Source organism: Pectobacterium sp. HCp5_1, from assembly GCF_032905925.1.
Lineage (GTDB): Bacteria > Pseudomonadota > Gammaproteobacteria > Enterobacterales > Enterobacteriaceae > Pectobacterium > Pectobacterium brasiliense_A.
Map to the genome: position 1 here is coordinate 1 of NZ_JAUMIO010000013.1, position 56,799 is coordinate 56,799.

Below are 56,799 nucleotides of genomic sequence, written 5' to 3' on the forward strand. Positions count from 1 at the left end.
GAAATTCAGGCGTATGTTGCTTACGTGGCTTCTTACTGGTTGATACGGATTTTGTCATGTGAGCTACCTCTGGTAGAGAGTTTACTCACTTAGTCGCGTGTCCACTATTGGCGGGTAAGATCACTTTCTCCCTCAGTGAACCGGGAGGCGAAGACCCAAACTCTGCGGATAAGGGTCAAAGTAATTTTGAGTTAGCAGATAGCGGTCAGGGTATTCGGCCAGATAGTGCTTCAGCAGCGTAAGTGGGGCGAGGATGGGCAACAGTCCATCGCGATAGTGCAGGATCACCTCGCGCAGTTCACCACGCTGGCGGAGGGTCAACTGATTACGGAAATAACCCTGAATATGCATTAGCACGTTGGTGTGATTTTTCCGCGACGCGGGTTTCTTCAGGATTGTCATCAGTTTTTCGCGATAGGCCACAAAGAAATCATCCAGGTTTTCCCATTCATGCAGCGACGCGACAAACGGCCCGATCTCACGGTAGCCCGCCTGGTGGTGTGCCAGCAGTTGAAGTTTATAGCGGCTGTGGAAGTCCAGCAGCGCGCGGCGCGTGAGGCCGTTGGCACGCAGAGTGTTCAGCTCATGTAGGGCGAAAACACGCTCGACAAAGTTCTCCCGCAGCACCGGATCGTGCAGGCGACCATCTTCTTCAACCGGTAACCACGGGTATTTCTCCAGTAATGAAGCGGTGAAAAGACCAACTCCCTCTTTACGCCCGCGATTGCCTTTTTCGTCATACAGCCGCACACGTTCCATACCGCAGCTCGGCGATTTGGCACAAACGATAAAGCCCGACAGTTGCCCCAAATGTGGAAGGTAAGTCTCGGCGAAGTCGGCCATTTTCTCCGTTACATCGTCGTGTGGGGCATGACTGAAGCGCATGCGAATGTCGCCTTCGGCCGTCTGTACCAGACGCAGAGCCGGACGGGGCACGGGCAGGCCGATGGACATCTCCGGGCAGACGGGGTTGAAGGTCACCCACTGCGCCAGCTCATCCATGACAAAGTTCATGCGTTTATGCCCGCCGTCAAACCGTACGGCCGAGCCAGTTAAACATCCGCTGATCCCAATGACGGGTTGAATGGTCATGGCACTCCCCTCTTTACTGCGTATTTCGGGTGAAGAAAAGCGTGACCGTCCCGACGGTGATCCCGAATTTCTTCATCTCTGTTTTATTAAAAAGATGCGTGCCATCCTGTAGGTACATCCAGTCGTCAAAGTGTAACAGCCAGGTACGGCCGTCAGCTTTAACGTTCATACTGTAACGCCAGTTAAAAGCATTGCCCGCAGCCTGACCTGTCGCCACACCTTCAATATCGCCCGCGGTGCCCTCGTAGCGATCGGCAGCGATGCGCCGGATATGCCACACGCGCTGTTGTTGCTCACCATCGTCATAGACGAAATGCTCGTTGAGCGTCAGCGTGTCGCCGATAACGTTACCGTTGATGTCGACGTGGAAGCGACGCAGCTGTTTACCGCTGCGATCCTGCACCATGCCCCACGCTTCGGTTTTCCCCTGAAAATACTGGAAGATATCTAGCGACGGCTGTTGGTGTCGGTAGTCAGTAACCTCTGTGCTACAGCCTGCCAGCATTACCAGCATCAGGCACAGTGTCAGAATACGTTTCATTTTTTACCTCCGATCAACTGCTGACGCAGTTCGGGATATTGCGTGCGAGGATCGAGCCAGATGGCCAGAAAATATGTACTGAAGGTTGCAGGCTGGCTCGGACCGAGCGGGACAAAACTTTTTTGTGATGCCGAGGCGCGGTACCAGAATTGCCCTTGCCTACCGTTAAACACAAAGGCCAGTTGCGCCCCCGGTGTGACGTCGGGCCAGAGGGAATGCAGCATGCGCAACCAGGATTCACTCTGCGGTTCACGCGCCAGAACGCCCTGCACCTGCCACTGATCGCGAGTGGCCTCTACCAGCTCGTCGCGGTCGATATTACGTTTGTAGGTAATAATCAACGCCTGATCCTGTTCTGGACCGTTATACCGGCCGTCGGGCGTGAGCAGTTGGGAGGCATAGACGGTGAACGGCCCCCAGGTTAGGGTTGCATCACCCACTTTGCGCCAGCTTAACCAGTCGGCGGAATGGGCGACTGGCGTGATGGCCGTCAGCCACAGCAACATCAATAACGCGGTTCTCATTGTCGCTTCCCCATCAACATGTGGAAAAACAGCATCAGAATCAGCCAGCCCGACGCCATCCAACTGGCGACGATCATGTCAGGCTTCAGGAAGGTCATCGCGCCCAGACGTTCGCCGATGATGTACGCCACTGGCCCGCCAAGGGTCGCCATCAGCGTCAGTAGCCACACCGGCAGCGTGGTCGTGCGGGTCAGTTCAGTCCAGACGGTAGCGAACATCAACCACAGCGCGACCATCCACAGCGGCAGCAGTACGTCGCCGTCAAAGTCGATCAGCCCCGCCCACACCCAGAGCGCATCAAGACCGCTCCCCGCCGCGGCGAGCAGGAGGGCGTAAAGACGGTGTGCAGGCGACAGCATCAGGCAGGCCAGTATCGCGAGCGCAAGCCACAAAAACAGGCCTCGTTCACGAAACAACACCACCAGCGTCCAGTAAAGATCGAACGCTATTGCCATCAGAAAGACCTGCACATAGCGCTTCATACGCGCTCCGCGGTCAGTTGCACCGCACTGATAGTACGTGCATTAAATCCGGCTTCGCAGTAGCCAAAGTAGTAGAGCCACATACGACGAAACCGGTCATCAAAACCGAGCTTTTCAATATCCTGCCAGGCGTGTACAAACCGCTGCCGCCACTGTGCCAGCGTGCGAGCGTAGTCAGGCCCCATGTCGAACAGATTGCGGACGACAAAATCGGTGTGCCGCGTCATCAGCTCACTCATCACTGTAATGCTTGGTAAAAAACCGCCGGGGAAGATGTAGCGCTGGATAAAATCGACGCTTTTGCTGTAGTCGCGGTAGCGCTGATCCTGAATGGTGATGGCCTGAATCACCATTTTCCCTCCCGGGCGCAAACGTGCCTGACAGGTGCGGAAGAAGGCTGGCAGGTAGCGTTGCCCTACCGCTTCTATCATCTCGACCGACACCAGCTTATCGAACTCGCCGGTCAGATCGCGGTAGTCACACAGCAGGACCTGCACCCGATCCTGCAACCCCGCGCGGGCAATCCGCGCTTTCGCCCAGTCGTACTGCTCTTGCGACAGCGTGGTAGTGGTAACGCGGCAGCCGTAATGACGAGCGGCGAACTCCGCCATCGCCCCCCAACCGGTGCCGATTTCCAGCAAGTGATCGCTGGCCGTCAGCGTCAGTTGTTCACACAGGCGGGCCATCTTTGCCTGCTGAGCCAGGGTAAGATCCTGCTCGTCGGCGGTGAACAGCGCACTGGAGTAGAGCAGTTCCTCATCGAGAAAATGTGCGTAGAACTCATTGCCCAGGTCGTAATGGGCAGCGATGTTTTCCCGTGCCTGCTGCCGATGGTTGCGCCGCGTCCAGTGACGAAGCCGCTCAACCGGCCTGCCCAGCAGACGAAAGCCGCTTTCCATCTGCTCTAGCACCTTGCTGTTGAGCGCAAGAATCTGCAACAGCGGGGTGAGCTGATTCGTCTCCCACTCGCCGTCTATCCAGGCTTCAGCAGCGCCGAGGCTACCGCCAGTCAACAAACGCCAGTACACGCGTGGAGCAAGGATCTGCACGTCGGCGCGCAGTGTGGCGGCAGCATCGCCAAAATGTAAAGTCTGCGCCCCTTCACGTACCGTGATCGCACCCTCGCGGATACCACTTAGCAAACGAAAGAGCAGCCAACGTGCGATACGAGCGTTGCGCGGGATGTCGGGTTCAAGCGCAAAGACGGGATCGGTCATGAGCGTTCACTCCTGCTGACGGGATGGTTGTACAGCGGCACACGCTTAAGCCATAGCCGCAGCGCCTGCCAATAAATAGCGAACACAGTTTTCAGCGTCATCAACGGTATACGCAGCAGAAGTGACGTCAGGTTTGCACGCGTCAGTGGTTCGCGGCGCAGCACCAACGTGGCATCGAATACTTTGGATTCCTGATGATTTTCGATATGCATATGCAGCGTTTTACCGGGGCTGTTGAAACGCCAGTGGTAAACCATGTCCATCGGGTTAAAGGGAGAGACGTGGAACGCCTTTTCCAACGGGCGGGTCACCTGACCATCGACAGCGTAGTAATGTCGCTCGTTCCACGGGGTATTGCGCACCTCCGCCAGTATCCAGCGCAGGATGCCCCTATGGTCATAGCAGTAGTAAAAATTGACCGGATTAAAGTAGAACCCGAAATAGCGCAACTGGGTCAGAAGCATAACTCGACCATCAGGTCGCTCGCCGATCAGGCTTTCAAGCCGGTCAAGGGCGTTCTCTTTGAGCGGTGTGCCGAGCGGATAGTCCGCATCGTGGAAAGCGGCAGCGGCAAATCGGTTACGGCGGATGCCTGCCGACGGCAGCACGTCGAGCTCATCCAGATCGAGCCAGGCCATAAACATACTGTAGCGAAAATGGTGCACTTTCGGCTGGAGCCGCCGATGGCGTAAGATCCCCTGATACAGACAACTGTTCATTTCAGTTCCCCTCTCCTGCGGCGGCGATCCCCTTCACCACATCGAGTGCGCTACGTACGCCATCTTCATGAAAACCGTTGTACCAGTAAGCCCCGCAATACCAGCTCCGCTGACAGCCGTTAATCTCACCGCGCCGCGCCTGTGCGCGCCAGCTTTTGGGGTTAAACAGCGGGTGCTCATAGACAAAGCGCTTCCAGACATAGCGCTCGTCAATCGGTGTTTCTGGGTTCAGCGTAACGCAGAACAGGGGGCTGCCCTCTGGCAACCCTTGTAAGATGTTCATGTTATAGGTGACACAGGCGCTATCCTGTTCACGCTCACTCAGGCGATAGTTCCAGCTGGCCCAGGCGCGCTGGCGCACCGGCAGCCAGCGCGGGTCGCTGTGTAACACCACCTCGTTACGCTGCCAGCCGATATCCCCCAGCACCTCACGCTCGGCAGGCGTCGGCTCGTCAAGCATCGCCAATGCCTGCGCGGAGTGGCAGGCGAAAATCACCTGATCGAACGTATAGCTCGATTCCTCAAGCTGGATCTGAACGCCTCCGTCGTGGCGCATCACCTTCTGCACCGGCGCGTTAAGATGGAGGGTCAGGTGATCGCCCAGTTGTGCCAGCATAGCGCGAATGTACTCCCGCGAACCGCCGGGCACCACGTACCACTGCGGACGATGAGCGATATCCAGCAGACCGTGGTGCTCAAAGAAACGCAAAAACAGCGGCAGCGGGAAGCGGCGCATCTCCTGAAGCGACGACGACCAGATAGCGGCCCCCATCGGCAAAATGTAATGACGGGCGAAAAAACCGCTGAAACGGTGCTGATCGAGGAAAGTCTGTAGCGTAGCGCTCTCGTCCACCTCACCCGCCAACGCTTCTTTTGCCAATCGATTAAAACGTACGATCGATTTCAGCAGACCCCAGAATGTCGGATTGACAAGATTACGACGCTGGGCAAACAGCGAAGCGACAGTATGGCCGTTATACTCCAGGCCGTTCTCTGGGTTATGCACGGAGAAGCTCATTTGCGTTTTTTGCCCACGGATGCCCAACTCGCTGAGCAGGCCCATAAAACGCGGATAGGTGCGGTCGTTATAGACGATAAACCCGGTATCGATGGCATATGTCCCCTGTGGAGTGGTGACATCAACCGTAGCGGTATGCCCACCTAACATGGGTTCAGCCTCGAAAAGCGTAACCTGATGGTGTCCGGCCAGTCGCCAGGCACAAGTCAACCCGGCGATACCGCTGCCGATAATAGCAATGTTCATGAACGCACCATCCTGCGCAGCAACGCGCGCTGAAGAAAATTCGGCAGCCCTGCCAGCAGGCGCAAAATCAGGCTGAATCCTGTCGGGAACGCGATGTGATCTTTCCCTTTAGCCAGACCACGACGGATAGCCTCCACCGCGCTGTCCACGCTCACCTGACCGGGCATGGCAAAATCATTTTTGCGGGTCAGTGGCGTGTCAACAAAGCCCGGTGAGACGACCGTGACGGCAATCCCTTTTGGCTCCCAATCCAGACGCAGGCTATTGGCAAACCAGGTCAGCGCCGCTTTCGATGCACCATAAGCCTCTGCCCGTGGGAAGTGCAGCCAGTGCGCCATGGAGCTGACCAGCACCACGCGGTTTCCCGAAACCAGCTGCCCCTGTAGCGCGGCCAGACAGTTTACCGGTCCCAGAACATTGGTGGTCATCACCCGTTCCACCAGCGCGGCATCCACAACGCCATGATCCAGATATTCACAGGTTCCCGCACAGAGAATGACCAAATCGGCAGCGCAGTTGGACAGCGCCTGACGGCAGGCCTCAGGATCGGTCATATCGAACAACCTAACCGTGATGTTTGGGTTGTATTGTTGTAACGCCTCCAGCCGGTCTGGATCTCGCCCGCAGGCGATGACGCGGTAGCCGTCATCGGCCCAGGATTTTGCGAGCCCCTCGCCTATGCCAGAGCTTGCACCCGTGATGAGGACCGTTTTCATGAACGCACCCTCCTTTTCACACCGCGCACCGCCCAGCCCAGTAACGGAAGGTGTTCGTAGATCATCTCTCCGGCGTCGTAATAATCGCGCTGACGAATAATCAGATCGTCCTGAATATCCACGATTGAGCATCCCTGCAGGGTAAGTGCGTCTCCCCCGGCAACTCGCGGGTGGGCCCAGTGCATGATCCAGGTTACGGCAAAACGATGGCCGCTGCTGAGGGAAGGGTCAATGGAAAAGCGGCACTGCGCAACGTTAGCCAGCAGATGGGTGAAGTAACGCTGGATCGCAACCAGCCCCTCATGTTCACCAAACGGGTCGATAAGCGAAGCATCCGGATGATAAATCTCGGCCAGCGCCGATGGCTGCTGGGTATCCAGCTCGGTGTAGTAATCCACAAATCGGTTGATGACGGATGACAATGTGTTCATGAGTCTCACCTAGGCTTGGAACAACGTGGCGTAATCGCATAATTAAAATCTACACAATTATTTTTATTTGTCCAAGTTTTACCGGTGTTATTTTTTATTTCACAGTAATTTCAATAGATTATTTATATCTATTTTACAGATGGAATTTCCTCTTCTTAGAATATGTCACCCGTCCGCCACCTTTGCAGGTGGCAGCGAAGTGAAGGATTGGGAGATGAAAAAAGCGGAATTACAGAGGAATGACGTCTAAGGAAGCGACGTGCTGTTGCCAAAGGTCAATCTGTTTTTTGCGAGCCGCGGTGAGTTTACCGGTGGTGACCAGCAGCCATTTTCGCTCCGGGAAAATCTCCGGAGCCAAAGTGGCTGGCGGTACGGGAAGGACGTCAATGCGAAGCCCCTGACCGGTGCGCATAAGCGCTTCGAGCCAAATTTCGCACGGATCGCTCAGATGCCAGCCGGTAATCAGATAGTTATCACCTGGCGCTCTTTTATCCCCTTCAAGGCAAAACGACGTATAGGAGACGATGATGCCATCGAGGATTTCGCGTAGGGTCATCATCGCCGGAATATTGGCTGAGACTTTGCTTCGCAGCGGGCGCAATACTTCACGGACCAGTTCCGTACGCGGATACTCGCGGCCCGCGTCGTAAATCAGCTGGCGCAGGGATTCGATTTTGCCCTCTTTCAACCGCTGCAACATGCTTTCCTGCAGGGCAAGCCAATTATTTGTTCGACGCGTGCCTGGGCGAGCCAGTAGCGGTTTCACCTGGCTGACCGGGACCCCTTTTTTCACCCAGTCGAGAATTTTTAACGCCTGTTGGACATCGTCATCGCTGTACAACCGGTGGCCACCGTCTGTACGCATCGGTTTGAGCAGGCCGTAACGACGCTGCCAGGCGCGGAGCGTCGTCGCATTTATCCCACAAAGCCGGGAAAATTCACCGATGGAGTAAGACATGTACTCAGCCTGATAGTAAACAATGCTCTCAATATACTACGAATAGCGTCAGGTTGAATGACGTCGTTGTCTTACAAACACGCCGACAGTTCACGGCATCAACCCGGCCCTTCGCTCCCTGCCGCCAGCAGCGGGATCAGCACATCGCTAATAGGCGTAGGAATACCCCGTGCACGACCATAACGCTGTACCACACCGTTACGGATATCCCATTCCAGCGGGCGGTTAGCCTGCCGGTCTGCAAGAATTGACGTGCCTAAATCCGCAGGCGCACGCTGAAAATTATCCACGATTTCCTGCGCAACCCCATCGTCCAGCACAGCCCCCTCGGCACGCGCGACAGCAAGACACTCGCGCAAATAGGCCAGAGCCAGTTCAGTAACATCCCCGCGTGAGAACATACCGGCACGGCGATGAGCAAGCACCATCAAGCCTGCGGCCGCATTTTGCAGCAGCTTGCGCCATGCGACAGATAAAAAATCCGCAGACAGCTCAACCGCGCAGCGTGTACCACTGAGCGCCTCAGCGACGCATTTTGCTTGCGGCACATCCGGCAACGTCAGACGCGGTTTGGCGCGCAGCCAGACTGAAGCATCCGGTTCGCGCTGAGCCGGAAACCAGACCACTGAAGGCAACACCGTTGCGCCGTTGACATAGGGTTCCATCTGAGTTTTCTGCTCGACACCGTTTTGCAGAGCGCAGACCACCGTATTTTCATCGCATAACGCATTCAGCCACTCGGCGCTGTCGACGTTTTGGGTGGTTTTCACCGCGACAAACACCAGATCGAATGGATGGCTGATAGCCACCGGATTGCTCAATACCGGGCCTGGCACCACAATTTCACCCTCATCGTGACGCAGAACTAATTGCGGATGCGCGGTGCGTCCGCAAAGGACTGGCGTACGGTTAACGTCATGCAGTACAGCGGCAATGGTAGTACCGATTGCCCCCGGTCCAAGAAGAGCAATCGTGGGATGATCTGACATCTTGTGTTCTCCTGATTTGATTAACCCATCATCAGTGTGCCGACGGCAATCACCGGGCACACCCGCATTTTCTCCGCGTTATCGATCACGGTAAATAGCATCATTCACTTTTAGAGATCTTCCGACATCCTGACCACATGCCGCTGAAGAGATCGCTATGCGGAAAACCCGACTCACTCTGCCCCGCTCATCAGCGGTGAAGATCCTGTTGCGAACCGTGTTATTACATCCTAACGTGAGCATTATTCTTCACCCGCTGGGTATTCATTGCTTTGATTGACGAGGGAAAATGGAACGTTTGTTTGTCTACGGGACGCTGCGCCCAGGCCACGAAAATGCCTATATTCTGGAAAACATCGGTGGAGACTGGCTGCCGGGTGATGTGACTGGCACATTTTATGAGAGTGGCTGGGGCGCTGCTGAGGGATTCCCAGGGCTCGTATTGGACGATCACGGACCGCGCGTCAGCGGTTATCTATTTTTATCTGACAATCTCGAAGCGCACTGGCCAATGCTGGATGAGTTTGAAGAGGGCTACGATCGCGTTGAGGTTGTGGTTACCACTGCCGAAGGCCAGCAGGTTACGGCATGGGTTTATCAGTTACAGCCACAGACAGGCCAGTAGCGCTATAAATCAACTACGCCCATCGCCCTGCCCCAGCCAAATTGAAAAATCCCGCTTACGGCAACCTAAGCGGGACGCAAACATCACAACCTCAATGTTGCTTGTTTCCAAACGCCCTAAACAAGCGTTATTCATTGCCCCATTGATTCAGGAACGTCGCGATCTCATCAATACGAAACGCGTCGATACCGGCTTCACTGGCCATCTCTTTCTGCGCCTCTTCACTGATCTCTTCGTTATTCATTAAGCGGGTGATCAGCAGTTGGAAATAGCACGCCAGTGCGTCACGTTCCGCCTCGCTCACCGGCTTTTCAGATTCCGTCGCATACTCATCCGTGATGTCATAAAATTTAAGCGGTATTTCATTGTTCATCAGTCGTCCCCAAGGGTTAAGGTCTATGCCGTTGATGCTTGCATCATCTGGCCTGAATAATACCATTCTTATGTCGTTTTTCTGTCATCCGTGTAAGGACAAGGAACTAAACGAGGAGAGTTTAGCCTCTTAGGAGCGAAAGGCAGTGCGAGCTCTCCCGTTTTAGCCTTACCATAAGGCTATGCAGCCAATCACCATTAAACCATTGAATTATAAACTTAAATATAGCTTCACAGGGGCTACCGCAACAGCGCCGATTCGCACCGTACATCAGGTCATGAAGATGGCTCATGTCTATTGAAATTAAATCACTTTTACTCACTCGATGAGTCTGGCATAAATTGTGCACTACTATAGACAATATGAAACCTGCAAAGTTATAAGACCTGAAAAACTTGGAAAAACAAGCAATAAATTCAGGTTTTATATCAAGAATTAGGATGCAAGATCGCGATGAATAAGAATTTCACCTTTACGATTAAGAACACGTGTTTCGATGAAAATTATAACCCCTCCGAAAACACGCGTATCACGACCAACTTTGCGAACCTGGCGAGAGGAAAAAACCGCCAAGAGAACTTGCGCAACGCCTTAACGATGATTGACAATCGTTTCAATTCCCTGGCGAGTTGGGATAACCCCAAAGGGGATCGCTATTCTGTCGAACTTGATATCATTTCCGTTGAGGTTGATATAGAAGGCAATGGCGGCAGCTTCCCCGTCATTGAAATACTGAAAACCAATATTGTTGATAAAAAAACTAACGAGCGCATTGAAGGCATTGTAGGAAATAACTTCTCCTCCTACGTGCGAGACTATGACTTTAGCGTCTTGCTGTCAGATCATAATAAGAATCACCCCGGATTTAGCACCCCTGATAGCTTTGGCGTCCTGCATGGCAATCTATTTAAATGCTTCGTAAATTCAGATTGTTACAAAGATAGTTTTAGTAAAGCGCCAGTTATCTGCCTGAGCGTTTCAAGTAAAAACACCTATCATCGGACTGGCAATCAGCACCCTGTGTTAGGCGTCGAATACCAGCAAGATGAATATTCATTGACCGATCAATACTTCCATAAAATGGGATTGCAGGCTCGCTATTTTATGCCGCCAAATAGCGTCGCGCCTTTAGCTTTCTATTTTTCTGGTGACTTACTGAGTGATTACACGAATCTTGAGCTGATCAGCACCATCGCCACGATGGAAACTTTTCAAAAGATTTACCGGCCTGAGATTTACAATGCCAATTCTCCGGCAGGCCAATGCTATCAGCCAAGCCTGAATCATCAGGATCATTCATTCACTCAAATTGTTTACGATAGAGAAGAACGTAGCCTGTTGGCTATCGAGCAGGGAAAGTTTACTGAGAAAAACTTCATCAAACCATACCAAGCTATTCTTGAGCAATGGTCTGCTAATTACGTTCTTTGATTAACCAAACACACAAGGTCACCGATTATTATGAAAATATTGTTACCCACCTCCACGGCTGGCAGCTTACCGAAACCTTCTTGGCTGGCGCAGCCTGAGACACTTTGGTCCCCTTGGAAATTGCAAGGCGAGGAACTGATTGAGGGCAAACAAGATGCGCTGCGTTTGAGTCTGGCGGATCAGCAACAGGCAGGCATTGATATTGTTAGCGATGGCGAGCAAACGCGCCAACATTTTGTCACGACGTTTATTGAGCACCTCAGCGGTGTTGATTTCGAGAAACGTGAGATCGTTAAAATTCGTAATCGCTATGACGCGAGCGTACCGACAGTCATTGGCGCGGTGGTTCGCCAGAAGCCCGTTTTTGTTGAAGACGCCAAATTTTTACGTCAGCAAACCACGCAACCCATTAAATGGGCACTGCCTGGCCCAATGACGATGATCGATACGCTCTATGATAGCCACTATAAAAGTCGTGAAAAACTCGCCTGGGAATTCGCCAAAATTCTTAATCAAGAAGCCAAAGAGTTAGAGGCTGCGGGTGTCGACATTATTCAATTTGATGAACCTGCCTTTAATGTGTTTTTTGATGAGGTGAATGATTGGGGAATTGCCGCTTTAGAACGAGCCGTTGAAGGGCTTAAATGTGAAACTGCGGTACATATTTGCTATGGCTACGGCATCAAAGCCAATACCGATTGGAAAAAGACGCTGGGATCCGAGTGGCGGCAATATGAAGAAATTTTCCCTAAACTGCAAAAATCGGCTATCGATATCATTTCACTGGAATGTCAGAACTCTCGTGTTCCAATGGATCTGATTGAACTCATTCGCGGTAAAAAAGTGATGGTAGGTGCCATTGACGTGGCAACCAATACCATTGAGACGCCAGAGGAAGTCGCCGATACGTTACGAAAAGCCCTTCAGTTTGTGGATGCTGATAAGCTCTATCCGTCTACCAACTGTGGCATGACGCCTTTATCTCGTCGCGTAGCAACAGGCAAGCTCAATGCGTTAAGTGCCGGCGCGGCAATCGTCCGAAAAGAACTCTTGGCTAAATAACGTCGCCAGGCAGATCGCTTGAAGCGGGTTCAGTCCGAGTTGAGCGATACATAAGCCTTAATGAAAAGCCCGTAAGGGCTTTTCATCTATATACGCATCGGCAAAACGTTAATTACCACATTAAATCATCAGGCACTTTAAAATCAGCGTACGGATCGTCTTCGTCTTGCTCTTCCTGACTCAGCGCACTATTTAACACAATACTGCTCGCATCTCGCTGCGCAATTTTATCAGCTACAATCGCAGGGATAATCGCGTATTCACTCTCGGCGCTGCCATCAACCACCAAACGAGCAATGGCGAGGCGACCGCTAATCAGCTGAGCCTGAGTCAGCTTATCCACAGTTATTTTTTTAATTAAATTATTATCTGTGAAGTTAAAACCAATATCGCCTTTTGAGATATTGATTCTGTTCATTTCAATAAGCTGCTTCACCTGAGCTTTATACTCTTTAGATAAAACAGCTTGTTTTTGTTGTTCGCTTAGCTGTTTATCACGCTCAAGCTGTGCTTTTTTATTTTCTTCCACAGCCTCTCTTGCTTCACGAGCCTGAACGCGTGATTTCTTCGCCGTTCTTTGGACTTTGGCCATTTTTTTGCTGGTCACTAATCCCGCTTTTAGCATCTGCTCTTGTAAGGTGAGCTTTGTCATCTTCGTTCCTAAACCCGTTGAATAATTTACAGGATTATACCTGTAATTTTTGAAGCAGTGCCAGATTGCAGGACGCGATCGCAGTGTGGAGTGCGTTTGGAGGGGGCTAGCAGAAACCATGCCGAAATTCTGCTGATGAGTGGCGCAGAGATTTCGGCACAGGATCAGTCCGAATGATGTCAGACCTTGAGCAGTTTCGCCGTGGCATCGATGTCTATCTCATCTTCCGAGAAGATTAACGTCGTTCCCTGGAAGGTGGTGATCGCCAGTTTTTTCAGCGAGCGCATTTCACCCGGCTGAGCGGTTGATTTCGGCCTGATACTATTCATCAGTATCCCCACAGACAGCACCACATTCTCTTTATCAATACCGGTATCGGCGGGCACTTCTTCGCTGTAAACCAGATAAGACTTGATCGACGTGAGCTTAAGGCGCTCACCCGCGATATAGATGTATTTACTTTCCGGCACCACTTTCACAGCATAAGCTGACAACCCCTTGTTATTCGTGGTGGGTTCGAAAGTGACCTCAGCATCTTTCTTAATCAGATCAGGATTGGCGACCTTAATCACATGAAAATAACGGTTATCGCCGTTTTCATCTTTGATAAATCCAAAACCTTTATCTTTAAACCAGGTTGTGATCGTTCCGTTCATCGCCATTCTCGCCTACTTAATCGTTTATCTGCTCAGTTTTTACAGCGCGCAGTGTAAAGCACAATGCCTGCGCAGACTACGTCTTTGGGTTAAGTCTGGACGATAAATTTCTGGTCTGCGAAAAAACATTCCCGATGCCGATTTCCTACGCATCGGGAAGTCTTCATTTAGCTGATATCACCACCGTTAGTAGCAATCACTTTCTTATACCAGTGGAACGATTTCTTTTTATAACGGTTGCCACTGCCAGAGATCGTGTCATCCAGCTCGACATAGATAAAGCCGTAGCGTTTGCTCATCTCGCCGGTAGACATGCTGACCAGATCGATGCAGCCCCACGGGGTATATCCCATCAGCTCAACGCCGTCGGCAATCGCGTCTGCCATCGCTTCGATGTGTTGACGCAAATAGTTGATGCGATAGTCATCGGCAATGTAGCGATCTGCATCCGGCTTATCCACCGCACCCAAACCGTTTTCGACGATAAACAGCGGTTTTTCGTAGCGGTCATACAATTGGTTGAGCGCAATTCGCAGCCCCACCGGATCAATTTCCCAACCCCACTCGCTGGCTTCCAGAAACGGATTACGCGCCCCGCCCAGCAGGTTGCCGTGGGCTGCCGCTGCATCCGGATCAGTTTTGTAGGTAGTGGAAGACATGTAATAACTGAAGCCGATATAGTCGACGGTGTGCTGCTTAATCAGCTCCAGATCTCCCGGCTGAATATCCAGCGTGACGCCCAGCGACTGCCACAGGCTTTTCGCGTAGTAGGGATATTTCCCGCCCGCCTGCACGTCCGCACAGTAAAAGTTAAATGACTGCGTCTCTTTCAGCGCCGCCAACTGATTGATGGGGTTGCAATCATAGGCGTAGTTAGTGGCAAACAGGATCATGCAGCCGATCTGGATCTGCGGATGGGTCTCATGCGCAATTTTCACCGCCAGACTGCTGGCGACAAACTGGTTATGCCATGCCTGGAATTTCGCCTGTGGATCCAGCGCACCGGTCTGCACCGTCAGCCCCTGACTCATGATCGGGAAGTGGGCAGCGCTGTTGATCTCGTTAAAGGTCATCCAGTATTTCACTTTGTGGCCGAAGCGCTCCAACACCGTGCGGGCAAAGCGCTCAAAGTGGCCGATTAACTCACGGTTTTTCCAGCCGCCAAAGGCGGTGGCAAGGTGCAGCGGCATCTCATAATGAGAGATCGTAATCACAGGCTCAATGCCATGGGCGATGCAGGTATCAATCACCTGTTCGTAGTGACTCAGCCCCGCTTCATTGGGCTGCTGCTCAACGCCGTTCGGGTAGATGCGCGTCCAGGCAATGGAAAAGCGATAGCATTTGAAGCCCATCTCGGCAAACAGCGCAATATCTTCACGGAAGCGATGATAGTGATCGATGCCTTTATGGTTAGGATAGGTGTAGCGCTGTTCATCGAGCGTGAAGTCAAACGCGTCGGAAGCCACGATATTTAAACGCGCTTTACCGCCGGGAATGGCGTCCACAATCGACAGTCCTTTGCCGTCGATATTGTAGGCTCCTTCGACCTGATTCGCTGCAGTGGCCCCGCCCCACATAAAGCCGTGCGGAAATCTTTCTCTCATGGCACTTATCCTTTATCAATGCTGATTATTTATCGAAGATGGTTCTTTAATGTCGTGGTTCTGCCTGACGTTGCTTTGATTCAGCACGACCCGAATGGCGGAAATTCTAGAGGAAAAGAGAGGGCATGAACAGAAATAAGGAACCGGTTGCATATCCGGTACAAGCGGGTCTGGCGGCATAGAAAAACCCGCCCCGGACAGCGAAATTGCAGGTTATTTTTTCGTTTTCTGAGGCACTTTTCGCGTGGCTGACTTGCCCGTTTGATCGCGCATCTGGCTCTTTCGATGCGTGGTCTCCACAAGTTTCCTGAACGTCGGACACTCCATATGCGATGGCGCAGAACAGTCGGCGACGTGCCGCAGCGTGTCGCGCAATATCGTCAGCTCATGGATTTGCCGATCGATGTCGTCGGCCTTCTGATGCAGCGCAGTGCGGGGCAAGTCCGGCATCCCATCCTTGTTAAACATGCCGGCGATTTCTTGCAGTGAGAACCCCGCAGATTTCCCCATCGTAATCAACCTGAGTTGCAGCAGCACGTCGGCAGGAAACTGCCGCCGAAGCCCATGGCGGGACACCGAAGCAATTAGCCCAATTTCCTCGTAGTAACGCAGCGCCGAAGGCTTGATGCCACTCTTCTCCGCGATTTCGCCTATATCCAGAAATTTCATGCTTGACCTCAAGTCGACTTGAATTTGTAGCATGCTCTGGAACCCACATTCTGACAAGGATAAAAAATGACAATTAACCAACCGAGCGAACCAGAGCACGCCAAATCGGGGGTCACCATCACACTGGCACTCGCAATACTGTCGGCCTCGCTGGGAACAAGCATTGCCAATATTGCCCTTCCGACGCTGACAGCCGTATTTTCTGCGCCCTTCGCGCAGGTGCAGGCCGTTGTCATCGCCTATCTTGCGGCCATGGCGCTTTCGGTTGTGATCGCGGGTCGCCTTGGCGATCGCTATGGGCTGAAACCCGTTTTCATTGCAGGTCTTGGGCTCTTCGCCATCGCTTCGCTGCTGTGCGCCATTGTCCCCCAGCTGTGGCAACTCATCACGGCAAGAGCATTTCAGGGGATCGGTGCAGCCTTCCTGATGACGCTCGGCATGGCACTGCTGAGGCAGACGGCTGGAGAGAAGCATGTCGGGCGAGCGATGGGGATACTGGGAACGGTATCCGCACTGGGTACCGCGCTTGGCCCTTCTGTCGGCGGCTTCCTTCTTACGATAGCAGGATGGCGTAGCCTGTTCTGGATACAGATCCCGCTGGTCACGATCGTTTTGTTCATGGCTTTTACTCTATTGCCAGCCACGCCGGTGAAGGAAAAAGCTGCGTTATCAGGAGGATTGCCGCTGCGGAACACGACGCTGTTGCCGAACCTCACAATCAATGCCGCCGTCGCCGCCATCATGATGACGACGCTAATCGTCGGTCCCTACTACCTTGGTCAGGGTCTGGGTTTGAAGGAAACGTTGGTGGGGGTGGTTATGGCCATTGGCCCTGCTATTGCGATTTTCTGCGGCATTCCGTCAGGGCGACTGGTCGATACTTGGGGATGTGGACGGGCACTCATCGCCGGACTCACCCTCGTAATTGCTGGCACCTTTATGCTGGCGATCTTGCCAACAATGCTTGGCGTCGCGGGTTATATCCTTGCCATTATTGTCCTGACGCCAGGCTACCAGCTCTTTCAGGCGGCAAACAACACCTCCACCCTTGCCGAGGTTCCCGGAAATCAGCGCGGTACCGTCTCTGGCCTGCTTAACCTGTCGCGCAATATTGGGCTGATCGTCGGAGCATCGCTCATGGGGCAGATTTTCGCTTTGGGTGTCGGTACGGAAGATTTTGCCCATGCCGCCCCCACTTCCCTCGCACATGGCATGCAGCTGACCTTCTTTCTGGCTGGCGGTATCGTGCTTGTCGTCCTTGCCTTCACCCGTCTGCCAAGCTGGGTTACGCGGGCTCGCTCAGCTAAATTTCGGGGAAGCGATGACGGCTAACGGCCTATTCTGACGGTTTATGTTGACGAGAGGCGACCTTTGCAAGCTCAGACAATACCGAGGTTGCCTCCTCTAAACGCTCAGGGACGAGCTTGTAGAACACCCAGTTTTTGATGCGCTTCGATGTGACAATCCCGGCTTTCGATAAATATTGAAGATGACCGGTGACAGTTGGCTGGCTCAGGCCGATCTTCTCAGTGATAAAACCGACACAGACCCCATCGTTAACCAGATCCCCGTCCTGCTGTTCTGGGAAGTGCGCGCGGGGATCGGCCAGCCATTCCAGAATGATGAGCCGTTGCTCATTGCCGAGCGCCCGCAGCAAATCGGCCGTTGTCGCCACATGCTTGTTCATATAGCCAAATACCTATATAGTTATTTCCATATACAGTTGATAGGGAAATACTATGACAAGCGAACACCAAAGGGCAACCGACTCTGTAACGTTGAAAGATATTTACGCCGCCGCTCAGCAGATCAAGGGAACAATAAGCAGGACACCGCTGGAGCATTCGCCACCGCTATCCGCCCTTGTCGGTGCGGAAATCCGACTCAAAATGGAAAACCTCCAGCAGACCGGTAGCTTTAAGCTGCGTGGTGCGGCAAACGTTCTTGCCAATCTGGATGCAGAACAGCGCCGTGCTGGAGTTATTGCCCCCACGGCAGGAAATCATGGATTGGGGCTCGCCTATGCCGGGCAGGTCGCGGGCATCCCCGTAACCATCTTTTTGCCACGCGCGGCAGATCCAATGAAGGTCGCAGCCATGAAAAGTTGTGGCGCACGTATTACGTTCTTTGATGACATCGAAGAAGCGAGGCAAGCGGCTATCGCCGCTGCGCAGCAGTCAGGTGCCACCTTCGTTTCTGCCTACGACAACCCGCATATGATTGCAGGCGGTGGCACTGTCGGTCTTGAAATCATGGAAGACTGGATAGATGCAGAGATCATCCTGGTGAACATCGGTGGCGGCGGGCTCATCTCAGGAATTGCGACAGCGGCCAAAGCAATCAATCCCGCGATCGAAGTATGGGGCATACAAAGTGAAGCGAGCCCAACGTTCGCTCGCTGGAAAGAAGCGAGTGAAACGATTCCAGTCGTTCTGGCTCCCTCCATCGCCGAGGGCGTGAGTGGCTATATAGAGCCCAGCGCGATGACCTGGCCGTTGGTTCGCGATCGCGTCGATCGTGTGCTCACCGTCTCTGAAGACGAAATCAAAGCTGCGATGCTATCAATGCTCGATCTACATCGCCATGTTGTCGAGCCTTCAGGGGTGCCCGCTGTCGCGGGAGCCATTCGCTACGCGAAAGAGATTGGCGGACGTAAAACCGTCTGCGTCATCACCGGCAGGAACATCTCAAGCCAACGCTATCTCACGCTGCTTAATGACGCGAAAACCCGCGCGGACAAATAGGACAAACATCGTCTTTTCGGCCATACGGAACGAAACGTTACAGCGTGAACCCGTAGTGAGAACCGTCCGGCAGTTCAACATCAAGGCGTAATTTACTGCCGGTCGCCTCAACATAGCGTTTGAGTGTGGAAAGTTTCAAATCGCGGCCGGGTTTCTCCATTCCCGCTATGGTCGGCTGTTTTAATCCAAGCACCTGCGCCATTTCCACTTGCGTTTTTTGCACCCTCTCACGCAGTTCGGCGAGATGAATATTGAGTAACATGTCTGCCGCTATAGCGTGAGCATCAACGACGACGTCTGGTTTTTCATCCGCAAGAAGCTGTTCCAGCGTTCTGCCCATAGCGTTACCCTCTCTTCTCTGATTTTTTCAGATACTTTGTGAATTCCCGATCGGCAAGCGGGATCATCTCATCATAAAAGCGCTTTTCATTGCCGGACTTAACCAGCTATCAAACACGTCCGTCGTTTCAATTTTCCACACTGGGTTACCCCTAATATAGCTCAAATACTATATAGGTTAAAAGCAATAATTTGAATAATGACGTGGTATAAAACGACATGCACCGACATAACTAAAGAAGCCGAAGCGGCATTCCAGATTTACGATGCAAGTGAAATGGTATGCTGTCCTAGTGCGAGCAAGGTCGCACAATGCCGTGATATGTAGATTGGGTCGATATGGCAGCGCAAACCGCTAAAATTCTGCGTCTTTTGCGCTAACGCTTTACCACCAGCGAGTAAATTTTGACGACGATCCGCGCAGTTGCCGCTTTCCTCCAGCAATATGCGGATCTCGCGTTATATCAATATGTAGTAGAGATAGCACAGAACGGTATCAGCAAAATGCATGAGTTTGTTATGGTATTGACTTAACTCGCTCTCTTTTCATGCATAAGGAGTTTTTGAATGGCTACCTCCCCAACGTATGTGCCACCAAAAGTCTGGCAGCCCGCCTCTTCCGGCGGTGCTTTTGCCAATATTAACCGTCCGATAGCTGGTCCAACGCACGAAAAAGCGCTGCCCGTTGGCAAACATCCGCTTCAGCTTTATTCGCTGGCAACGCCGAACGGCGTGAAAGTGACGATCATGCTGGAAGAGCTGCTGGCGCTGGGCCATTCAGGTGCCGAGTACGATGCCTGGCTGATTAAGATAGGCGATGGCGATCAGTTCTCCAGCGGGTTTGTCGACGTCAACCCGAACTCCAAAATCCCGGCGCTGCTTGACCAAAGCGGCGAGAAATCGATTCGCGTGTTTGAGTCCGGATCCATTCTGGTATATCTGGCCGAGAAATTTGGTGCGCTGCTGCCGAGCGACCTCGCCACGCGCACGGAAACCCTGAACTGGCTCTTCTGGCAGATGGGTTCCGCCCCTTACGTTGGCGGTGGATTCGGCCATTTCTACGCCTATGCACCGGAAAAATTTGAATACCCGATCAACCGTTTCACGATGGAAACCAAGCGTCAGTTGGATGTACTCAACCGCCAACTGGCAGAGAACCGCTATCTGGCCGGCGACAGCTACACCATTGCCGATATTGCCGTCTGGCCGTGGTACGGCGGACTGGTACAGAACGCGCTTTACTCCGCCGGAGAGTTCTTGTCCGTACACGAGTACACGCATGTAAAACGCTGGGCCGATGAGATTGCCGCCCGTCCGGCAGTGATTCGCGGTCGCAAGGTCAACCGCACCTGGGGTGAAGAGTCTGAACAGGTCGCCGAACGCCATCAGGCATCCGATCTGGATTAATCTTCTGCCGCCAGCTCAACGCTGGCCGTATTCAACGACTAAAAAAATCGGCCTCTGCCCTCTCCAATCAAGGAGGAAGCAAAGGCCGAATGCGGTAATACGCATGCTTGACTAATTAGCGGCGTACTTTCACTTTATTCAGCACGGTCTGAATCGCCGTCGACAGTTCATTGATCTCGAATTTCGCGACGTAAGCATCTGCACCAACGTTGCGCACGTGATCTTCGTTCGCGCTACCAGACAGTGAAGAGTGAATCACGACAGGAATATTCTTCAGATATTCTTCACGCTTGATATTTCTTGTCAGCGTAAAGCCGTCCATTTCCGGCATTTCCAAATCGGTCAGAACCATTGAGATCTTATCCGAGATAGGTCGGCCTTCTGACTGTGCTTCTTGCGCAATTTCACGAATCTTGTTCCAGGCATCCTGTCCGGTGATATGCATACTAAACGGAATGCCCATCTGGGTTAGTCCCTGCTCAAGCAGCGAACGAGCGACTTTGGAGTCTTCCGCCACAATCGCAATCGCACCCGGCGTATAAGGGTAAATTTTCTCTTCTGCGTTCTTGAGCTTGGTTTCGCGCTCGCCAGGAATGATATCAAACAGAATCTGTTCAACATCCAGCACCAGCGCCAGACGGTTGCTGTCTTTATCGTTATCAAGACGCGCAATACTGGTGATATAGGAACCGCTCACGCCCGCTTCAGCAGTCAAAACCTGACTCCATTCCAGACGAACGATATCGTCGACTGACTCCACGGCGAATGCTTGCGTACTACGAGCATACTCCGTGATAAGGAGGATATTAAGGCCAGTTTCTGATGAACTGCCGACTACAGCAGGAAGATCGATAACGGGAATGATTTGTCCACGAATGTTGACCATACCCAGCATCGGCGATTTCATGCCAGCCGCTTTGGTCAGCGTAGGCATCGGAACTATTTCACGCAGTTTAAACACGTTGATGCCAAACAGTTCAGATTTGCCACCTTCAGGTGATTTGCCCAACTGGAATAATAAGAGTTCAAATTTATTAGCAGAAGTGAGGTTTGTTCTCTCATCAATTTCTTTCTGAAAATTATCCATGTTTTCCTCAGTGCGAGTCATTGTCATTATAGGTATACCGTAACAAGGCAACATTCGAGATGTGAGCAAACAGGAACCAACATCCGACCGCTACACTGTACGTAATAGTCGTGTTCTTCAATCTGATCCAGCGTCAAGCGTAAATATTTGTTAAGTGTTTCAGCCTTATCATCCAACGATGCCAGTCATCGGACGAGTAAACGGATATCAGCTCTCTTCAGTATAACAGTCGGCTAGCATCCTTAAGGTGGAGATGACATTCCCTGAATCATTAATATCGGCAGAATTTTCCAACACCTTATCCCAAACCGTGACAGAAATGTTGCCTGGAAAGAAAACCTCACACCTCTCTTGACACCGCAGTCAGAAAAAAATAAAAATGTACCGTACGGTTCAGTTTTATAAAAAGTACACATGCCGATATTTACGCATACCAACCATGAAGGTGTTCTGGCACCTAAACGGTTGGCTTAGCTGGACGTCGTGTGGCTAAGGTTGCGTGTTATCACGCTATTTCGCGGTTCTCTTTACAGGATTCTCATATGTTCACATTATCCCGGGTTGCACGTCCTACCGTATTGGCTCTGGCTATCGTACTCGCGGGCTGCGCGAGCAATCCCCCCGTGCGCTACAGCGGCATAGCGTCGTCTTCACAATTGGCGCAAAATTCAGGTGATCATGCGGATCGCATTCCTTACCGCTACACCACGCCCGTCGACTGGACGCAATACACTCATATCATCATCGACCCGGTCAGCATTTATCAGGGCAGCGATAACCAATTCAAGGACATGTCACAGCAAGACAAGCAGTCGCTGGCCGCCTATATGCAGGATACGTTCAGTAAAACCTTGCGCTCCCGTTTCAACGAAGTGACCTCACCAGCCCCCGGCACATTGCGGCTGAAACTGACGCTGACGGGTGCCGATACCACGACGCCGGTTGCCGGTACGTTTACCAAATTCGACCTGGCTGGCGGGCCCTACAACATCGTGCAGTCCATCCGTGGCAAAGAGGGGCTGCTCAACGGATCCGTGAACTATGCCGTTGAAATTTATGATGCGACGACCAACAAACTGCTCAATGCCTATGTCGCGAAGCAGTATCCAAACGCCATGAATGTCAGCGCCAGCGTGGGCGCACTGAGTGCCGCGGAGGTCGGTATCGATAAAGCCGCTGAAGAACTGGCGGACATGCTGAAGTAAGCGAAAAACGAATAGACAACGGTGCGGAACAGCATGATGACAATCTATCCCCACTTAATTATCTGTCCGCACTGCGATAGCGTGCATCATTACCGGGCGTTAAACCCCGGTGAGGCGGCACGCTGCACGCGCTGTCAAGCCACACTTTATCGTTCAGGCTGGATGAATATCGGGCATCGACTGGCGATGATACAAACGGCGGCCATCCTGTTTTTTATCGCCAATAGCTATCCGGTACTGAACGTTAGTTTCAATGCGCTACAGAATACGGCCACGCTGTGGCAAGCGGCGCTCGCATTGGCTAACGGGGCAACCTTGCCGCTGGCGATAGGCTGTTTTTTTCTCCTGATTATTGCCCCGTTTCTACAAATCATGCTGATCGGATGGGTACTGACTTTCGCCAACCAAGGCCGCTGTGCGCCCGGTTTTATTTCCGTGATGAAGATACTACTGTGGCTTCGTCCCTGGAGCATGCTGGAGATTGCGACGCTGGGCTTTCTGATCGCCGCCATCAAGCTCTCCGGCTTTATGCAGGTCATGCCGGGAGCGGGCTGCTGGGCGCTGGCCGCACTGATGCTGCTGCTCGTTGTCGTCAACAGTCTGGATCTGCGCCCGCTGTGGTCGCTGATGCCCACGGACAGTCACCGCAGCGTGGTCTGCCATGAAAAGTAATCCGCCCGCCCAGCCGCTGCCGTTGATTGCCTGTCCGGTATGCGAGCTCGTTTGCCAGCATGATACCGACACGCACGACGCGGCGCGCTGCCCACGCTGCTGGTCGCGGCTGACGTCTTCCCACAAAGACAGCGCCACGTTCTCTTGCGCGTTACTGGTCGCCGCCCTGATTTTTTATATTCCCGCTAACGTGTTGCCCGTGATGTATACCCGTTTTTTCGGGCTGGGAAGCGAAAGCACCATCCTAAGCGGCGTGATGGATTTCTGGCACAGCGGCGATTACGGCATCGCCCTGCTGATCTTTATCGCCAGCATTGTCATCCCCTGCATGAAATTTCTGATTCTCGGCCTGCTGCTCGTCATGTCTCGGCAAAAAAGCAGTAAAGCGATGGCCGAGCGCGCGGCGCTGTATCGGCTAACTGAATGGGTGGGTTACTGGTCCATGCTGGATGTCGTCGTCATTGCCGCTGTCTCTGCGCTCGTCAGATTTCCACCGCTGAGTGAAGCGGAACCTCGCAGCGGCATTCTTTTTTTTGGGCTGGTGGTGATACTGACCATGTTATCTGCCATGAGCTATGACCCGCGTCTTATCTGGAAAGGTGACAAGAAATGATCCACGAACAACCCGGCGAGCCGGTGATTATCCGCCAACGCTGGCGAATCGCATTAATCTGGCTGGTACCGGCGCTTGCCATGCTAACGGGGCTCGCCATGCTGATTCACACCTGGTCGGACAACGGGCCGGAAGTCGTGATTTCCTTTCAGAGCGCAAGCGGTCTTGAGGCGGGCCGCACCGTCGTCAAATATAAAGACGTCGTGGTAGGCAGTGTAAAAGACATCTCGCTGAGTCAGGACAGTCAGCAGGTTCTCGTCACGGTACAGCTCAATAAAAATGCGGAAAATCTGGCGCATGCCGATAGCCGCTTTTGGGTGGTTCGTCCACGCGTCGCCATCAACGGCGTGACGGGGATTGATACCCTGCTTTCCGGCGCTTATATCGGGGCCGATAAAGGCGAATCGACTCAGGGAGAAACTCGATTTATCGGTTTAGAATTGCCACCCGCGGTGATTAACGGCATGCCGGGCAGCCGTTTCATCATTCAGGCGGACGATCTCGGATCGCTGGATAGCGGTTCACCGGTTTACTACCGCCGCATCCCCGTCGGCCGCGTCGCGTCTTACCAGTTGAATCATGATGGTCGCGGCGTCCAGCTTCAGATTTTTATCGATGCGCCCTACGACCGCTTTGTTACACCAAATACCCGCTTCTGGAATGCCAGCGGAGTCGATCTCTCGGTAGACGCCAACGGTTTTCGTCTCAGAACACAAACCCTCGCGGCCATCATGGCCGGCGGCATCGCATTTTCCACACCCGATCTGGACAACGCCATTGCCCGACCGGAACCGCTGACCACCTACAAGCTGGCGAGCGATCGGGAATCGGCCCTGTCACCACCGGATGGCCCGCCTACCCGCTTCAAACTCCGCTTTGACCGTTCGCTGCACGGCCTGGAGATCGGCGCACCCGTTGAATTCTCCAGCGTCAAAATCGGCTACGTGACCGCTATTGAGCTGGATTACAGCAAAACGGGCTACCGCTTTCCAACCGTCGTCAGCATTGACGTGTTTCCTAACCGTCTCGGCAACGTGCTGGATAAGTTACCCAAACAGGCGATGTCGCTCGAACAGCAAACGGCTGAGTTTACGCACGATCTGGTTGAACACGGCCTGCGTGCACAGGTGGCACCGAGCAATTTGTTGACCGGACAGCTCTATATCTCACTTGATTTTGTGCCCGATGCAGCGAAGGCACCGTTTGATCTCAACGCCCGCCCGTTAGTGCTGCCCACCGTCGATGGAGGATTTGACCGGTTACAAACCCAGATGGCGAGTATCATCGGCAAGATCGATAACCTGCCGCTGGATGCGATCGGCCGCAACATGAACACTACGCTGGTAGAAGCCAATAAAGCGCTGCGACAGGTTAACGGACAGACATTGCCGGAAGCCAATCGGTTGATGCAAAACATGCAGCAGGTCACACGCCGCGCACAGGATGTTCTGGAAGAGGATTCGCCGCTGCAACTGGGCATCACGCAGTCACTACAGGAAATTCAGCGCACCTTACGCGCCCTGCGCAGTCTGGCCGAGCAGATTGACCGTCACCCGGAGTCGCTGCTGCAAGGGCGACCAAGTGATGCCTCGTCGGCGGCATTGAACCACGCCCCCCTTTCCCGAGAAGGATCTTCAAGATGAAACGAGTGGCACCACTCTTATCGCTTACCGTTATTGCGTTGCTGAGCGCCTGCTCGTCGCCTCCGGTGCGTTACCACACGCTGCTGACGCCCGGCTCGCCCGTTGCAACCCTATCCTTTATGGCAAACACAACGCACGCGGCACCCTTTTTCATTGATATGCTGCCCGTTGGCATCCCGGCACAGCTTGATACGTCGCAGATCGTTATTCGACAGGGGGATAGCGGTGCTGTCGTGCTGGATAACGAGCGTTGGCTCAGCCCGCTAAGTGAGGAAATCCGTACCGCGCTTTCCGCCGATCTGACGCAGCGTCTCAACACGCAGGATGTTTCAGGCTTGGTGCGTTCGGCAGACACGCCGGTGGTCAGAATTCACCTTCAGGTTCGGCGATTTGATAGCTGGCCCGGCCAATCGGTGGCGTTCGACGCCGACTGGAGCCTAAGCGCCGTTGGAGCCGTTGGAGCCGTTGGAGAAGAAAATGGGCGCGCACGATTGCTCTGTAGAAGCCAGTTTACCGAGCAGGCGGCGAACAGTGATAACGCCATGCTGCACGCTCAGCAGCAGATCATCACGCGGCTAGCGGAGCAGATCGCCGCCACGGCGACCCGCTGGATGCCAGATCGTCAAGGCACCTGCCTTACGCCGCCGCGCCGGCCATAAACATACTGACCGCATCCCCGACAATCTCGCGGATGCGGTCGAGGCTTATTGGCTGTAAATGACGGTGGAATATACGATCATCGATTTCTGCCGTCAGCAGTGCCAAAAACTGTAACGCCCGCAAATGTGGATTTCCCGGCTTCAGTTCCTGCCGTGCTATCGCCGCCGCCATCAGTTCGGAAAGTTTATCGACGTTCTCTTTCGGGCCAGAATCATAAAACAGCGAACCAATATCGGAATGTCCGGCCTCTGCCACCACCATCCGATAAATCGCCATCGCGCTGCTATCGTTGGTCAACACGTACAGAATGCGTTCGCCGAAGCGCGTCAGCTGCACGTCCAGCGTTTCAGCTGCCAGCGTGTCCGTCATCAGCTCCGCCGTTGCCTCGGACAGATGCATGGTTGCATGTTCACGAACGACAGCCGTAAACAGCTCTTCTTTGGTTGAAAAATAGCCATACAGCGTCGCCTTGGAACCGCCGACCCGCTTCGCCAGCTCATTCATGGTGGCGCGTTCATAGCCCATTTCCTGAAAAAGCTGCGCCGCCGTTTTAACGATGGCCTCACGGCGAGCCTTAGTGCGGACTTTCATCACCACTCCTGCCAGCCGATGCTGACGAGCAAAATAGGATTCGATATAGCAATATTATCAAAACATTAGCCTCGCCGCCGCCTCTTTACACAACGCCGCATTGCAGCCTGTAACAGAGCGAGAAGAACAAGAAAGGTATGACGATGAACAGCAAAGGACGACGGGGGTTGATAAGCGAAAACGGATTATTTACTATCCAGCTCCGAATGACGGAATACCCCTAAATAATTCGAATTGCAGGAAGGCGGCAACGCAGTGAATCCTCAGGAGCTTACTCCAGTAAGTGACTGGGGTGAACGAGGAAAGCCAACGCACATGCAATTTGAAGTATGACGGGATCCCTGAATTTAGGGCGTGTGGCTTGATACCACACGCCCTAAATTCAGTAGACAGAACAGGAACAAAATTATGGGTAATTCCCTGGGTTGGCAAATCAATTTGTAACAATTTTTTTAAAATTTACTTTCTTAAATTTTTTATAAATTGTCCTGTTCATGAAAAAATTATAAGTGATATCATGGGGTAACAGTAGTTAGACTTAGGTATAGGTCAGCACTATACTTTTAGGATGCCATCTATATCATGGGTACTTTCTTGCTTTTATTGAGGCCGTTACATGTCTGTATTTTGCTCTGACAATGAAATTATCAATAACACGATAAAAAGCTATCTCGGCCGAAAATTAAAGCAGTATGGCGACCTGAAATACGCCTACATGATCATGAACAAGAAGAACCCCTCTCAGGTTGTGATCATCTCAAATTACCCGCAGGAATGGGTTAATACCTATAAAGAAAATAACTATCAGCATATTGATCCGGTTATTTTGACGGCGATAAATAAAGTCTCGCCGTTCTCCTGGGAAGACAACATCGTTATTAACTCTAAGCTGAAGTTCTCCAAGATTTTTAATCTGTCAAAAGAGTACGATATTGTTAATGGCTACACCTTTGTCTTACATGACAACAATAATAATCTGGCGGCGTTATCGATTATGTTTGAAGAGCACGCGCCAACGGATATGGAAAATATTGTTGAGGAAAACAAAGACAAACTGCAAATGCTGCTGATTGCCGTTCATGAGAAAATCACTACGCTTTACAAAGAGATGATGCAAAGCCCTCAAAGCAAAAAGCAAGGTGACAAAGAGATTTTCTCCCAGCGCGAAAACGAAATTCTGTACTGGGCCAGCATGGGAAAAACCTACCCGGAAATTGCGCTGATTCTGGATATCAAAATCAGCACCGTGAAATTCCATATTGGTAATGTGGTAAAAAAACTGGGCGTACTGAATGCCAAACACGCCATCAGATTGGGCGTAGAATTACAGCTCATCAAACCTGAACCGTTATAATCATCCAGTCTATTTCACCTTAGTGAGATAGACTGCTGCGCGTTCCACAATGCGCGATAACGGCCTTCAGCATGCAGTAATTCATTATTATGTGTTCCCTGCTGGGAAATCCCCCCATTCTCGACAACCAGAATTCGATGTGCGCCCACAATTGTCGATAGCCGATGTGCGATGACAATAACCGTCTTGTCCTGAACCAGCCGGTCAATCGCCCGCTGTACGGCGAGCTCGCTTTCGGTATCCAACGCCGCCGTCGGTTCGTCCAGAATCACAATCGGCGCGTTAATGCCGCGTTTAGCCTTCAACGTGGTAGGGCCGCACTACTTCGACGGCGACAATGCGTTGCGTCAGGGCACCTATACCACCACCGACCTGCGCCTCAGTTGGCAGGCCTCCGACCGGGTGAGTATTGCTGGCTATGTGGATAACGTCTTCGACCGTCGCTATCGCACCTTTGGCTTCATAAGCAATGCACTTGGTTACGCACAGGTCAATGAAGGCCGAACCATTGGCGTGGACGTACGGGTCGACTTGTTCTGATTCCTGTCGTTTTACCGCGGCCTTTTAATCACATTACTATGTAGGTTAAAAGGCCGCGTCATGTGCCATTCCACCACCATTCTCTCTTACAATCCGTTACCGATTAGCCTTTCTCCTTTCACCAAAGTCATATTAATGACATCGCCGCTGTCCCATACTGGCTTATCACTGATTTATCATGCCCTGTTTTTCCCCGCTACTTAGCGCTTTCTGCGCCTGTCGGAGACCCGTCATGAAACGCAAAACGATCTTGATCTTCACTGTTTCTGCCATCATTGTACTCACGGCGGCCGCGGCAACAGGGTGGAAGGTTAGTCGGGGAAATAGCAATGCACTGTGGGAGATCGTCAGCGAACAATGCGTGCCTAATCAGCAGCGCAACGGCAAACCGGACCCTTGTCTGGAGGTTAATCTGGCAGAGGGCTACGTGCTCTTCGATGACAGAAACGGTCCCTATCACGACCTGTTGCTCCCAACGGATAAAATCAGCGGCATCGAGAGCCCCGAACTCTTGCAGCAAAACGTACCTAATTTCTTTATGCAGGCATGGGATCGACGCGGCCATCTTTCACGTGAAGCGGGCAAACCGATCAAAGATGATTATCTGTCGCTGGCAATAAACTCACGCTATGGACGCACGCAAAACCAGCTGCATATCCACATTGCCTGCCTGCGCCCGGAAATTTATCAAACGTTGAATCAGCAATTCCCGACACTCTCTGCCGACTGGAAAACGCTGCCGGTCAAAATCAACGGGCATATCTATCTGGCAAAAACGCTCACAGCGAACGAACTGACGCAAAGCGATCCGTTCAAAACACTCGATCGCTACGCCCAGCAGCGGGATGAATCTATCGGCAAATACGGTCTTGCGATGGTCTCCACGCCAGCAGGCGAAAAGGTGCTGCTCGCCAGCAGCCTTGACGTGTTCAATATGAGTCTCGGGTCCGTGGAAGAAATTCAGGATTTTTCCTGTGCGCTGGCGAAATAGCCGCTGACCGCGCCAGACAGCGGCCTGAAGGTCGATATACCCTAAATAATTCAAGTTTCAGGACAAAACGTCAGCGTTTTGAACAACGCAAAGCGTTGGTCCTTTAGGGCGAGGTACATTTATGTGCCTCGTAACGCGGCAAGTGAGGGAGTCCCGATGAGCTTACTCAAGTAAGTGATTCGGGTGACCGAGTGCAGCCAATGCACATGCAACTTGAAGTATGACGGGTATAGCAATCAGTTCGTTATAACTTATGACTTTTTGTTCATTGCGTTGCCAGCCGACCTCCGCCTAAAAAGTGGGGAAAATCGATATGTTAGGTAGCTGCAATATGCATCTGGATTTACGGCAATTACGCAATTTTCTTGCACTGGCCGAACAGGGGAGTTTTGTACAAGCCGCAGAGTCCGTCTGTCTGTCGCAATCGGCATTTAGCCGCAGCATTCAGGCGCTGGAACAAACGATGGGGCATCCGCTTATCGACCGCCAGAGCCGCCGTTTTGCGCTGACGTGGCAGGGTAATACGCTGCTACCGTTTGCACGGCGTATGCAGGAGCTGTCCTGGGAATTGATGACCGACATGCGGCAGATCAGCGAGGCACAGGAAGGCGAACTGACGTTTGGCTGCGGCCCCGCACCGTCGACCACGCTGATCCCCAAAGCGGTCGCGCATTTCCATGCCCTTCGCCCGCGCGCCAGAGTCACCTACAGCGTAGATAACTGGCAGTCCCTGCGTGAGCGACTGCTGGCCGATGAGTGGCCTTTTATCGTTGCCGACACCTGGCAGGCCGAAATGGAAACCAACCTCCACGTACAGCCATTAAGCCAGCAGCGCTGCTTTTTTATCTGTCACTCTTCACACCCGCTGGCGCAGCAGGCAAACGTGACGCCGGACGATCTTCTGCGCTTTCCACTCGCCTCCCCTTTTATGCCCGTTGGCATGCGCAAGGTGCTGGCGGCGTTAACGCGTCAGCCCGATTATCGGCCACAGATTCAGTGTGACCATATCTATTCCGTCTTCAGCATCCTGCGGCACACGCAGGCCATCAGCTTCGCCAGCGAGGATGGCTTTGCGCTGGGGCGATTAAGCCATCAGTTGGTAGAAATTTCGCTGACGGGCACGCCGCCGGAATGGGGAAATATGCAAACCCGCTTCGGTATTGTCACCTGTTTGCAAAGAACGCTGCCGCCGCTGGCTGAGTTGATGATCGAAAGCATACTGGCGCAGGACAGGCTGCGCTCACCAGCTCCGGCACTGCCGACCCTGTGAGCGCTTCATGATTATTTCACCGGATTACCGCTGGCGTCATACACCGCCCAGTTCGATTCCAGCCCTTTGGCTTTCAGCGCCCTATCAACAAACTGGCCGGCAAACCAGTCGCTGGCCGAGAACGTATTGCGAATCAGCCCGGCTGCTTTCGCCCGCTCGATACTGTCCTGCAAGCTGCTGAGCAGGAACGGATCGAGACGCGGCGAGCTTTGGAAAGGGAGATCTTCCGCTTTCAGCTCTTCCTGAAAGATCGCCTGCGGAATCTGGCTCTGTTCGGCCATTAGCGCGGTGTATTCCGGCAGGTGCTGCGCATCGCCGATCCACTGCGCATTGTCCACCAGCACATTCACCAGTTGCTGCGTCGTGCCCGGATAACGGTCGATAAAGTCCTGCGTCGCCAGCACGGCAGCCTGCGTGGTGTTCGGCCAGCCCAGCGCCCGACTGGTGGTCACAATATTGATGCCCTGTTTACGCAACGCCAGCAGAGAGACACCGCCCCACACCGCATCCACGCGTCTGGCCGCCAGCGCCGCTTTGCCTGCCGTCCAGTCAAGATTGATCACCCGCACATCCCGCTCGTTCAGCCCGACACTTTTAATCGCCCGTTCAAACGACAGCTGATCGGCCGTCCCCTTGTAGACCGCAATCCGCTTGCCGCGTAGGTCTTCAATACGCTGAATACCCGATTCCGGTGTCGACGCCAGATAAGAATTAGATCCGCGTGACCCGACCAGCACCCGCGTTGGCAGGCTACCTGAACGACCGATAATAGCCGCCAGATCGCCCAGATACACGACATCCAACTGCTTGTTCGCCAGCGCCTCATTCACCGCCGGACCCGCGCCTTTAAAGAACGACCACTGAATCTTGATACCTTGCGGTTCAAATTCTTTCTCCAACTGCTGGCGAATATGCGCCAACCCCAGCGGCCCGCGGATAAAAGGCTTGCTGCCTGCACTCTGATCCGGCAAACCAATGCGAATCTCCGTCGGTTTCTGTGCATCCTGCAGGGCGGCGTCGTTTGCCTGAACGGTGGAAACGAGCGCCGTCCCCATCAGTAAGGCAGTACTTAACACCTTCATCCCCCAGCGCCAGCGGGAAGATGCCGTTATCGGAGAGGTAGTGATCAACAGGGTGGCTTGTTGCATACGGTTTTCCTTAATCATTCGTTTCATCTGCCATGAAAACTAACGAACCGTCGGCGTCAGGCTTAAATAACATTTACAAGTTTGTTCAGCGGAAAAAAGCATAAATCAGGGCTGGCGGGCTCGGGCTACGCATATGCATTTATTGCACGGCGACCATCGCTTTATTGCATTGGCGTTCAACGTCGAAACCTGTTTTTTATTCCCTATTCATCCAACTGCGATGGTTTTCGGGAATAAAATGAATAAGTCGATACCGCTGAAAAAAACCGCGATCGTCTGGCCTGCACTGCCGATAGCACGAGCCTATTCTCTTGTCGTGCCACTAATCGTACCGCTGGTGCTGCTGGCCCTGTGGTATATCAGCACCCACTACGGCTGGATGCCCGCTCAGATTCTCCCGGCTCCCGATGTCGTCGCTAAAACTGCCGTCGAACTCTGGCACAACGATCTCCTGCCGCAGCTCTTTATCAGCCTGCAACGGTTGGCGAGCGGCCTGCTGGCAGGCGTTCTGGCGGGAACGCTGCTTGGTGCGCTGATGGGCGCATCACGCCGCGCCGAACACCTGCTGCACCCGACGGTATATGCGCTGGCACAAATCCCAACGCTGGGCTGGATCCCGCTGTTTATGGTGCTGTTCGGGATTGATGACGGCTTAAAACTCGCGGTCATCATCAAGGCCGTGATTATCCCTGTGACGCTGCATACGCAAACGGGCGTGCGCAACGTGCCGCATGCACTACAGGAAGTCGCTCACACTCTGCGCCTGCCGTGGCATCAGCGCCTCATCAAATTAACACTGCCCGCCGCGCTCCCCACCTGGTTAACCGGCTTACGGCTGGCGCTCTCACAGGCGTGGGTGTCGCTGATCGTGGTCGAACTGCTGGCGTCATCTCAGGGCATTGGCTACCTGCTGGTATGGGGACGTCAGCTGTTTCAGTTGGATATTGTATTTGTCTGCATCGCCGTGATTGGGCTGGCGGGGCTGGCTATGGAGTGGGCAATCAATCGGCTGGAACGTCGTCTGGTCTTCTGGCCACACCCGCCGCTCAGTCGCTTAACTACCGCACCGTCTCGCCGTTTATCCGCTTTGGTTTTACCCTTTCTGCTTCTGCTGCTCTGGCAACAGGCCAGCCGTTTTGGCTGGATCGACCCGCTGCTGCTGCCACCGCCCGCCGATGTGTGGCACATGCTGCTGCAAGGCATCCGTGACGGTTCGCTTACCGAGGCGATGCAGGCCAGCCTGACCCGTGCGCTTGCTGGTGCAGTATGCGGCATTATCGCGGGGCTCGTGTGCGGTGTGCTGCTGGGGCTGAATGCCACCAGCGATGCCCTCTTTACCCCTACGGTCGCGACGCTGCGCCAGATCGCGCTGTTTGCCTGGCTGCCGCTACTCACCGCCTGGGTTGGCAACGACGACGTCGGGAAAATCACGTTTGTCGCGCTGGCTTCTTTCTTCCCCATGCTGGTGGCCAGTCATCGCGGTATCCGCCAGCGTTCTCAGGCTTTACAGGAAGTCGCACAGGTATTGCAGCTCCGTCTCGCAACCCGCCTGCGGATGCTGATCCTGCCGGGTGCCGCACCCGCAATCTTCGCCGGTTTACGTCTGTCGCTGATTTACGCCTGGCTTGGCACCATCGGTGCGGAATACTTCATGTCATCCGGCACCGGAATCGGCAGCCTGATGATCAACGCCCAACAGCTGCTGGATATGCCCCTGATTATCAGCGGCATGCTGTTGATTGGATTAACGGGCGCGGTGCTCGACCGCGTCGGATTAGGACTGGAACAGTGGATGACGCGCTGGCGTTCCGCAGGAGAAATCGCATGACGTCCACAACTATTGACACACCGCCGCCGGTGGTGCAGTTCGATCGGCTTCGTAAACAGTTTCGCGTACAGGGCGAGGCGTTAACGGTGATTGAGGATTTTTCCCTGTCGATCCACAGCGGTGAACTGGTGGCGATTGTTGGCAGCAGCGGCTGCGGCAAATCCACGCTGCTGCGCATGTTGGTCGGTCTGGACAACGACTATCAGGGACGCGTACTGGTCGAAGGGAAAACTGTGCACAGCATCGGACGTGAGCGCGGCATGGTGTTTCAGGAACCACGCCTGTTTCCGTGGCTGACGGTGCGACAAAACATCGCGCTCGGGCTGGCGAATGAAGCCATCGACGACAAAGAACGGAAGCGCCTAATCGACCACTTTATTCAGCTCGTGCATTTGCAGGATTTTGCCGATGCCCTGCCCGCCCAGCTTTCCGGCGGCATGGCGCAGCGAGTGGCTATCGCACGCGGGCTCGTCGCCAATCCACGCATCCTGATGCTGGACGAGCCTTTTGGCGCGCTGGATGCGTTGACCCGTCAGCAGATGCAACAGGAGCTGCGCCGCATTCATCAGGCGGAGGGCACCACTACGCTGCTGGTCACGCACGACGTCGAGGAAGCGGTCTATCTCGCCGATCGCGTCGTCGTGCTGGCCCCGCGACCGGGCCGTATCCGCCAGATTGCGACAATTTCGCTGCCGCATCCGCGCCAGCGCGACAGTCAGGCCTTTCACCAGCAGTGCAGCGATCTGCTCGCCTTGCTGACGCAGCCTGCCGATACGGCAGCCCTCTCTTCTCTGAACACGTAAATACTGGAGCACCATTATGGGACACCCTTCCGTCTACCCGACCGGCACAACGATTTACAACCCGGAAAAATCCTGGGGCGGCTACACCGTTTTTCAGGCACTGGAACGTGGCGCGGTACTGGTGGATATGAACGGCACCGAACTACGCCTGTGGGAAGGCCTGCACGGCTTCCCCAATAAAATCCTGCCCGGCGGTTACATTCTCGGGCACAGCGGCGAACGCGACTCGCGCTACGGCATGCAGGACATGGTCGACCTGATTCAGGTGGACTGGGACGGCAACGTCGTGTGGAAATTCAACGGCTATGAGCACATTACCGATCCCGATCTTCCGCCTGAATGGATGGCGCGCGTCCATCATGACTACCAGCGCAGCGGCAATCCAGTAGGCTACTACGCACCGGGGCAGGAACCGCAGTCAATCGGCGGCAACACGCTACTGCTGGCGCATACCAACCTGCACAATGAACGCATTAGCGACAAACTGCTGCTCGACGACACCATCATCGAAGTGGACTGGGAGGGCAACATCTTGTGGGAATGGCGTTGCAGCGACCATTTCGACGAGCTGGGCTTTGACGACGATGCGAAAACCGCGCTGTACAACAACCCTAACCTGCGCAAAAGCGGCGGTGGGATGGGCGACTGGATGCACATCAACTCCATGTCGGCACTCGGCCCCAATCCGTGGTTCGATCAGGGCGATACCCGTTTTCACCCGGATAACATCATCTGGGACGCGCGCGAATCCAACATCATCGCCATCATCGACAAGCAAAGCGGCAATATAGTCTGGCAGCTTGGCCCCAACTACAACACACCTGAACTCAAACACATCGGCTGGATTATCGGCCAGCATCACGCGCATATGATCCCCGCAGGATTGCCGGGCGCGGGCAATATTCTGGTGTTTGATAACGGTGGCTGGGCAGGCTACGGCGCGCCCAATCCGGCATCAGCCGATGGCGTGAAAAACGCCTGGCGTGACTATTCCCGCGTGCTGGAAATCAACCCGATAACGCTGGATATTGTCTGGCGTTATTCGCCGTACGAAGCGGGCATCCCCCATCCAACCGACGCCTTCCGTTTTTACAGCCCGTACATTAGCAATATCCAACGTCTGCCGAACGGCAATACGCTGATTAACGAAGGGGCCAATGGTCGGCTATTTGAAGTCACCGTCGATCACGAAATTGTCTGGGAGTTTATTTCCCCCTACTGGGGCAAGACGGTGAACACTAACATGCTGTATCGCGCTTATCGCGTGCCCTACGAGTGGGTGCCACAGCTGCCGCGCCCACAGGAAAACCCGGTGCTCGCCCCCGACAACACCCAGCTACGTCAACCCGGTGCCGCCGCCCCCGGCTTCGCAAGCGTGGTTCGTATCGACGGCACACGCCCCTACAAAAAGAGCGGCGATGCCCTGTGCGTCGCGACTGACAGCGAAGACCTCAAGCGCAGCCCGAAACTCTTTGCCGTCAACCGTGAGCGCTTTGCTCCACTGACCGCCGACGACTGGCCTGAACTGGCAGCCCAACAAGGTCCACAGTTGCTGCTGGTCGGCGCAGAGCGCTGTGTCCACTGCAAGAGCCTTTATCGCCAGTTGGAAACGATTCTGGATAACGAGGAATACCGCAACTTGCCGAGCCATTATCTGGACGCCGATCATCACATTATCCTAACGGAGCAATTGGCGGTCAGGACGCTACCGACCCTGCTATGGCTCGTCAATGGTGAAGAACAGGCTCGCCTGAGCGGCGCACAGCAGCCCGAACGCCTGCGCCAGTGGCTAACCGAGCAACAGATTTAACTCTCACACCTTGAACGCGATCTCGCTCCCAGTGAGATCGCGTCGTTACTTTCATTTCTCACTTTTCTTGCGTACATCCTTCCATATCGACGCAGTCGTCCTCCGCGCTTCTTCCCTGCCCGTATCCGCTTCTTTTACCCTTGCTTATAGATTATTCAGGGACGGAAAAACAGCATGGCCGCGCATGATGCGATTTTTAAACAGTTTCTCAGCGATCCAGCCGTCGCAAAGGATTTCTTCGCCATTCATCTGCCAGAGGAAATCAGGAATATCTGCGATTTCAGCTCGCTACAACTGCAATCGGCCTCTTTTGTTGACGAGGAACTACGTGCAAGAATATCGGATATGCTGTATTCAATTCAGACCACCGCAGGGCAAGGCTATATCTATTGTGTGATTGAACATCAGAGTCGCCCAGAAAAACTGATGCCATTTCGCCTGCTGCGCTACGCGCTGGCTGCTATGCAACAGCACCTATCTCAAGGTCACGACACGTTGCCGCTCGTCGTTCCTTTACTGTTTTATCACGGCCAGCGTAGCCCTTATCCCTATACGCTGCGTTGGCTCGACGGTTTTAGCGACGCTATTCAGGCAGAAAAGCTCTACAATTCATCCTTTCCTTTGATTGATCTAACGGTAATCCAAGATGAGGAAATCAAGACGCATCGCCGCGTAGCGCTACTGGAGTTAGTACAAAAACACATTCGCACGCGAGATATGCTGGAACTGGCGCAGGATATCGGGCTATTATTTGAACGCTGGCAGGTACCTCTGCCGCAAAAAAGAGCGATTCTGTTTTACATCGCGCGAAGCGGCAATACATCAAAACCGGCAGAGTTTATTGAGGCTGTCGCGCAATCTCTGTCAACGGATCGGGAGGCGATCATGACCATCGCACAGCAGCTTGAGAAAATCGGGTTTGAAAAAGGCATCAAGCATGGCATGCAGCAGGGGATACAACATGGTATGAGAACCAGTGCTCGAAACATTGCCCGCCAGCTTCTGCTCAGCGGCATGGAACCCGCTCAGGTCAGCCAGATTACTCAGTTAAGCGCGGCGGAACTGGCACAGCTTGTTGACTCATCGAATGAGTAGGTTCTAAAAATACAACGCTACGAGATAGTCCGCACTTCCCTACGGTTTATTCTTTACCCCCTCTATTTAATCATCGACGCAGTCGACTAAGACGGCGTCTCTGCGCCAATTTATACGCGCTGGATCACATTTCCTTTGCATCACTTCGTCTTAATTTGTTATGTTATTACATATCGATTTACACTGACCCTATACGTTATCCATGATTAACAGGAACAGACACACAGACGCCATTCTTCAGGTAGAAAACCTGAGCCTGTCTATGGGCGGTGAAACCAAAGTCAGCGATATCAACTTTACGCTGTTCGCGGGTGAACGTGTCTGTTTACTCGGTGCGTCCGGTTCTGGTAAATCCCTCACCGCCAAAGCCGTCATCGGTACACCGCCGTCGGGCTGCCAGGTTCGCGGCAGTATTCGGGTGAATGACGAAGAGGTCGGTCAGTTGAAAGCGCTGGCACGCCCATCGGTTAGCCGCGTCTCTGCGGTGTTCCAGGACTCAGCAACAGCGCTCAATCCCCTCATGCCGTTGGGAAAACAGCTGTCACTGGCGTTGAAAACCACCTCTTCCGCTGAACTTTCTGCGCTCCTTAGCGCCATGAAACTGGATGATATCCCCAACCTGTTGCAACGCTATCCTGCCGAACTGTCCGGCGGTCAGCGCCAGCGCATTTGTATTACCCTCGCCCTACTCGGCAAAACGCGCCTGCTGGTGGCCGACGAACCCACAACCGCGCTCGATGTCATGACCCAGCAGCAGGTATTGCAGGTCTTACAGGAACGTAGCACGCAGCCGGATGCTCCGGCTTTGCTGTTTATTACGCATGATATCGCCGTTGCCGCCCAACTCTGCCAGCGTGGTCTGGTGATGGAAAACGGCCAGATCGTTGAATCCGGCAGTATGCAGCAACTACTGAATGCACCACAGCAGCCCTATACCCGCAGTCTGGTCGCTGCCGCGCGGCGCGCTGACACGCTTTTATCTGACACCCTGTTATCCGACAGGATGTTACCCGCTGCCGGAGCACTCGCTGGATGAACCACCACCTGCATGCGGTTCCCTCACCGTTTTTAAGTCTTGAGCACGTTAGCCGCTATCGCCAGACGTCACGTTTGCCGTGGCACAAGGCCGATCCTGCCAGTGCGATTTTTCACGACCTGTCGCTGAACCTGCAACAGCACGAACGTGTCGGGCTGGTTGGTGCGTCCGGCTGTGGTAAATCCACGCTGCTAAAAACCCTGCTCGCGCTTGAAGCGCCGGAGCGTGGCGCGGTGTACTGCGACGGCAACCTGATTACGCCCGGTTCGGTGCGTTCGCTTCTCTGGTATCGCCGCCGCGTTCAGTACATTCCGCAGGATCCGGCAGGCTCGCTCGCGCCGCGTCAGCGCGTCGCCGATCTCCTCATCGAGCCGCTGAAGCGACTCCGCCCCGATGAGGTCCGCCACGTTAATAGAAATCATTCTGCCCGCCTGGGCGACGTCATGGATCAGGTAGGACTGAGCGTCACGCTTCTGGATAAGGTCGCCGGACAGCTTTCCGGAGGACAGGCACAGCGCGTTGCGCTGGCGCGAGCGCTGATCGTCCGACCCGAGTTTTTATTGGCAGACGAGCCCGTCAGCGGTCTCGACTTACCGCTACGTGAACAGATTAAAGCCCTGCTTCAACAGGTTACCGAACAAAATAAGATGGGCTTGCTGATGGTCTCGCACGACATTTCTATGCTCGCCGGGCTGTGCGACAGAATGCTGGTCATGGACGGCGGACGCATTATTGAAGATCGCCCCACAGCCGAGGTGCTGGCTTCACCGCAGCAGGCGCACACCGCCCGTCTGTTGCAGGCCGTTCCCGCCCTATCGACATCAGGCTATTAGCTCGCTGAAAACGCGCTTTTTACCATAAAATATCGCATCAATAACACATTCCCCGTAACGGGCTTTTTATAACGGATCATGACATGTCAGACCTTACCGCCAACCGCGCTCCGCAGCCTTATCCCCCGTTACTTCTGGGTAGCCAGCTGGTTTTCAACATTGGCTTTTATGCCGTCGTGCCGTTTCTGGCCATTTTCCTGCGCGATGACATGCTGCTTTCCGGCTGGGCTATCGGGCTGGTGATTGGCTTACGCACCTTTTCTCAGCAGGGCATGTTTTTAGTCGGCGGTGCGCTGGCCGATCGCTTCGGTGCCCGCGTGATCATCCTGTGCGGCTGCGTCGTGCGTATCAGCGGCTATCTCCTGTTGGCGTTAGGCGACTCGCTGTGGCCGATCATTCTCGGTGCCTGTCTGACCGGCGTCGGCGGTGCTCTGTTCTCTCCCGCCATTGAAGCGCTGATGGCACAGGCCGGTACGCAAAGTGAAAAAGAGGGAAAACGCAGCCGCTCCGAGTGGTTCGCCCTGTTTGCTATTTGCGGCGAGTTAGGCGCGGTGCTGGGGCCGTTGCTCGGTTCGGTGCTGGCGGGATACGGATTCCAGCGCGTGGCGCTAGCCGGTGCGGGCGTGTTTGTTATCGCACTCATCGTCCTGTTTTTCAGCCTGCCGCCAACGCAGCGTAATCGGGGAGAATTACAGATTGCCCCGTGGTGGGAAACGTTCCGCCAGCGTCGCTTTGTCGCGTTCATCATTGCCTACAGCGCTTATCTGTTCAGCTACAACCAGCTCTATCTGGCGCTGCCGGTTGAACTGCATCGCTCCGGCAGCAGCGAGAAAGATCTCGGGCCGCTGTTTGTGTTGGCCTCCCTGCTGGTGATCGGGTTACAGCTTCCGCTGGCACGTTTTGCCCGTCGGGTTGGCGCGGCACGCATGCTGCCACTGGGCTTTGCGCTGCTAGCTGCATCGTTCTTTAGCGTCGCGATGTTTGCTTCCAGCACGCCACCTGAAGGCTGGCAGCGCCTGCTTCCCGCTATCTCGTTAATTACGCTGCTGACGCTGGGTCAAATGCTGATCGTTCCGGTCGGGATGGACCTTATCCCGCGCTTTGCCAACAACCAGAATTTGGGTGCGCACTATGGCGCGCTGGCATCGATGGGTGGCATCGCCGTTCTGGTCGGCAACTTTATCCTCGGCAGCCAGCTTGACCGCGCACTGACGCCGTCGCCGCAGGCCGCTATTCCGTGGGTGCTGCTCGCCGCCGTGCCGTTGTGCAGTTCGCTGGCGATGATGGTCATCTGCCGCCCGTTTAAATCCGCTTCAACCGTGAATGAATAAGGACAGATTGATGAATATGCGTAATCGCCTGTGGCCCGTTTCTGGATTGCTATCAGCCACGCTGCTGCTTTCAGGTTGCTTCAACGAGCCGGAGGAAAACCACACCTCGCATCATGACGGTCGAATCAAACTGGCGATGCTTCAGCCGCCGCGCTCCGGCCTGACACCGCTGAGCGATGATGCCTTTAAGCTGTCGCGTTGGAGCACCGCAGAAACGCTGGTAGTACTCGACAAACTCGGCGAAGCCCAGCCTGCGCTGGCGACAAAATGGCAGCAGATCGATGATAAATCCTGGCGTTTTGAACTACGCCCGAACGTCCATTTTCATGATAACACCACCTTAAACGCCGCCACGGTAGTGAATGCGCTCACCGTGGCCTCCACTGCCGCTCCCAAACCGCGCATTCTGGACGGCGTGCAGTTAACGGTAAAAGCCGATGGCGATAACGCCGTCGTCGTCTCCACGGCTAAACCGGATCCGCTGCTGCCACAGCGTTTATCCAGCCCGCAGTTGGCGATTCTTTCCACCGCGGCATACGGTAAGAATGGCGTCGTCAATCCGATCAACACCGGAAGCGGCCCATTCGTTCTGCGTACCGTCACTGGCACCAGCAGCGCGGTATTGGATCGATTCGACGGTTACTGGGGTGAGAAAGCACAGGCCAGCGGTATCGACGTGAGCTTTGTCTCCGACGGCGCAGCGCGCGCTGCGGCATTACGTACCGGCACGGCGGACATTGTCGAAGCCATTCCCGTTTCACAGGCACCGCTGCTGGATCAATCGCTGGTACATGAAGTCCCGATGCCGCGCACCAATACGCTGTATCTGAATACCCGTCATGGCGTGATGCAAGATCCTGCGATGCGTGCCGCCGTGCGCGATGCGATCAATCGCCAGCAGTTGGTAGACAACGTGTATGAGAAGCGTGCCGATATCGCGCAGGGTCTGTTAGGCCCCGCGCTGCCGTGGGCGGCGCAACTGCGCCAGCCAGTGGCGAATCCGGTCAAAGCCGGTACGCCTGCGGGCGCCACCATCACGCTGGCAACCTTCAGCGATCGCGCCGAACTGCCTGAAGTGGCGGTCTATCTGGCACAGCAGCTTACTGCCGCTGGGTTTACGGTAAAACAGGTGGTGCGTGAATATGCACAGATCGAATCCGACGCGCTGGCGGGCAAGTTTGACGCCTTTATCTTATCGCGCGCGACGGTGCTGGATTCCGGCGATCCAGTCGCTTATCTATACAGTGACTTCGCCTGTGAAGGGTCGTTCAATATCGCTCAACTGTGCCGCCCGGAGATCGATCAGGCGTTACAGAAAGCGGCTGCAATTCCTGCGGGCGTTGCACGCCGTCAGGCCATCATGCAGGCAGAAAACCTGATCCTTGCCAGCGATGCCGCGATCCCAATGCTGCATGAGCGTGTGATTCAAGGTGAAAGCGCACAGGTAAAAGACGCACTGCGCGACCCGCGTGAACGTACGCTGATTAACGCCGCTACGCATATTGTTACCGGCGCCAAGTAACGGATAGCGCACCCGCAACCAGAAAGATGACGAGTTTATGAGCGAATCGCTGTATTGCCGCACCTGTGCGACCATCAACCAGACGCAACGCCCGCGATACGGCGTGCTGATTCCACTGTTTTCGCGGCTGCTGACGCTGGCGGGGATTGTGGTGCTGATTGGCATGTTGCCGTGGTTATCCGGTCAGGATCCGGCGCTGGCGCTGCTGCGCGCCCGTTCCGGCGAGCAGGAAGCGACGGCGGAAACGCTAAACGCGATTCGTCACTCACTCGGGCTGGATCAAGGCCCGCTGCAATTGCTGTTGAACTGGCTGACGGGTCTGTTACACGGCGATGCGGGCAATTCCTGGGTGTCTGGCCGGCCGGTTCTTCCGGGGATGTTGCAAGCGGCGGGCGTCTCGATCACGCTAATGGCCTCCTCGGCGTTGGTGGCCTTCACACTGGCTGCCGTGCTGTGTGCTCCTACCTTTCGGCAGGGGTTACGCGGTCAGGTTCATCGTTCAGGCGGTCTGTTTGCCGCCTTATTTACCGCGCTGCCCGAATTCCTGCTGGCGTCATTTCTGCTGATTGTCGGTGCCGTCTGGCTACAGTGGTTTCCCCCTTATGGCTGGCTAGGCCTGCACTATGCGGTGCTGCCGTCGCTGGCGCTCGGTATTCCAGCAGGCGGCTACCTTGGCCGGATTATTGCCGACGCGCTATCCGCCACCTTCAGCGAAAACTGGCTCACCACCTGGAGTGTGGCAGGTGTGAGCCGCCGTCATATCGCGCTGGCCGTGCTGAAACGCACGTTGCCCAGCGTGATGCCGCTGGTCGGGCTGGTGCTGGTCTCGTTAACTGGCGGTGCCATCGCCGTCGAAAAAGTGTTCGCGATTCCCGGTCTGGGACGCGCCACGCTAGGGGCGGCAGCGGCACAGGATCTGCCCGCCTTGCAGGTCGGCGTGCTGATTCTCTTACTCATCGCCTCGCTGGCTGGCATCGCCGCCAGCGGCGTTCGGCTGCTGATTCTCGGACGCGCGCTGCGAAGCGGCGCGATGCCCGTGCCGGAAGAGCACGGTAGCCCTGCGTCTCGCCATGCTATCTGGCTGCCGATTATCTGCGTGCTACTGCTGGCACTGCTGTTGCTGGCTGGCCTGCCGCGCGATCCCTATACTTCGGCCTTTCTGCGTCTACAACCGCCGTCGTTTCTGCTGCCTTTTGGCGCGGATGCGATGGGGCGTGATTTGCTGGCACGCGTCGCACACGGTACGTTAAATACCTGTCTGCTGGCGTTGGCGGTATCGCTGGCCTGTCTGGCAATTGGCCTGTTGGTTGGGCTTTTTCCGCGTCTGTTCACCGGCCCGATTGAAGTGACTAACGCCCTGCCGCCAGTGATTGCCGGGCTGCTGGTTGCTGCGGTAAACGGCCCGACGGCAACGGGCGCGGCGATTGCCGTGATTGCCGTGAGTTGGGCACCGCTCGCGGCCCACACGGCGGCACTGGTGGCTGAAATCAATGCGCGCCCTTATATTCGAATGCTGCCGATTCTCGGCGTCGGCCCGATACGGCGTAGCCTGTTCTATATCCTGCCCGCGCTGATTGGCCCGCTTTTCCGTCACGCTATGCTGAAACTGCCTGGCATTGCGCTGGCGCTGGCATCGCTCGGCTTTTTGGGGCTGGGCGCATCACCGCCGACGCCGGAATGGGGACGCGTGCTGGCTGAAGGGATGCCGTATATCGAACGCGCCTTCTGGGGTGTGCTGGCACCGGCGGCGGCACTCGGCGTGCTGTCGATACTGGCGGTGAGCGCGGCGAATCTTTCCGGTCGCCACAAGCACTAATCTATTATGGGATACAGCTTAAGCGCCGCTTCTCTCCACGTTCACAGCTCCGCCAGATTTCACGATGGCGGGGCTGTGCATCTTCAGTTACGCTGTGAGCTAACTTCTGCCTAAGTACAGAATTTAAAGGAGAGAATATGCATAACAGCGGATCCCACGTCAGTCTTACCGTCACTCAGACTCTGGATAAACTGGAAGCGCTATATGATGACGCCGTCTCAGCACTGCGCGATGCCATCGGGGACTTCATCAATGATGGCACGCTGCCTGATGCTAACGCGCGCACGGCGGGGCTATTTGCCTACCCAGCTCTCCGCGTTAGCTGGAGCGGCAATTCGACCGGTCACCCCCGCCATCGCGCCTATGGGCGTTTTACCCATCCCGGCAGCTACTCCACTACCGTTACCCGCCCGGCATTTTTGCGTGCTTATCTGGCGGAACAGCTGGCGCTACTGGAAGGCGACTATGATGTCACCATCGAGGTTAGCCCGTCACAGCAGGAAATCCCGTTCCCCTACGTGCTCGACGGTTCCGATCTGATTCTTGACCGTTCGATGAGTGCCGGTATCGCCAAGCATTTCCCCACGACAGAGTTGTCGCAGATTGGGGACGAGACGGCAGATGGACTGTTTCACGCCACCACCACATCACCGCTGTCCCACTTCGACGCGCTGCGTACCGATTTCTCGCTGGCGCGGCTTCGTCACTACACCGGCACGCCGGTAGAACATATTCAGCCGTTCATCCTCTTCACCAACTACACGCGCTATGTCGATGAGTTTGTACGCTGGGCCTGTGCGCAGATTGCCGATCCCGATAGTCCGTATGAGGCGCTATCTTGTGCTGGCGGTATTTACATCACCGCCGAGACGCCAAACCCCGAGCAGACGGTGTCCGATCTGGCCTGGAAGAACCACCAGATGCCCGCCTATCATCTGATTCCTCGTCAGGGTAAAGGGATTACGATGGTCAACATTGGCGTCGGGCCATCCAACGCGAAAACCATCTGCGATCACCTCGCGGTGATGCGTCCGCATGCCTGGCTGATGATCGGCCACTGCGGCGGCCTGCGCGAAAGCCAGTCCATCGGTGATTATGTGCTGGCGCATGCTTACCTGCGTGACGATCACGTACTGGACGCCGTGCTACCGCCGGATATCCCGATTCCCAGCATTGCCGAGGTGCAGCGCGCGCTGTATGACGCCACCAAGATGGTCAGCGGTATGCCGGGGGAAGAAGTTAAACAGCGTCTGCGTACCGGCACGGTGGTTACCACCGATGACCGCAACTGGGAGCTACGCTACGCGGCCTCTGCCCTGCGGTTTAACCTCAGTCGCGCCGTCGCGGTAGATATGGAAAGTGCGACGATTGCCGCGCAGGGGTATCGCTTCCGTGTCCCTTACGGCACGCTGTTGTGCGTTTCGGATAAGCCGTTGCACGGTGAAATCAAGCTGCCGGGACAGGCGAACCGTTTCTATGAAGGGGCGATTTCGGAGCATTTGCAGATTGGCATCTGCGCTATCGATCTGCTGCGGGCGGAAAGCGATAAGCTGCACTCGCGTAAACTGCGCACCTTTAACGAGCCACCGTTCCGTTAATCGGACGACACAGTTAGGCAGCCGACCGCTATTCAGGCGGTCGGCTGCTCTGGTGCGACTAAATACGTTATGTTATAACAAACCAAATTTCATAGCGGATAAGCCCAATGAAAAAAGGTCTGTCAGTTCTGTTTCTTTCCCTCGTCGCGACACAAGCCTCGGCGTTTCAGGCAAAAATGGCTCAGTCTACGGAGAGTGGATTGAACAATATCGATGAGCCTAAGCGCACTTTTTCAAGCTTTACGCCAATGGGACTGGAAACCATTCATCCCGGCCAGTGCGATGCGACCTCTATTAACGGCTGCGGTTGCCCGTTTTGCACCCAGCTGCGGCTAATTGGTCACTAGCCCTACATAACAGAGTCGTTGTACGCGACATAGCAAAAGCGCCACATTCGTGGCGCTTGTTTACTATCGGTAAATGGCGTCAATTAATCTCAGGATGCTGTTCGGTCAGCCGTTTTCTTTTCTTCTCCAGTTCGGCGATTTGCTCATCAATTTCCTCTATTTTCTGCTCGATATTGTCGTACTGTTCCTGCAACAGCTCTTTGGCTTCCGTCCGATCCGATGCCGCGGGCGTTGCGCCTTTCAGCGGCTGATTAGCGGTTTCACGCATCGACATCCCGGTAATCAGGCCGATCAGCCCAATCACCATCAGGTAATACGCCGGCATATACAAGTTACTGGTTGATTCCACCAGCCACGCCGCCGCCGTTGGCGTAAAGCCCGCAACCAGTACGGAAACGTTAAATGACGTCGCCAGTGCGCTATAACGAATATGCGTCGGAAACAGGGCGGGCAGCGTTGAAGCCATCACCCCCGTGAACGAATTCAGCAGTACGGCCAGCATCAGTAATCCGCAGAAAATCAGCCCAATCACATCGCTGTTGATCAAGATGAAGCTGGGCACCGACAGCAGCAGCAGCCCAATACTGCCGCAAATAATAAACGGCTTACGCCCATAGCGGTCGCTCATCAGCCCCATCACCGGCTGCACAAACAGCATCCCGATCATCACGGCAATAATAATCATCACCCCATGATCTTCCGAGTAATTCAGGCTGTGTGAAAGGTAGCTCGGCATATAGGTCAGCAGCATGTAATAGGTGACATTGGTGGTAATCACCATCCCGATACAGATCAGCAGACCTTTCCATTGCTTGGTCACAATTTCACGCAGAGAAATCTTCGGCGGAGATTGGATGCTGTCTTTTGATTCTTTATCAATGTTGTCAACGTGCTGTTGGAATGTCGGTGTTTCTTCCAACGCATGGCGCAAATAAATCCCAATTAATCCGAGCGGCGCAGCAATAAAGAACGGAATACGCCATCCCCAATCCAGAAAACTTTCTTCTCCCACAATGGAAGAAATGAGCACCACGACGCCCGCGCCCATCACGAACCCGGCAATAGAACCGAAATCCAGCCAACTCCCTAAAAAGCCGCGTCGTCTGTCCGGGGAATATTCAGCAACGAAAATCGCCGCACCGGTATATTCGCCCCCAACGGAGAATCCCTGCGCCAGTTTCGCCAACAGCAGCAGTATCGGTGCCCAAATACCAATCGATTCATAGGACGGAATCAAGCCGATACAGAATGTACTCACCGACATGATAATAATGGTGATCGACAGGACTTTCTGGCGACCAAATTTATCCCCCATCGCACCAAAGAATATTCCGCCGAGTGGCCGAACCAAAAAGGGAACCGAGAACGTTGCCAGCGCAGCAATCATTTGTACGCCGGGATCGGCTCCGGGGAAAAAGACCTGTCCGAGCGCATACGCCACAAAGCCATAGACACCAAAATCAAACCATTCCATCGCATTACCCAATGCGGCGGCGGTAATGGCTTTTTTAAGTCTGGCATTATCAATAATGGTAATGTCCTGAATTTTCATCGGTTCGATTTTTTTCTTTTTTAATCTCATCCTTTTTTCCTTTGCTTAAAAAGCGACCCTTTATTAAAAATACAACGATCTCTTTCATGCGCAGGGAACCACCCGACTGCACGCTGAAAAATAAACCGCTTATTGGTCGCAATATTCATTACACGTTGATACTGCTGGATGAAGTATAGAAGAATTTGGACAAAAGCTCGGATTCAGGCACCGTATGTCCAAATAACGCGCGGGAATATAATAAAAGGAAAATAATGGTAAATAGTTATGACAAAATCATCACATGACTGTCAGCGGGGTATTTTTACTTACGCGAAGTAATCATTTTCGGGTTACGGTTAAAATAGCGCGTAAATGCCAGACTGAAATTAGCGGGATGTCGATAGCCAACTTGCCAGGCCGTCTGCGCCACCTGAAATCCCTGTTCCAGTAGCTGATGCGCCCGTTCCATCCGCATCCGCAATAGCATCTGACCCGGCGTGGTCGCAAAGCAGCGATGAAACCCCAGTTTGAGTCTGGATTCACTCATTCCCGCCTGAGCCGCAATACAGGCCAGCGTCAGCGGTTCGGCCAGATGCTCGCGCATCCAGCGGCATACTTGATCCAATTGCTGCCGTTCCTGTGGGTAAATAGCGCCGCGCTTCTCTTCCGGTTGTAGGACGTGCCGATACTGTGCCAGCAGGCTTAAGGCGTGGATATGGCGATTCAGCGGATCGCCATCACTGCACAGCGCATTGACGTGCACCTGACTGGCCGCAGAGACGGGCGTAAATGCGCGCAGCTGTACCCTATCATCGTTGAACAACTGCTCTGCACAGTCCGCGCCAAAATAGCGCGCTGCCGCCGTTTTCCCCACAAGCAGCCGTAGCTGATCAACCTGCTGCTGAGCCTGATAATGGCGCTCGCCCGAGCTGGCACCAAACGTCGTCATCGTGAGATGCTGCTGGCGAAACCCGATCGATGAGCCGCCGCAATCGTAATAAGCAGACTCCCCTGCCAGTGCAAATGTAATGATCAGCATCGGCTGCGAATGCGGGTTCTGCGTTTCTTCCACCAAGGCACGATACGGGCGATATTGCGAACGCGCCAGCGACAGATCCGCATCAATACGGCTGAAATCCGACCAGCACTCACCGATGTTGCCTGGCAGTGTTCGGCGCGAATCAGAACAATTCACCTCACTCATCCGGCACCGGTCACCTGACGGTAGTCCCTCTCGCCCCCGTTGCTGTCTTTGCGTCATCTTCTCCCCGCAGTTTTGCATATGAAAAATGCCGTCTCGCATAACAATGAACATAATAACGATTCTCATTTATAGATAGCATATTCCCTATCGACTGACCATCAATGGGAAAAACCACGTATGAATCCATTAGAGACGTTATGGCAGCTTGCCGCCAGCAGCGTGAAGGCGGATGCCTTATACCTGGCGCTGGAACAGCAGATTTTCGACCGACTGGAAGAGATCACCACGCCGAAGCAACTGGCGGAAGCGCTGGGCTGGCAGCCGGAGAAAACCGGGTTTCTGCTTGAGATCCTGTGGAGCATGCAGCTATTGACGCGTCATCACGACGGCTATTGCACCGCTCCGGCCTGCGCCGCCGTGCTCTGTCGCAGCAGTTCACGTTTTCTGGGCGACGCCTGGCGTTTTCGCCTGACCAGCCTGCGTCAGTTTGGTCAGGGGCTAGGCGACGGTATGTCTCAGTCGCTGCAAACGCAGTTGAGCGAATTACCGCGCGATGCGGCGTGGGCCAATGCCGCGGAACAGCAAATCGCTCAGGAACAGCGGGCAATAACGGCCGACCGTGCCGAGCAGTTGATCGCCAGCCTGCCGGATTTCCCGCAAATCAGACACGTTCTCGATCTGGGCGGAGGCCCCGGCTGGGTCGCGATTACGCTGGCGCTGCGTCATGCTCAGATCTCCGGCACGGTGTATGACCTGCCGCAGACTGCCGCCGTGGCGCAGCGCAATATCGACGCAGCCGGATTATCTGCACGTTTGTCAGCGCAAAGCGGCGCATTGCCCAGCGAGAAATACGATCTGATCTGGAGTTCTTCATTCCTGCATTTTGTCGAAGATATCCCCGCCATGCTGGCAGCGCTCCACGGTACGCTGGCATCGGAGGGCACGCTGATTCTGGCACAGGCGGAAATTGCCGAAGCGCCGGAGGATGCCGCACCGGTTCTGCCGTTCTACCTGCCGATGCAAATGAGTGGACGCCACGTCACGCGGGAAGGTCAACTGGCGCAGTGGCTGTTAGAAACGGGCTTTACCTCCGTCGAAACTCGTCGTCATCAGGCATTTCCCATGGCACCGCTGAATGTACTGATCGCCCGCAAAGGCCATTGAGTTATATCGCAAAGTCGTGTGTCAGAAACCAGATAAAAAAAGCCAGTCAGTAAGGGCTGACTGGCTTTCGGAGTGAACCTAATAGGGTGCTGCGTTTTTCCGTCTCGTTTTTCACTCTACCGCATATTCCTTCATTTTATTTTCGTCAGGCATTGTGCCATTGAGCTTCTTGAGGACTTCCTTCGCTTCTTTCAGCACTCGGGCACATTGCTCGCGCGTGATGGTAAGCGGCGGCTCAATCCTGACCGATTTAGCATTATTCAACGTGCCCGCCACCAGAACATTACGTTGAAACAGTTCCTTCGCGAAGGCATACCCGATCTCGTTTTTCCTGAACTCGATAGCCTGCAACAGCCCCATTCCTCGTGCTTCAATAATCAATTGAGGATACTCGGCCGCCAGCTGTCGTAAGCCCTGTAGCAAAAATTCCCCCTGTATCGCTGCCTGTTCTGGCAGATTCTTTGTCAGCAACTCATTGACGGTCGCCAGTGCCGCCGCGCAGGCGAGCGGATTGCCGCCAAACGTGGTGGTATGCAGGAACGGATTTTCAAACAGCACGGAGAAGACCTCTTCCGTTGCCACCGTTGCGCCAATCGGCATCACACCGCCGCCCAGCGCTTTCGCCAGACACAGAATGTCAGGCTGCACGCCATAATGCTCACAGGCGAACATCTTGCCCGTGCGGCCCATGCCAGTTTGCACTTCATCCAGAATCAGCAATGCCCCAACCTCATCGCATAACGCTCTGACCGCAGGCAAATAATGTTCCGGAGGCACAATCACGCCGCCTTCTCCCTGAATAGGCTCAAGGATGATGGCAGCCACGTCATCGCCGGTCTTCTGGCATTGCTCAACCTGCTTGCGCATGGCGTTGATGTCGCCAAAAGCAACATGATGGAAGCCGGGTAACAGCGGCATGAAGGGACGACGAAACGCGGGTTTGGCGGTGGCAGAAAGCGCGCCCAGCGATTTCCCGTGGAATGCACCTGTCGCGGCGATAAAGGTATATTTACCACGCGGTGACTGGTAGGCCTTCGCCAGCTTTAACGCTGCTTCAACCGATTCCGTTCCGCTATTGCAGAAGAAGCTGTATTTCAGATCGCCCGGCGTCAGCGCCGCCAGCGTTTTTGCCAGTAATCCCCGCAGCGGGTCGAGCAGTTCCTGACTGTGCAGCGGTTGTCTGGCGAGCTGGCGCTCAACGGCAGCAATCACGTTAGGGTTACGATGCCCGACGTTAAAAATGCCGTAACCGCCGAGGCAGTCCAGATATTCATTCCCTTGGGTATCAATCAGCGTATTCGGTCCACTGGCGCGCCATTCGACTGCGCCGTAATCCCCGCCGGTGGTGACAGATTTTCGGTACTCCAGAAAACCCGGGTTGACGTATTCACGAAAACAACTCAAAACCTCTCGATTCAGTGCCGCCATGTCATCGTGGGATAGCGTGTCACTATGAATCCAATGCAGTGCCTGCTGAGTACACTCTAGCGGGTTAAGGTGGGCGTTTGATCTGGACAAAATGCGCTCCTTGAAAACGGACATCACGCGATGCCACTTTAATTAATGCACATAACACGCCAGTCGCCCGCCCCAAATTAGAATAAAATACAAAAACGCGATCTAATCCAAAAATTCAGTAGATGATTTGAACTAAATACGAATAGGCGGAATTAATAACCAATAAAAATAGCACATGCCAGTATGAAGAAAATCAAAGCAACACGTGATGCCCTGCTTTTGCCCAGCGCGCCCTTTTTTGGGGCACGCCGGGGCTGGACAAACGCGCTATATCATTACCCGTTTCTCCAGTACTTGTTTCTCGTGCAGGACAAACAGAATCCCTAAGTAGGCAGAAGATCCTCAGTGCCGGATCATGATATGACGCACGATGGTGTAATCCTCCAGACCATACATCGACATATCCTTGCCGTAGCCGGACAGCTTCTGCCCGCCGTGTGGCATTTCGCTCACCAGCATGAAGTGGGTGTTCACCCAGGTACAGCCGTATTGAAGGCACGCGGCCAGACGGTGTGCCCGCCCGATATCGCGCGTCCAGATCGACGAGGCCAGCCCGTAATGCGAGGCATTCGCCCAGCCAATCACCTGCGCTTCATCGTCAAACGGCGTGATGGAGATTACGGGTCCAAACACCTCTTTCTGGACGATTTCGTCTTCCTGCTTTGCCCCCGCCAGCACCGTGGGCTGGAAGTAAAATCCCTGCCCTTTCACCCGCTCGCCACCTGTCACCACCGTAATGTGCGGCAGCGCTTTGGCGCGTTCGACAAAGCCAATCACGCGTTCCAGCTGCGGCTCGGTAATCAGTGGCCCCAGCTCGGTGGTTTCATCATGTGGATCGCCGATTTTCAGCGTCGCCACCGCTTTTCCTAATGCTTCTACAACCTCATTGTAAATCGCACGCTGTACATACAGCCGACAGGCGGCAGTACAGTCCTGCCCCGCATTGTAAAAACCGAAACTGCGGATCCCATCAACCACCTGATCGATATCGGCATCGTCGAAAACAATCACCGGCGCTTTACCGCCCAGCTCCATGTGTGTACGTTTTACGCTCGCGGCGGTATGCGACAGAATATGCGCACCGGTTGCAATCGAGCCGGTCAGCGACACCATATTCACTTTCTCATGCCCCGTTAGCGCATCGCCGATATCTGCCCCACGCCCGAACACGATATTCACCACGCCAGCGGGCAGTATCTCCGCCAGCAAATGCGCCAGATAGAATGTGGTCAGCGGGGTTTGCTCCGCCGGCTTCAGCACCACGCAGTTTCCCGCCGCCAGCGCAGGTGCCAGCTTCCACGATGCCATCATCAGCGGATAATTCCACGGGGCGATGGACGCCACTACGCCAACCGGATCGCGCCGGATCATCGAGGTATGTCCTTCGAGATACTCTCCCGCCGCCGAACCGCTCAGACAGCGCACCGCGCCGGCAAAAAAGCGAAACACATCAGCGACCGCAGGCACTTCATCATTCAGCGCCGCATGGTAGGGCTTACCGCAGTTCAGCGATTCAAGCTCGGCAAACGTCTCGGCGTGTTCCTCTATGGCGTCGGCAATCTGTAGCAGCAGCGTCGCGCGCGTTTTCGGCGTGGTTTGTCCCCAGTGTGCAAAAGCGGACTCCGCAGCCAGCACGGCTGCATCAACCTGGTGCAGGTCGGCCTGTGCAATGGCGGCAATTTGCTCTCCTGTAGCAGGATTAAATACCGCTAACGCCTCGCCTTTCCCCGCGACCAGCTTGCCTTCTATGAGTAATTTATCGTGCATACATTTTCCTTACAGAGAGAAAACCATCTTGTTTTTCATCACTATCTGCAAAATGTCTGTGCAAAAAACCTGCCACGTTGCGCTTACCTGTCGCTCAGTTCTGCAACCCGCGGCATTACACTAGGGCGCGTTGCCCGACCCTTTCTGCGTCTGCGTGGCGGCCCGTCTGGCTTCTTCCGCCAGCGCTTCAATCTCTTCTTCCGTCAACTGCTCTGATGCCTCATGCACCTTTGCCAGCCCTTCGCTGACCGTCACCTCTTTAGGATCCTGCGCTGAGTCCTTCGTGGTCATCTCGTCTCTCCTGATTAAATAATAAGCCAGCAAAGATAAGTGTAGTCGATGACGAAAATCCGCCAATCTGAAGAAGATTTAGCTCTGCTTTTCGGTTCGGCATATGTGATAATAATTATCAATTACATTAAATTTATTATTCAGGGCCTTACCCCGTCGGCGTCAACGGACAATGCCGTGCATTGTTATGGCGTGTATTGTTATGGACAGTGCCGTGCATTGCTATGGATCGCGCGGTGACAAGGGAAAGGGGGTTCTGTTGCCGCAGAGTCGGCGGGAAGGTCACCTGACGGGACGTTGGCATGTCAGAGTCTGAACTCAGAATGCTGTTCAACCACTATGCAGAACGGTTGGAACGCTATCTCAATCATAAACTGCGCGACCCTCAGGCAGCAGCCGATCTGGTGCAAGAGAGTTTTTTACGGTTGGCACAACGGCTGGAACAGCAAGATGATGTAGACGACAAGAAGGCGTATCTCTATAAGACAGCAAATAATTTGCTGCTTGATCATGTCCGCCACCAGCAGCGCTGGCAGATGGCGGCGTCTGTTGACGACGCGGAGGCGACGCTGGAATACCTGCCGGATGCGGCCCCCCAGCTCGATCAAACGGCCATCGCCCAGCAGGAGCTGGAGCGTCTGGCAAACGTACTGGCGACGCTGCCTGAACGCACGCAGCTGATATTTCATCTGCACCGGTTTGAGCATATGACGCAGGCGCAAATTGCTCAACAGTTGGAGATTTCCCTCAGCACCGTTGAGAAGCATCTTGCCATGACGCTGCACGCGATGATGACGATCCGCGCCTCGTGAAACTCGTCGCCCATCGTGAAATAATCACAAATTATTTACGGGTTTATTGCCGTCAGACGTCTACCTATTTAGAGACCCTACACACTCCAGGCCTACAACATGAACGATTATCCCCCTGAAATCCAACAGCAGGCAGCACGCTGGGCCATACGTTTGGCCGAAGCGCCGCTGGACGATGAACAGGAACTGACATTCCAACACTGGCTGGAACAGGATCCGCGCCATCGCCACGCGTTGGAACAGGCAGGGATGCTCTGGCATGGGCTTGGGTCGCTCAACGCCGAGCAACGGCAGGTGCTACAGCCACAACCGCCAGCAACCTTTCTCATCAGGCGCTTTAACCATGCAACGCAGTGGAAAATTGCCGCCTTGCTGCTGCTGGGTTTCAGTCTCGGCGCGACATGGATTTCCGACGGCATCCTCATGCTGCGCTCGGATTATCATGCGGCGCATCAGGTCAAACACGTTACGCTGCCGGACGGCAGTGAGGTCGATATGGATGCGGGCAGCGCCATTTCGCTCGCCTATACGCCGCAAGAGCGGCGCGTCACGCTGCTGCAAGGTTCCGCCTGGTTCACCGTCGCCCCAACAACCGCACAGGAAAAACGCCCTTTTCTGGTTGATGCCGCCTCAGGCACCACACAGGCACTGGGCACGCAGTTCATCGTGCAGAATTCATCACAGACCACGACCGTCGGCGTGGTAGAGCACAGCGTTCAGGTCACGGCAAACGGGCAAACGCTGCGGCTTGATGAACAACAGGCGGCACGTTATACCGAGCAAGGGATGACTCGCCTCCCCGGCTGGAATAGCCGTGAGCGCGGCGACTGGCGGCGCGGCCTGCTGATCTTCGATCAACAGCCGCTGGCGGTCGTCATCGCACGTATCAATCAGTATCGCGCTGGCACGATCGTTATCCCCACGTCAGCACTGCGCCAGCGTCAGGTTAGCGGCATCTTTTCACTGAACGAGCTGGATGGCGCATTGCAAACCATCGCCACCGAGCTGGGTGCCAAAACCGTTTCACTCCCCGGCGTCACAGTTCTGTACTGATCCTTTCTCCCACCTGTCTTCCCCACTCCTGCCATGCTGCTCAGGAGTGGTAATCACGCATAAATTCCCTTTACGTTCACAAGGCCGCAACGCGCCGGAGAAAAAAATTTAAATATTTTTTTACGGGTTCTGTCATCTCATCCGTCTTCATATTTAGGTAATGATTTTTATTATCATTTTCATTAAGAAAAAGAGGGCTAATTATCCCTTTGTTTATTAATGCTTATTGATGATTTAACCGATGGCAGACCAGGCGAAAAATGTTTAAAAGAACACAACAGCAAGACAGCCGCTTGTTACAACGTAATCCACTTTCTCTTGCCGTCGGCATCGCACTGTCGTTGTCTGGCTCACTCCACTATGCGCAAGCGGAAACGCAGGCCGCCAGCGTTCAGGAAGCGGCTCGCCAGAGTTCCGCCTTTTCCATCAGCGCGCAGCCGTTGAGCAGCGCGTTGCTGCGTTTCGCCGAACAGGCGGGGCTACAGGTCTTTTTTGCCGACGTTAAACTGGAAAATATGCAGGCCGTTGCGCTTCAAGGGCGCTTCACGCCAGAACAGGGGCTTCGCAGGCTGATCGGCACTCATCCGGTCGATTTCCAGATCGGCAGCAATGGCGTCATTACCTTGCGCCCTCGTTCAGTCAACGTCGATACGGCCAAAATAGACGACGTGATGACGGTTCGCGCCTTTACCGTCGCCAACCCAGGCGACTGGATCTACGAACAGCCGCGCGCGATTAGCGTTATTTCACGCGAGCAGATGGATAACCGCCCTTCCCGCCACGCCGCCGATCTGCTGGAGCAGTCCGCCGGCGTTTACTCCAGCGTCAGCCAGCAGGACCCGTCGCTGTCGGTCAACATCCGCGGAATACAGGATTTTGGTCGCGTGAATATGAACATCGACGGCGTGCGGCAGAATTTTCAAAAAACCGGCTACGGCCAGCGCAATGGACAGATGTATATCGATTCGGAGCTGCTCTCCGGCGCAACGATTGAAAAAGGCGCGACAAACGTGATGGGCAGCGCGGGCACGTTGGGTGGCGTCGCTACATTTAATACCGTCAGCGCCCACGATTTTCTCGCTCCGGGTAAAGAGCTGGGCGGAAAACTGCATGCCAGCACCGGCGACAACGGCACGCATTTTATCGGCAGTGGCGTGCTCGCACTGGG

The 56,799-nt window shown here is 54.4% G+C and carries 55 protein-coding genes and 2 pseudogenes (1 of these 57 only partly in view); 30 read left to right on the forward strand and 27 right to left on the reverse strand.

All coding sequences use genetic code 11. The features are described 5' to 3' along the window. Positions 1-132 precede the first annotated feature (132 nt). From Q3A88_RS10915 to Q3A88_RS10965, 11 genes are all read right to left on the reverse strand, one after another. Entirely contained in the window at positions 133-1,092 is a 960-nt protein-coding gene (locus Q3A88_RS10915; protein ID WP_233991311.1) for a YbgA family protein, read from the reverse strand. Between the two features lie 13 nt (positions 1,093-1,105). Continuing rightward, positions 1,106-1,633, reverse strand: coding sequence for a DUF3833 domain-containing protein (locus tag Q3A88_RS10920; protein WP_317177889.1), 528 nt, complete (start codon positions 1,631-1,633; stop codon positions 1,106-1,108). Continuing rightward, entirely contained in the window at positions 1,630-2,157 is a 528-nt protein-coding gene (locus Q3A88_RS10925; RefSeq protein WP_317177890.1) for a hypothetical protein, read from the reverse strand. The genes Q3A88_RS10920 and Q3A88_RS10925 overlap by 4 nt, the downstream gene beginning before the upstream one ends. Beyond that, entirely contained in the window at positions 2,154-2,639 is a 486-nt protein-coding gene (locus Q3A88_RS10930; RefSeq protein WP_317177891.1) for a DUF2878 domain-containing protein, read from the reverse strand. Before Q3A88_RS10930 ends, Q3A88_RS10925 begins: the two co-directional genes overlap by 4 nt. Beyond that, positions 2,636-3,856 carry an SAM-dependent methyltransferase gene (locus Q3A88_RS10935; protein WP_233991309.1) on the reverse strand — a complete coding sequence of 407 codons (1,221 nt, stop codon included), beginning with the start codon at positions 3,854-3,856 and terminating at the stop codon, positions 2,636-2,638. The genes Q3A88_RS10930 and Q3A88_RS10935 overlap by 4 nt, the downstream gene beginning before the upstream one ends. Next, on the reverse strand, positions 3,853-4,575 hold the full coding sequence (locus Q3A88_RS10940) for a DUF1365 domain-containing protein (RefSeq protein ID WP_317177892.1): 723 nt from the start codon (positions 4,573-4,575) through the stop codon (positions 3,853-3,855). The genes Q3A88_RS10935 and Q3A88_RS10940 overlap by 4 nt, the downstream gene beginning before the upstream one ends. A gap of 1 nt (position 4,576) precedes the next feature. Further along, positions 4,577-5,839 carry an NAD(P)/FAD-dependent oxidoreductase gene (locus Q3A88_RS10945; protein WP_317177893.1) on the reverse strand — a complete coding sequence of 421 codons (1,263 nt, stop codon included), beginning with the start codon at positions 5,837-5,839 and terminating at the stop codon, positions 4,577-4,579. Then, complete coding sequence (locus tag Q3A88_RS10950; RefSeq protein ID WP_317177894.1) at positions 5,836-6,555, reverse strand: SDR family NAD(P)-dependent oxidoreductase; 720 nt, start codon at positions 6,553-6,555, stop codon at positions 5,836-5,838. The genes Q3A88_RS10945 and Q3A88_RS10950 overlap by 4 nt, the downstream gene beginning before the upstream one ends. Beyond that, positions 6,552-6,986: a nuclear transport factor 2 family protein gene (locus Q3A88_RS10955; protein ID WP_317177895.1), complete on the reverse strand. Its 435-nt coding sequence runs from the start codon at positions 6,984-6,986 to the stop codon at positions 6,552-6,554. Before Q3A88_RS10955 ends, Q3A88_RS10950 begins: the two co-directional genes overlap by 4 nt. Positions 6,987-7,215: 229 nt before the next feature. Next, entirely contained in the window at positions 7,216-7,944 is a 729-nt protein-coding gene (locus Q3A88_RS10960) for a MerR family transcriptional regulator (protein ID WP_110162614.1), read from the reverse strand. Positions 7,945-8,042: 98 nt separating this feature from the next. Continuing rightward, positions 8,043-8,933 (reverse strand): oxidoreductase, encoded by an 891-nt coding sequence (locus Q3A88_RS10965; RefSeq protein ID WP_233991305.1) that lies wholly within the window; start codon positions 8,931-8,933, stop codon positions 8,043-8,045. Between the two features lie 289 nt (positions 8,934-9,222). Here Q3A88_RS10965 and Q3A88_RS10970 point away from each other — a divergent pair, with 289 nt between their 5' ends. Next, positions 9,223-9,558: a gamma-glutamylcyclotransferase family protein gene (locus Q3A88_RS10970; RefSeq protein ID WP_110162616.1), complete on the forward strand. Its 336-nt coding sequence runs from the start codon at positions 9,223-9,225 to the stop codon at positions 9,556-9,558. Between the two features lie 127 nt (positions 9,559-9,685). Here the strand turns inward: Q3A88_RS10970 and Q3A88_RS10975 are convergent, their stop codons facing one another. Continuing rightward, on the reverse strand, positions 9,686-9,931 hold the full coding sequence (locus Q3A88_RS10975; RefSeq protein ID WP_110162617.1) for a YmjA family protein: 246 nt from the start codon (positions 9,929-9,931) through the stop codon (positions 9,686-9,688). Positions 9,932-10,384: 453 nt separating this feature from the next. Between Q3A88_RS10975 and Q3A88_RS10980 the strand changes: the two genes are divergently transcribed. Continuing rightward, on the forward strand, positions 10,385-11,362 hold the full coding sequence (locus Q3A88_RS10980; RefSeq protein ID WP_039498755.1) for a DUF1852 domain-containing protein: 978 nt from the start codon (positions 10,385-10,387) through the stop codon (positions 11,360-11,362). Between the two features lie 30 nt (positions 11,363-11,392). After that, positions 11,393-12,424 carry a methionine synthase gene (locus Q3A88_RS10985; RefSeq protein WP_110162618.1) on the forward strand — a complete coding sequence of 344 codons (1,032 nt, stop codon included), beginning with the start codon at positions 11,393-11,395 and terminating at the stop codon, positions 12,422-12,424. 112 nt (positions 12,425-12,536) lie between these two features. Here the strand turns inward: Q3A88_RS10985 and Q3A88_RS10990 are convergent, their stop codons facing one another. The 4 genes from Q3A88_RS10990 to Q3A88_RS11005 form a co-directional block, all read right to left on the reverse strand. Next, complete coding sequence (locus Q3A88_RS10990; RefSeq protein ID WP_110162619.1) at positions 12,537-13,076, reverse strand: DUF2058 domain-containing protein; 540 nt, start codon at positions 13,074-13,076, stop codon at positions 12,537-12,539. Positions 13,077-13,255: 179 nt separating this feature from the next. Further along, positions 13,256-13,738, reverse strand: coding sequence for a cold-shock protein (locus Q3A88_RS10995; protein WP_014914863.1), 483 nt, complete (start codon positions 13,736-13,738; stop codon positions 13,256-13,258). 161 nt (positions 13,739-13,899) lie between these two features. Continuing rightward, on the reverse strand, positions 13,900-15,336 hold the full coding sequence (locus Q3A88_RS11000) for a glycoside hydrolase family 1 protein (RefSeq protein ID WP_317177896.1): 1,437 nt from the start codon (positions 15,334-15,336) through the stop codon (positions 13,900-13,902). A 213-nt stretch (positions 15,337-15,549) separates the two neighbouring features. After that, positions 15,550-16,005, reverse strand: coding sequence for a helix-turn-helix domain-containing protein (locus Q3A88_RS11005; protein WP_110162734.1), 456 nt, complete (start codon positions 16,003-16,005; stop codon positions 15,550-15,552). 66 nt (positions 16,006-16,071) lie between these two features. Between Q3A88_RS11005 and Q3A88_RS11010 the strand changes: the two genes are divergently transcribed. Next, positions 16,072-17,337, forward strand: a complete 1,266-nt coding sequence (locus tag Q3A88_RS11010) for an MFS transporter (RefSeq protein WP_317177897.1) — start codon at positions 16,072-16,074, stop codon at positions 17,335-17,337. Between the two features lie 4 nt (positions 17,338-17,341). Here the strand turns inward: Q3A88_RS11010 and Q3A88_RS11015 are convergent, their stop codons facing one another. After that, complete coding sequence (locus Q3A88_RS11015) at positions 17,342-17,692, reverse strand: ArsR/SmtB family transcription factor (RefSeq protein ID WP_014914858.1); 351 nt, start codon at positions 17,690-17,692, stop codon at positions 17,342-17,344. Positions 17,693-17,744: 52 nt separating this feature from the next. Here Q3A88_RS11015 and Q3A88_RS11020 point away from each other — a divergent pair, with 52 nt between their 5' ends. Then, positions 17,745-18,749 (forward strand): threonine/serine dehydratase, encoded by a 1,005-nt coding sequence (locus Q3A88_RS11020; RefSeq protein ID WP_317177898.1) that lies wholly within the window; start codon positions 17,745-17,747, stop codon positions 18,747-18,749. Positions 18,750-18,786: 37 nt separating this feature from the next. Here Q3A88_RS11020 and Q3A88_RS11025 read toward each other — a convergent pair whose 3' ends face one another. Beyond that, positions 18,787-19,089, reverse strand: coding sequence for a helix-turn-helix domain-containing protein (locus Q3A88_RS11025; RefSeq protein WP_014914856.1), 303 nt, complete (start codon positions 19,087-19,089; stop codon positions 18,787-18,789). Positions 19,090-19,655: 566 nt separating this feature from the next. Between Q3A88_RS11025 and yghU the strand changes: the two genes are divergently transcribed. Next, entirely contained in the window at positions 19,656-20,495 is an 840-nt protein-coding gene (gene yghU / locus Q3A88_RS11035) for a glutathione-dependent disulfide-bond oxidoreductase (protein WP_110162624.1), read from the forward strand. 115 nt (positions 20,496-20,610) lie between these two features. Here yghU and Q3A88_RS11040 read toward each other — a convergent pair whose 3' ends face one another. Beyond that, complete coding sequence (locus Q3A88_RS11040; protein ID WP_110162625.1) at positions 20,611-21,582, reverse strand: chemotaxis protein; 972 nt, start codon at positions 21,580-21,582, stop codon at positions 20,611-20,613. A 542-nt stretch (positions 21,583-22,124) separates the two neighbouring features. On the opposite strand from Q3A88_RS11040, the gene Q3A88_RS11045 reads away from it, so the two are divergent. Genes Q3A88_RS11045 through Q3A88_RS11065 form a run of 5 tightly spaced genes read left to right on the forward strand, consistent with a single transcriptional unit; the run spans position 22,125 to position 26,374 of the window. Further along, positions 22,125-22,787: a DUF3313 domain-containing protein gene (locus Q3A88_RS11045; protein WP_110162626.1), complete on the forward strand. Its 663-nt coding sequence runs from the start codon at positions 22,125-22,127 to the stop codon at positions 22,785-22,787. A 36-nt stretch (positions 22,788-22,823) separates the two neighbouring features. Beyond that, positions 22,824-23,459, forward strand: coding sequence for a paraquat-inducible protein A (locus tag Q3A88_RS11050; RefSeq protein WP_181393557.1), 636 nt, complete (start codon positions 22,824-22,826; stop codon positions 23,457-23,459). Then, positions 23,449-24,072, forward strand: a complete 624-nt coding sequence (locus Q3A88_RS11055) for a paraquat-inducible protein A (RefSeq protein ID WP_317177899.1) — start codon at positions 23,449-23,451, stop codon at positions 24,070-24,072. The genes Q3A88_RS11050 and Q3A88_RS11055 overlap by 11 nt, the downstream gene beginning before the upstream one ends. Next, positions 24,069-25,715: an intermembrane transport protein PqiB gene (locus Q3A88_RS11060; RefSeq protein WP_317177900.1), complete on the forward strand. Its 1,647-nt coding sequence runs from the start codon at positions 24,069-24,071 to the stop codon at positions 25,713-25,715. Before Q3A88_RS11055 ends, Q3A88_RS11060 begins: the two co-directional genes overlap by 4 nt. Continuing rightward, complete coding sequence (locus Q3A88_RS11065; protein ID WP_317177901.1) at positions 25,712-26,374, forward strand: PqiC family protein; 663 nt, start codon at positions 25,712-25,714, stop codon at positions 26,372-26,374. Before Q3A88_RS11060 ends, Q3A88_RS11065 begins: the two co-directional genes overlap by 4 nt. Here Q3A88_RS11065 and Q3A88_RS11070 read toward each other — a convergent pair. Continuing rightward, positions 26,352-26,966 (reverse strand): TetR/AcrR family transcriptional regulator, encoded by a 615-nt coding sequence (locus tag Q3A88_RS11070; protein ID WP_317177902.1) that lies wholly within the window; start codon positions 26,964-26,966, stop codon positions 26,352-26,354. The genes Q3A88_RS11065 and Q3A88_RS11070 overlap by 23 nt on opposite strands. A gap of 616 nt (positions 26,967-27,582) precedes the next feature. Here Q3A88_RS11070 and Q3A88_RS11075 point away from each other — a divergent pair. After that, entirely contained in the window at positions 27,583-28,320 is a 738-nt protein-coding gene (locus Q3A88_RS11075; RefSeq protein ID WP_317177903.1) for a LuxR family transcriptional regulator, read from the forward strand. Between the two features lie 14 nt (positions 28,321-28,334). On the opposite strand, the pseudogene Q3A88_RS11080 reads toward Q3A88_RS11075, so the two are convergent. Then, positions 28,335-28,604 (reverse strand): annotated as a pseudogene (locus Q3A88_RS11080) (ABC transporter ATP-binding protein/permease); the annotation flags it as partial. Here Q3A88_RS11080 and Q3A88_RS11085 point away from each other — a divergent pair. The 3 genes and pseudogenes from Q3A88_RS11085 to Q3A88_RS11095 form a co-directional block, all read left to right on the forward strand. After that, positions 28,591-28,860 (forward strand): annotated as a pseudogene (locus Q3A88_RS11085) (TonB-dependent siderophore receptor); the annotation flags it as partial. The pseudogenes Q3A88_RS11080 and Q3A88_RS11085 overlap by 14 nt on opposite strands. A gap of 232 nt (positions 28,861-29,092) precedes the next feature. Next, positions 29,093-29,851 carry a CDP-diacylglycerol diphosphatase gene (locus Q3A88_RS11090; protein WP_317177904.1) on the forward strand — a complete coding sequence of 253 codons (759 nt, stop codon included), beginning with the start codon at positions 29,093-29,095 and terminating at the stop codon, positions 29,849-29,851. Between the two features lie 331 nt (positions 29,852-30,182). After that, the gene (locus tag Q3A88_RS11095; protein WP_317177931.1) at positions 30,183-31,121 is read left to right on the forward strand and encodes a LysR family transcriptional regulator; all 939 of its coding nucleotides are present in this window, start codon (positions 30,183-30,185) and stop codon (positions 31,119-31,121) included. 11 nt (positions 31,122-31,132) lie between these two features. Here Q3A88_RS11095 and Q3A88_RS11100 read toward each other — a convergent pair whose 3' ends face one another. Continuing rightward, complete coding sequence (locus Q3A88_RS11100; protein WP_180786711.1) at positions 31,133-32,269, reverse strand: ABC transporter substrate-binding protein; 1,137 nt, start codon at positions 32,267-32,269, stop codon at positions 31,133-31,135. Positions 32,270-32,507: 238 nt separating this feature from the next. On the opposite strand from Q3A88_RS11100, the gene Q3A88_RS11105 reads away from it, so the two are divergent. The 11 genes from Q3A88_RS11105 to Q3A88_RS11155 all read left to right on the forward strand — a co-directional run bounded on the left by Q3A88_RS11105 (position 32,508) and on the right by Q3A88_RS11155 (position 46,288). After that, complete coding sequence (locus tag Q3A88_RS11105) at positions 32,508-34,097, forward strand: ABC transporter permease (RefSeq protein ID WP_317177905.1); 1,590 nt, start codon at positions 32,508-32,510, stop codon at positions 34,095-34,097. After that, positions 34,094-34,900: an ABC transporter ATP-binding protein gene (locus Q3A88_RS11110; protein ID WP_317177906.1), complete on the forward strand. Its 807-nt coding sequence runs from the start codon at positions 34,094-34,096 to the stop codon at positions 34,898-34,900. Before Q3A88_RS11105 ends, Q3A88_RS11110 begins: the two co-directional genes overlap by 4 nt. Before the next feature lie 16 nt (positions 34,901-34,916). Further along, positions 34,917-36,710 (forward strand): aryl-sulfate sulfotransferase, encoded by a 1,794-nt coding sequence (locus Q3A88_RS11115; RefSeq protein WP_317177907.1) that lies wholly within the window; start codon positions 34,917-34,919, stop codon positions 36,708-36,710. A 174-nt stretch (positions 36,711-36,884) separates the two neighbouring features. Beyond that, positions 36,885-37,805, forward strand: a complete 921-nt coding sequence (locus Q3A88_RS11120; protein ID WP_317177908.1) for an Rpn family recombination-promoting nuclease/putative transposase — start codon at positions 36,885-36,887, stop codon at positions 37,803-37,805. Between the two features lie 202 nt (positions 37,806-38,007). Further along, on the forward strand, positions 38,008-38,841 hold the full coding sequence (locus tag Q3A88_RS11125) for an ATP-binding cassette domain-containing protein (protein ID WP_317177909.1): 834 nt from the start codon (positions 38,008-38,010) through the stop codon (positions 38,839-38,841). Beyond that, positions 38,838-39,674, forward strand: coding sequence for an ABC transporter ATP-binding protein (locus Q3A88_RS11130; protein WP_039287498.1), 837 nt, complete (start codon positions 38,838-38,840; stop codon positions 39,672-39,674). Before Q3A88_RS11125 ends, Q3A88_RS11130 begins: the two co-directional genes overlap by 4 nt. 83 nt (positions 39,675-39,757) lie before the next feature. Next, complete coding sequence (locus Q3A88_RS11135) at positions 39,758-41,005, forward strand: MFS transporter (protein WP_317177910.1); 1,248 nt, start codon at positions 39,758-39,760, stop codon at positions 41,003-41,005. Between the two features lie 10 nt (positions 41,006-41,015). Continuing rightward, positions 41,016-42,527, forward strand: coding sequence for an ABC transporter substrate-binding protein (locus tag Q3A88_RS11140; protein ID WP_317177911.1), 1,512 nt, complete (start codon positions 41,016-41,018; stop codon positions 42,525-42,527). Between the two features lie 37 nt (positions 42,528-42,564). Then, complete coding sequence (locus tag Q3A88_RS11145) at positions 42,565-44,343, forward strand: ABC transporter permease subunit (RefSeq protein ID WP_110162641.1); 1,779 nt, start codon at positions 42,565-42,567, stop codon at positions 44,341-44,343. A gap of 137 nt (positions 44,344-44,480) precedes the next feature. Further along, positions 44,481-45,941 carry an AMP nucleosidase gene (locus Q3A88_RS11150; RefSeq protein ID WP_010285567.1) on the forward strand — a complete coding sequence of 487 codons (1,461 nt, stop codon included), beginning with the start codon at positions 44,481-44,483 and terminating at the stop codon, positions 45,939-45,941. 107 nt (positions 45,942-46,048) lie between these two features. Next, positions 46,049-46,288 carry a hypothetical protein gene (locus Q3A88_RS11155; protein ID WP_317177912.1) on the forward strand — a complete coding sequence of 80 codons (240 nt, stop codon included), beginning with the start codon at positions 46,049-46,051 and terminating at the stop codon, positions 46,286-46,288. A 79-nt stretch (positions 46,289-46,367) separates the two neighbouring features. Here the strand turns inward: Q3A88_RS11155 and proP are convergent, their stop codons facing one another. Further along, complete coding sequence (proP, locus tag Q3A88_RS11160; protein WP_039468366.1) at positions 46,368-47,870, reverse strand: glycine betaine/L-proline transporter ProP; 1,503 nt, start codon at positions 47,868-47,870, stop codon at positions 46,368-46,370. Positions 47,871-48,144: 274 nt separating this feature from the next. Then, positions 48,145-49,137, reverse strand: coding sequence for an AraC family transcriptional regulator (locus Q3A88_RS11165; protein ID WP_317177913.1), 993 nt, complete (start codon positions 49,135-49,137; stop codon positions 48,145-48,147). 66 nt (positions 49,138-49,203) lie between these two features. Between Q3A88_RS11165 and Q3A88_RS11170 the strand changes: the two genes are divergently transcribed. Then, positions 49,204-50,190 carry a class I SAM-dependent methyltransferase gene (locus tag Q3A88_RS11170; protein WP_317177914.1) on the forward strand — a complete coding sequence of 329 codons (987 nt, stop codon included), beginning with the start codon at positions 49,204-49,206 and terminating at the stop codon, positions 50,188-50,190. Between the two features lie 111 nt (positions 50,191-50,301). Here Q3A88_RS11170 and ygjG read toward each other — a convergent pair whose 3' ends face one another. From ygjG to Q3A88_RS11185, 3 genes are all read right to left on the reverse strand, one after another. Then, complete coding sequence (gene ygjG / locus Q3A88_RS11175) at positions 50,302-51,708, reverse strand: putrescine aminotransferase (protein ID WP_196398792.1); 1,407 nt, start codon at positions 51,706-51,708, stop codon at positions 50,302-50,304. A 342-nt stretch (positions 51,709-52,050) separates the two neighbouring features. Then, positions 52,051-53,475, reverse strand: a complete 1,425-nt coding sequence (gene patD / locus Q3A88_RS11180) for an aminobutyraldehyde dehydrogenase (RefSeq protein ID WP_317177915.1) — start codon at positions 53,473-53,475, stop codon at positions 52,051-52,053. Positions 53,476-53,595: 120 nt separating this feature from the next. After that, a complete protein-coding gene (locus Q3A88_RS11185) occupies positions 53,596-53,766 on the reverse strand; it encodes a hypothetical protein (protein WP_181393555.1) in 171 nt (56 codons plus the stop codon). A 302-nt stretch (positions 53,767-54,068) separates the two neighbouring features. On the opposite strand from Q3A88_RS11185, the gene Q3A88_RS11190 reads away from it, so the two are divergent. From Q3A88_RS11190 to Q3A88_RS11200, 3 genes are all read left to right on the forward strand, one after another. After that, complete coding sequence (locus Q3A88_RS11190) at positions 54,069-54,578, forward strand: RNA polymerase sigma factor (protein WP_039287522.1); 510 nt, start codon at positions 54,069-54,071, stop codon at positions 54,576-54,578. Between the two features lie 99 nt (positions 54,579-54,677). After that, positions 54,678-55,631 carry a FecR family protein gene (locus tag Q3A88_RS11195; RefSeq protein WP_317177916.1) on the forward strand — a complete coding sequence of 318 codons (954 nt, stop codon included), beginning with the start codon at positions 54,678-54,680 and terminating at the stop codon, positions 55,629-55,631. 260 nt (positions 55,632-55,891) lie between these two features. Then, positions 55,892-56,799 carry the 5' portion of a TonB-dependent receptor gene (locus Q3A88_RS11200; protein WP_317177917.1) on the forward strand. It continues 1,768 nt past the right edge of the window, so only the first 908 of its 2,676 coding nucleotides appear in the window; its start codon is at positions 55,892-55,894; its stop codon lies beyond the right edge, outside the window.

Bases quoted from the DNA above. Each gene is read 5' to 3' on its own strand.
- Q3A88_RS11195 (WP_317177916.1), top strand. From the start codon at position 54,678: ATGAACGATTATCCCCCTGAAATCCAACAGCAGGCAGCACGCTGGGCC.
- Q3A88_RS11075 (WP_317177903.1), top strand. From the start codon at position 27,583: ATGTCTGTATTTTGCTCTGACAATGAAATTATCAATAACACGATAAAA.
- Q3A88_RS10985 (WP_110162618.1), top strand. From the start codon at position 11,393: ATGAAAATATTGTTACCCACCTCCACGGCTGGCAGCTTACCGAAACCT.
- Q3A88_RS10965 (WP_233991305.1), bottom strand. From the start codon at position 8,933: ATGTCAGATCATCCCACGATTGCTCTTCTTGGACCGGGGGCAATCGGT.
- Q3A88_RS11110 (WP_317177906.1), top strand. From the start codon at position 34,094: ATGACGTCCACAACTATTGACACACCGCCGCCGGTGGTGCAGTTCGAT.
- Q3A88_RS11165 (WP_317177913.1), bottom strand. From the start codon at position 49,137: ATGTTCATTGTTATGCGAGACGGCATTTTTCATATGCAAAACTGCGGG.
- Q3A88_RS11170 (WP_317177914.1), top strand. From the start codon at position 49,204: ATGAATCCATTAGAGACGTTATGGCAGCTTGCCGCCAGCAGCGTGAAG.
- Q3A88_RS10940 (WP_317177892.1), bottom strand. From the start codon at position 4,575: ATGAACAGTTGTCTGTATCAGGGGATCTTACGCCATCGGCGGCTCCAG.
- Q3A88_RS10925 (WP_317177890.1), bottom strand. From the start codon at position 2,157: ATGAGAACCGCGTTATTGATGTTGCTGTGGCTGACGGCCATCACGCCA.
- Q3A88_RS10960 (WP_110162614.1), bottom strand. From the start codon at position 7,944: ATGTCTTACTCCATCGGTGAATTTTCCCGGCTTTGTGGGATAAATGCG.
- Q3A88_RS11135 (WP_317177910.1), top strand. From the start codon at position 39,758: ATGTCAGACCTTACCGCCAACCGCGCTCCGCAGCCTTATCCCCCGTTA.
- Q3A88_RS10980 (WP_039498755.1), top strand. From the start codon at position 10,385: ATGAATAAGAATTTCACCTTTACGATTAAGAACACGTGTTTCGATGAA.
- Q3A88_RS10920 (WP_317177889.1), bottom strand. From the start codon at position 1,633: ATGAAACGTATTCTGACACTGTGCCTGATGCTGGTAATGCTGGCAGGC.
- Q3A88_RS11145 (WP_110162641.1), top strand. From the start codon at position 42,565: ATGAGCGAATCGCTGTATTGCCGCACCTGTGCGACCATCAACCAGACG.
- Q3A88_RS11140 (WP_317177911.1), top strand. From the start codon at position 41,016: ATGAATATGCGTAATCGCCTGTGGCCCGTTTCTGGATTGCTATCAGCC.
- Q3A88_RS10930 (WP_317177891.1), bottom strand. From the start codon at position 2,639: ATGAAGCGCTATGTGCAGGTCTTTCTGATGGCAATAGCGTTCGATCTT.
- Q3A88_RS11005 (WP_110162734.1), bottom strand. From the start codon at position 16,005: ATGAAATTTCTGGATATAGGCGAAATCGCGGAGAAGAGTGGCATCAAG.
- Q3A88_RS10950 (WP_317177894.1), bottom strand. From the start codon at position 6,555: ATGAAAACGGTCCTCATCACGGGTGCAAGCTCTGGCATAGGCGAGGGG.
- Q3A88_RS10945 (WP_317177893.1), bottom strand. From the start codon at position 5,839: ATGAACATTGCTATTATCGGCAGCGGTATCGCCGGGTTGACTTGTGCC.
- Q3A88_RS11055 (WP_317177899.1), top strand. From the start codon at position 23,449: ATGAAAAGTAATCCGCCCGCCCAGCCGCTGCCGTTGATTGCCTGTCCG.
- Q3A88_RS10975 (WP_110162617.1), bottom strand. From the start codon at position 9,931: ATGAACAATGAAATACCGCTTAAATTTTATGACATCACGGATGAGTAT.
- Q3A88_RS11100 (WP_180786711.1), bottom strand. From the start codon at position 32,269: ATGCAACAAGCCACCCTGTTGATCACTACCTCTCCGATAACGGCATCT.
- Q3A88_RS11090 (WP_317177904.1), top strand. From the start codon at position 29,093: ATGAAACGCAAAACGATCTTGATCTTCACTGTTTCTGCCATCATTGTA.
- Q3A88_RS11125 (WP_317177909.1), top strand. From the start codon at position 38,008: ATGATTAACAGGAACAGACACACAGACGCCATTCTTCAGGTAGAAAAC.
- Q3A88_RS11070 (WP_317177902.1), bottom strand. From the start codon at position 26,966: ATGAAAGTCCGCACTAAGGCTCGCCGTGAGGCCATCGTTAAAACGGCG.
- proP (WP_039468366.1), bottom strand. From the start codon at position 47,870: ATGAGATTAAAAAAGAAAAAAATCGAACCGATGAAAATTCAGGACATT.
- Q3A88_RS10915 (WP_233991311.1), bottom strand. From the start codon at position 1,092: ATGACCATTCAACCCGTCATTGGGATCAGCGGATGTTTAACTGGCTCG.
- Q3A88_RS11115 (WP_317177907.1), top strand. From the start codon at position 34,917: ATGGGACACCCTTCCGTCTACCCGACCGGCACAACGATTTACAACCCG.
- Q3A88_RS11150 (WP_010285567.1), top strand. From the start codon at position 44,481: ATGCATAACAGCGGATCCCACGTCAGTCTTACCGTCACTCAGACTCTG.
- Q3A88_RS11000 (WP_317177896.1), bottom strand. From the start codon at position 15,336: ATGAGAGAAAGATTTCCGCACGGCTTTATGTGGGGCGGGGCCACTGCA.
- Q3A88_RS11015 (WP_014914858.1), bottom strand. From the start codon at position 17,692: ATGAACAAGCATGTGGCGACAACGGCCGATTTGCTGCGGGCGCTCGGC.
- yghU (WP_110162624.1), top strand. From the start codon at position 19,656: ATGGCTACCTCCCCAACGTATGTGCCACCAAAAGTCTGGCAGCCCGCC.
- Q3A88_RS11040 (WP_110162625.1), bottom strand. From the start codon at position 21,582: ATGGATAATTTTCAGAAAGAAATTGATGAGAGAACAAACCTCACTTCT.
- Q3A88_RS10995 (WP_014914863.1), bottom strand. From the start codon at position 13,738: ATGGCGATGAACGGAACGATCACAACCTGGTTTAAAGATAAAGGTTTT.
- Q3A88_RS11095 (WP_317177931.1), top strand. From the start codon at position 30,183: ATGCATCTGGATTTACGGCAATTACGCAATTTTCTTGCACTGGCCGAA.
- Q3A88_RS11105 (WP_317177905.1), top strand. From the start codon at position 32,508: ATGAATAAGTCGATACCGCTGAAAAAAACCGCGATCGTCTGGCCTGCA.
- Q3A88_RS10955 (WP_317177895.1), bottom strand. From the start codon at position 6,986: ATGAACACATTGTCATCCGTCATCAACCGATTTGTGGATTACTACACC.
- Q3A88_RS11020 (WP_317177898.1), top strand. From the start codon at position 17,745: ATGACAAGCGAACACCAAAGGGCAACCGACTCTGTAACGTTGAAAGAT.
- Q3A88_RS10935 (WP_233991309.1), bottom strand. From the start codon at position 3,856: ATGACCGATCCCGTCTTTGCGCTTGAACCCGACATCCCGCGCAACGCT.
- Q3A88_RS11190 (WP_039287522.1), top strand. From the start codon at position 54,069: ATGTCAGAGTCTGAACTCAGAATGCTGTTCAACCACTATGCAGAACGG.
- Q3A88_RS11120 (WP_317177908.1), top strand. From the start codon at position 36,885: ATGGCCGCGCATGATGCGATTTTTAAACAGTTTCTCAGCGATCCAGCC.
- Q3A88_RS10970 (WP_110162616.1), top strand. From the start codon at position 9,223: ATGGAACGTTTGTTTGTCTACGGGACGCTGCGCCCAGGCCACGAAAAT.
- Q3A88_RS11025 (WP_014914856.1), bottom strand. From the start codon at position 19,089: ATGGGCAGAACGCTGGAACAGCTTCTTGCGGATGAAAAACCAGACGTC.
- Q3A88_RS11045 (WP_110162626.1), top strand. From the start codon at position 22,125: ATGTTCACATTATCCCGGGTTGCACGTCCTACCGTATTGGCTCTGGCT.
- Q3A88_RS11185 (WP_181393555.1), bottom strand. From the start codon at position 53,766: ATGACCACGAAGGACTCAGCGCAGGATCCTAAAGAGGTGACGGTCAGC.
- Q3A88_RS11010 (WP_317177897.1), top strand. From the start codon at position 16,072: ATGACAATTAACCAACCGAGCGAACCAGAGCACGCCAAATCGGGGGTC.
- Q3A88_RS10990 (WP_110162619.1), bottom strand. From the start codon at position 13,076: ATGACAAAGCTCACCTTACAAGAGCAGATGCTAAAAGCGGGATTAGTG.
- Q3A88_RS11130 (WP_039287498.1), top strand. From the start codon at position 38,838: ATGAACCACCACCTGCATGCGGTTCCCTCACCGTTTTTAAGTCTTGAG.
- patD (WP_317177915.1), bottom strand. From the start codon at position 53,475: ATGCACGATAAATTACTCATAGAAGGCAAGCTGGTCGCGGGGAAAGGC.
- Q3A88_RS11155 (WP_317177912.1), top strand. From the start codon at position 46,049: ATGAAAAAAGGTCTGTCAGTTCTGTTTCTTTCCCTCGTCGCGACACAA.
- Q3A88_RS11060 (WP_317177900.1), top strand. From the start codon at position 24,069: ATGATCCACGAACAACCCGGCGAGCCGGTGATTATCCGCCAACGCTGG.
- Q3A88_RS11065 (WP_317177901.1), top strand. From the start codon at position 25,712: ATGAAACGAGTGGCACCACTCTTATCGCTTACCGTTATTGCGTTGCTG.
- Q3A88_RS11050 (WP_181393557.1), top strand. From the start codon at position 22,824: ATGACAATCTATCCCCACTTAATTATCTGTCCGCACTGCGATAGCGTG.